This window comes from Halanaerobium saccharolyticum (assembly GCF_003053565.1).
Classification (GTDB): domain Bacteria; phylum Bacillota; class Halanaerobiia; order Halanaerobiales; family Halanaerobiaceae; genus Halanaerobium; species Halanaerobium saccharolyticum_B.
The window spans coordinates 1-57,671 of record NZ_QAXS01000016.1 but is presented as its reverse complement, the minus strand read 5'-3'; the positions used below and the strand labels follow the sequence as shown (position 1 = coordinate 57,671).

Genomic DNA, 57,671 nt, shown 5'->3' with positions numbered 1-57,671 from the left:
ATAGCTGCAGCGCCCAGAGGTGCTGTTACCACAATCGATAATACAGCCAGTGCTAAAATTAATTCTCCAGAAGCTACTCCAGCAGCCAGCGGAATTGCACCAATTGCCGCCTGAACTGTTGCTTTTGGTGTATAAGCAAGAACACAAAACCCCCGCTCTTTTAAATTAAGTTCTGTCCCCATCAGAGAAATTAAAACACCGACCGATCTGGCAGTAAGACCAACTGCAATGATGATTAAACCTAAAAGTCCTGATTCAAATGCAAGCTGAATATTAACTTCAGCCCCTATTAAAACAAATAACATTAGTTCTGCAAAAACCCAGATTTTATTGAATTTAGAAGAAAGTCTTTTCCCTAAAACTGAATAACGCTCCTGAATCACAAACCCAATTACCATTATTCCAAGCAGAGTAGCAATCGGAATAATTCCTTCTAAAAAATGTTCCAGGGAGTTCATTAAAATACCAAAACTTAAAATCAAAAGTGCTTTTTTAGTATCACGAATATGATATTTTTTAAAAATATAGATTAAAAATAAGGCGATTACTGTGCCCAAAATTATTCCTAAAAATATGGCGAGAGGTACATTTAATATCTGTCTATAAATATTAATCTGCTGCCCACCATAAATACTTAAAAAGGCTGAAAATATAGTAATTGCAACTACATCATCAACCGAAGCACCTGTCAAAACAAGTGTTGGAACTCCTTTGGCTGCCCCCTTCCCCTGTTCGATTAAGGACAACATCTGAGGAACCACTACTGCTGGTGAAACTGCAGCAATGATAAAAGCCAGAATTCCTGCTTCAATGAACTCGAAATTGAGCAGGTAAACAGCAGCTACTATTACTGCTGCACCTTCCATTAAACCAGGAATGAAACTCAACTTAACTGCAGGTACTCCTACTTTTTTTAGTGTTTCTTTTTCTATCCCCAGACCAGCTCTAATCAAAATCACTATTAAGGCAATCATCCTCAAATCTGAAGAAATATTTAAGATATCCTGACTGATTAAATCAAAACCATAAGGCCCCAGTAAAATACCAATTAAAAGCATTCCCAGTAAAGCAGGAAGTTTTAAGCGATCAAAAAATCTCCCAAATAATAAAGCAAATAGAATAATTAATGCTAAACTTAAAGCCAAAGTAATCTCTCCTCAATTGTGAATTTTTTATCCTGTACCAGGTACAAAACGGCCGTTTTGTACCTGGTACCAACGAATAAGAAATAAAAAAAGGCTCCCATCCAGATAGGGAAATCCCTAACTAGATAGGAGCCATCAACTGTCATCATCTAACAGTGGTTAAAGGGGGTGCTCCATCCCCTTAATCCATTTCATTTACAAAAATTTTATGTAGTGCTACATTTAGATCAAAGCCAAGCTCTCTTAAACTATGATCAAATGCTTTTAAAGTTCGATAAAGTTTGTCTTCATAACAATTTTCTCCCATATGACCAATCCGAATTAATTTATCTTCGAATTCTCCCAGTGAAGCTGCAATCATTACATTATGACTTTCTGTCATCAGCTGATTTAATTCCTGATAGCTTATCCCCTCAGGTATTTCTATCGCTGTTACTGTGTCAGAATAACCATTTTCTGCATATAAACTTAGATTGGATTCTTTTATAGCACTTCTTACTGCACCGGCAATTTTACTGTGGCGCTGAAAAACTTCTTTATCTGCCAGCCATTTATTTAAAGCAGCATCCAGAGCATAAATATCACTAATTGCCTGAGTATAGGGGAAATATTTTTCCTCATACCAGTTCTGCCAGAGTTGAAGATTGGTATAATAACCTCTAACAGCTGTTTCACGATTATTAACTGCTTCCCAGGCTGCATCACTAACGCTCATAAATGTAAGTCCTGGTGGTACCGATAAACATTTTTGAGAACCACCAAGTATAATATCAATCCCCCATTCATCAACTTCAATAGGTACACCACCAATTGCAGAAACAGAATCTACAACTGATAAAATATTATTTTTATTTAATAAATTAGTAATTTCTTCTGCATTATTTATTACCCCAGTAGGAGTTTCACAGTGAACAAAGGTAGCAAATTTAAAATCATTTTCTTCTGCCAACTTTGCTTCTAATTTATCTATATCAATCTCTTGCTTATATGGGAATTCCCACCTTGTAACATCTGCACCATAAAGATCAGCAAAATCTGCAAAACCTCTGCCAAAGATTCCATTATCCAGGACCAGAACCCTATCCCCTGGTTCAATTAAAGAAGCACAGGCAGATTCAAGACCTAAAATTCCCTCCCCACTCATAATAATCACATCATTTTTTGTCTTCAATACCTGCTGCAGTTTTGAGCTGACATCAAGGTAAAAATCAAAAAATTCAGGATCAAGATCTGGGTTGGTAATTTTGCGGCTCATTGCCCGTCTAACCTCTTCGCTGACCTCAGTTGGGCCGGGTGTCATTATTAATAAATCACTCACAAAAATCACTCCCACAATTTTACGGTCTAATATAGATTTTATAACTTTTTATAGGAGATTGTCAAGCTAATTGTTGAAAGAGACTGCACTTAATTTTGTGATTTAAAGTGATTATCGTTAAATAAACAGTACAGCCTCTTTTTTTGAACTATTAATTAATTTTTAGGATTTCAGTAGAATAACCTTCTAATTTTAGTCTTAACTCTTCTGAATCAGATTGATGTTCTTTTCCAGACAGTAAATCTATAGCCCGCACTTCATTTTTAAGCTTTAAATTTATCTCTTTAGCTGTTTGGGATGTATTTAAAACTGTATATATTTTACCATTTTCATCTTCTCGTTTTACAATCACGACTTTTGGTTCACTATCTACAGCTTCAAATTGGACTCCTGCTGTTCGTAAAACCTTATTTTCTTTTCGTATTTTGGCTAATTTGCTGTAATATTGATATAGCTCCTGATCAGGACTATTTCCATTTGGTCTTTCTTCCCAGAGCATTGTACGGCGTGTATCCGGGTCTGAAGCGCCACTTAAGCCAACTTCAGTTCCGTAATAGACCATTGGAGCCCCTGGATAGGTAAACTGGAGAGCTGCAGCCATTTTAAGCTTTTCTTTATTACCCCCAGAGCTGTATAAAAATCTTTCCGTATCATGACTGTCAATTAAATTCTGAAGACTGAAAACAGCCTGAGTTGGATAATCTAAATTTGGTTCATTAATTCTATTAATAAAATCCTGAGCATCTATTCTTTCTTCAGCGATAAATGCAAGGACTGCCTCTCTAAAGCGGTAATTCATAACAGCATCAAATTCATCACCCTGCAGATACTGAGCAGCATTATTCCAAATTTCACCTGTTATATAGGCAGCTGGATTTATTTCTTTAACAAAATTTCTCCACTCCTGCCAGAATTCCGGGTGTCTGGCTTTAACGTCATTTGCAACATCAAGCCTCCAGCCGTCAATTCCATCACTGGGATCTCCATCACCATTAGGATCCATCCATTTTTCTGTAATTTTATAAATATAATCTTTTACTTCGGGATTATCTAAATTCAGAACCGGATGATTTCCATAGCCTGCCCAGCCTTGATAATTTGGCTCTATGTTTTCAGTGCGCTGCTCATATAATGTGGTCACTGGATAATCTTCAATATAAAACCAGTCACTATATTCTGAGTCTTTTCCGTTTTCTACCACATCCTCAAAGGCAAAAAACTCAAAACCACTGTGGTTAAAAACTGCATCCAGTACAATTTTAATTCCATTTTGATGTGCGTTTTTTATAAACTTCTCAAAATAAGCTTCAGAAGCTTCAAAATCTCCCTTTACTGTCAGATTATCATCTATTTTTCCATAATCAGCTGTATTGTAGCGGTGATTTGCAGTTGCTTCGAAAACTGGATTAAAATAAATTGCATTAATGCCGAGCTCTTTTAAATAATTAAATTTCTGCTCAACTCCCTGCAGGTCACCACCATAGAAAACATGCCAGCCTGATTTAGGGTGAATTGATGGATCTAAATCAGTAAAATTATCTGGGTTAAGCTGATGACTCTCACTCTCTTTAATTCCCTGATACCATTCTGGAACTATATTTTTATATCTTTGTTCGTTGCTTTTATAGGTTTCAATTAATTCTGGATCATTAGCTGGATTTCCATTATAAAATCTATCAGGGAAAATTTGATAAAAAACAGCATCCTGCACCCATTTTGGAGTTTTAAAGCTCTCTACTTCAGAAGGATCATAGAAAAAATATTTTAAGTTATTAAACCCGCTGCCATTTTGATGATAAAGCAGCTCGGAATCAGCATCTTTAATTAAAAAAGTATACTCCAGAGCTTCATCCAAATTGTCGAGCGAAACTGTCCAGTAGTCAATTTTATTATCTGCACTGTAATGACTCATCTGTTTTTGGTTTCTCTCAGTACCAATTTTGGTCATTAAAGCTACAGTTTCTACATCATTTTTTCTGGTTTCCAGCCTGATCTCAACTTTATCCTCATTAAATTTATTTAAATACACTCTATTTTCGGGATTATGTAAAACAAATTCTTTATTAATCTCACCATCACCGACCTGAGCTTCTTCTATGTCTTTTTCACCAATATTAATGATTGAGTTTTTTCCTCCGTGTCCATCAGCTGTTGTCAGCTCATTAGTTGGATCATGAAACCAGTGTTCACCATTGATGACAAATTTGTACTGATGCTCACCCGGGCGCAGATTATATTCTAAAATATAATTACCATCTGCATCCGGCCCTTTCATCTTTTCAGCAGCTGGCTGCCAGTCATTAAATGAACCAGCAAGATATACTGCATTCACTTCCCCCTCAAAATCAACTTCTTCTGGATTAAAAGAAAATTTAACCTGTTCTGCCAGTACAGTTGTTGAAAAACTAAGCAGAAGCATCAGAATAATAGCTAAAATTAAATTTTTAAATAAATACTTTCTAAATTTTTTATTCATCTTGGCCCTCCTTGTTTCAATGCGCAAACGATTGCACAAAATTAAAAAAATAATATCATAAAAATTTTGAATACTGTTATTATTTTATATAATCAGCGGTCAAAAGTCAAGAAATTCCAAATAATCAAATTAACAGATCGGGTTAAATCACTTTTTAATCTTAAATTCCAGTAAAAATAAAGGCAGCAAAAAAGCACTCAGCATAATCACTGCCAGTGCGATTGCCTGTGAAAGGTTGGTCTGGCTTAAACTATAAATTGCAGTAGTTAAAGTTTGAGTTTTTCCACTCATATTACCTGCAAAAATAATTGTTGCCCCAAATTCTCCGGCTGCTCTTAAGATTGAAATAATTAAGGCAGTAGTAAACCCCCGCCGGCTTAGAGGTAAATATACTTTAAATAATAGATCATTTTCTGCTGCCCCCTCCACCATAGCCGCTTCTATAAGATTCTTATTGATTTCAACAAAGGAATTTTTTAAAGTATGAATAAATAAAGGCAGCATCACAAAGCTTTGAACAATAACTAAGGAACCAAAAGTGAAAGCCAGATTTCCAGTTAAATATGACAAAACCCCTCGATTCCCAAAGGTTAAAAGCAAGGCCAGCCCTGTAATGCTGGGAGGAAGAAGAAGCGGAAGACTAATCAAAATATTTATCATTTTATTAACATATCCATTTTTGCGGCTGCTCAAATAGCTAAAAGGAACACCTAAAATAATCGTCAGTAGAGCAGAAATACTAAGTGAAAAAAAAGTGATTTTAAAAGCAGATAAAACATTCATATTCTTAAATATATTTAGGATATCCACAGCTGAGCTTTCTATAAATAATGAAAGTATTATAAGAAATATAAAGGAAATGTTTAAAGCTGAAAGTATATAAATTGATAACTGAACTGGAAATGACGAATCTGCAGACTTTGAAAAAAAGGCTGCTGGTAGCAGAGCAGATTGTTGATATTTTTCACTTTTACTTTTTTGCTTCAAAACTGAATTATCATTCATATTTTTTCACTCGCTTAAAATTATATTTTAAAAATATTTGTTGTGCTGAACTACTGAGAATATAATTGTAAATTTTCTCTGAACCAGCTGAAGAATTTTTATTTAAACCCATATAATAATTTGCTTCCACATTAAATTTTTTTGGAATCTTAACTTGATATAAATCCTGATCCTGATTGTAATCACTTAAATAAACAATTCCTGCATCCGCTGCTCCAAGTTTAACCTTGTTCAGTACACTTTTTACATCAAATTCTCTGGAAACGACTAGGGAATTGAAATCTGACTTAAATTTATCTTTTTTTGCTTTTTTAGAAATTGAATTAACATAGTTATCAACCATTTTAATTGTATATGAGCCTACCGGAACAGATTCTACACCTATTAATAACGAATAACCTCTACTCATTAAATCTTCCAGATTATCAACTCTATTTTTTTGCGAATTTATTATTATCAACAACTCATTTTTTGTAAAGATAGTTTCTGCTTTAATTCTATCTTCCTTTTTTAACTGTTTTAGATAGTCATGATTGGCAGATAAAAACAAATCAAAATCTACTCCCATTTTTATCTGACTGAAGAGAACCTGACTCCCGGCATAATTAATGTCAAGCTCATAATCCCTATATTCTTGTTCATATTTTTCCTTTATCTCATTTAGTGGCTCCTGTAGACTTGAAGCAGCCATTATTCTATATGTTGAAGCAGCAGTTAGTTCTATGGTAAAGCCAATTATTAAGATAACAATAATAAAAATTACTCTTGGTAACCTTTTCTTTAACACCTAGCTCCACCTCACTAAAAATAATAAACGTTATACTTAACCTCACATAACGAAATCAAAAAAATATTTTATCTTTTTCAATATCTCTATTATTTTATATTCTTGGTTAATAATTATTTTCCTCTATATTATGTGTTTAAACTAAAGTCTTTTTTAAATCAACAGCAAATTTTTCAGTTAAAGACCTTTTCGTTCACAAAAACTTAATATAACAATGTTCAAATAAACTTGAAATAAAATATTCTTTTTCTTATACTTAAAACAAGTTAAATAAATGGAGGTGATGCCAATTACTAATCAACAAAAAGAAAATGAAACAAATAAAGAGAAAGATAAATCAATTCCATTTATTATTAGCAGTGCATACCTTCTGTCCTTTCTGTTTATTAGACTGGCTGTATTAATAGCTGGCTCAGCGGGTAGTGCAGCATCTACCGCTGCTAAAGCTGGTGATATACAATTTTATATCGGTTCAAACATTATACTTTTTGGTTATCACATTCATCATCTATATATTGGTATTGCATTAATCGCTCTTGCAGGCTGGTTTTCAATTACCAGAACAAAATTTATTGACCGCAGAGATAATGCCTTAATCTATGGAATTGGTCTCGGATTATTTATGGACGAAATCGGACTACTTTTAAGCTGGGGAGACTACTGGCACAGTACTACTTATCTGCTCAGTCTGCTGCTTGGAGGAATATTTTTAAACATCATCTTTTTCCCAGATTTCTGGAAAGATCTACGAACTCATTTAGGAGAATTCAATCCTAAAAATAAAATTTTAAGACATTATAATTCAAATACTATAATTTCGGGGGTGGATAAATTGGCCCAAGAAGCTGATAATACCAGTAAGATTACCTTGATTTTTTCGGGGTTAATTTATATTGTTGTTGGAATGTTAATTATATCTAACCCGGAACTTGTATACTACTGGGTTGCAGGCGGATTTTTCCTGCAGGGATTAACAAAATTTGTTGAAGCCTGGAAAGAATAAATTGAGTAAAAATTATTATCAATTATACAGTCACTAAAAATGAAATTATGGAGCCGGTGACAGGACTTGAACCTGCAGCCTTCGGTTTACGATACCACTGCTCTGCCTTTGAGCTACACCGGCTTTCTTTTTTAAAACGCCAGAACTATTCCACCTTCGTTAGCATAAACAGTACTGATTCCGGCTGTTTCCACTATAATAATTTCTCTAAAGTTATATTTTTCTGCTGCTTTTTCTTTTATATATTCTGCTTTCTCTAAAGCATTACAGTGGGCAATACCAAGAACTTTTTCTTCTAAATTCTCACCTTTTTCTCCAATTTTATCTACAAGTTTTCTGATAGCTCTTTTGCTGCCTCTAGCTTTATCAACTAGAGTTATAGTACCTTCTTCAGTTGCACCCAAAACAGGTTTAATATTAAAAAAGGAAGCTATCTTACCTTTTAATTTTCCCATTCTTCCTGCTTTGATTAAATTATCAAGCGAATCAAGCACAAATAAAGTCTGCATTTCCTCTACATATTTTTCAACTTTTTATACAATTTCTTCTCTATTTAAACCGGCCTCAATCAACTCACCCAGTTTATAAGCAATCATTGTTTCTCCAACAGTAGCACTGAAAGAATTAAAAACTTTTACAAATTTATCTTCAGCTTCTTCCATTAACATCTCTTTTGCCAGAACTGCATTCTGGTAGGTTGCACTTAATTCTTTAGATAGAGTCACCACAAAGATATTTTCATATTTTTTGTATAAATCTAAAAAAGGTCCCGGACCGGGGCTGGCAGTTTTAGGTGCCTGATCGCTGCTGCGCATTGCAGTCAGCAGCTCTTCTCTATCCAGTTTTTCATCATCAACAAAATGTTTATCTCCAATATCTATCGATAGAGGAGCAGTTGATATATCAAATCGTTCTCTGATTTCATCTGTCAAATCACAACAGCTGTCAACTATTATTTTGAATTTCATAATTTACCTCCAATATTTGTTTTTAAGTCATCATTTTATTTAATTATCTTTATACAATTTTATCTTTATTAAAAATAAAAATCAACTAATATAATAAATTATCTATAAAATAAAAAAACCCCGACTAAATTAATAGTCAGGGTAATTTCCGTAATCTTTAATTATATAACATCAACATTCTCTGCCTGAGGACCACGGTCTCCTTCAACAATTTCGAATTCAACTTCCTGACCTTCTTCTAAGGTTTTAAAACCTTCCTGCTGCAGTGCAGAGAAATGTACAAATACATCGTCGCCATCTTCTCTTTCAATAAAGCCATAACCTTTTTTCTCATCAAACCACTTAACTTTTCCTGTGTAAACCATATTAATATCTTCCTCCTAAAATTTAACCTGAGTAAGTGTAACTAGTTTAGAATACTCAGTGATTTAAATATATCATCAGTTTTTGCATTTGTCAAATTTTTCTGACTCAATTGCTTATTTTTTTCTTTCAGTTATTTAACGCTTATGATATAATTTTGACAGAGGAGGCAGTTATATGCAGGTATTTATTTCCAGTAATTTTATCTTTAATAATATTAATATCTTATTTTTAAGCACTGGCTTTTTAGTAACTTTTTTCACTCTAATCTCAAACTGGAGAAAAATCAAAGAATACCGGTCCTTATTTTTTTTAGTTACAGTATTTTTTGTAATCAGCTTTAGTCTTGTAGTCACTACAAATAACTGGTTTATTTTTATGATTGGCTGGGAACTTGCAACATTAACTACTTCTCTGATGCTGGCCTGGGACAACAAGAATATTGCCTGGGAGTATTTTGTGATTCAGTTTATAGGTGGGAGTTTTTTAATTCTCACTGTTTTAACCGCTTATACAAATGGTTATCAAAATGTAGGGGAGGTTAAAGAATTCTGGCTGCAGCTGATGTTTATTGTTGGTCTGGGAGTAAAAAGTGCTGTTATTGGCTTCCACTTCTGGGTTCCTTACATTTATAAACAGGCGTCAACAGCATTTTGTGCACTTTCCTCTGGCTTAGTTGCCAAACTTGGTTATATTTCACTCTTAAAAATTATTGTTAATGGAAATAGATTGCTTTTATATCTCGGCCTGATTATGATTTTTTATGGTGGAATTAAAGCTCTGGAAGAAAAAAATTACAAACTTATTTTAGCTTATAGTTCGATCAGTCAGTTTGGATTTATAACTCTGGCCATTGGCAGTGGAAATATTTACGGATACTATGGTGCAATACTCCACATTATAGCTCATGCATTGGCAAAGTCAACACTGTTTAATGGTGCCGGCAGCTGGATTAAAGAATTCAAATCAAATTCCATCTTTGATTTTAAACGCTGTGAACTGCGGCAAAAAATTAATGCATTAAGTACTATACTTTCTTTTCTATCCTTAATGGCTTTTCCTTTTTTTATTGGTTACAGCAGCAAACATCTAATTAAATATTCGCTTAGTGCCATTCCAATGTTTGAATTTTTGCTGCATCTTGGCAGTATTTTAACAGTTGCTTATTCTTTAAAGATATTATGGGTAATAATTTTCAAAGACTTGAAAGAATCTAATTTCAATTTTAAAACAAAAGTAAAAAGTAATTATCAACCAGGTATTTTAGAAAATATTTCAATCTTGATTCCTGCACTGTCGCTTATTTTACTGGCTGTGACGACAAATATTTATCTGGGACATCAGTTTGATTTTCATTATCTAAGCGGCTTAACTACAACAGCAATTTATTTAGTTGTTGCCTATCTAATTCGTTTTCCAATAATGTCAAGAATTGAACATTAGTTATAACTTGAAAGTTAAATTACCCAGTTATGCAAAAGGAGCCCAAAAGGCTCCTTTTTTTAGTATTAACTTTTAATAAGAATTAAGCAGCAAGTTTTTAAAGTTTGAACTTAGAAATCGACTCTGATAATTCTTCTGCCATTTCAGCCAGTTCCTGTGAAGCAGTAATAATCTCATCTGTAGCTGCATTCTGCTCCTGGCTGGAAGCTGCAACTTCCTCAGCATTAGCAGCTGCAGTTTCGCTTGCAGAGGCAATTTCTCTGATCGCTATTTCTACATCATCACTGTTGGCAGCCATTTCTTCAGCCTTACTATTTATATTTCCAATAATTCTACTTAAAACTCCAGCAGTATTTTCAATTTCTTCAAATGCTTTTCCACTCTCCTCAATGGAGCTAACACTTGACTCAACTACCTCTCCAGTCTCTTCCATATTTTTTACAGAAGCATTTACATCTTTTTGAATACCTTCAATTAATTCAGTGATTTCATCTGTAGCCTTGTTTGATTCTTCTGCAAGTTCTCTAATTTCATCAGCAACTACCGAAAATCCGCGGCCCGCTTCTCCTGCTCTGGCTGCTTCAATTGCTGCATTCAAAGCCAGCAGATTAGTCTGAGAAGATATATCTTTAATCATGCTCACTATTTCTCCAATTCTCTGTGAAGAATCTGCCAGAGAGTGGACCGACTCTTCCACACTCTGCGAATTGTCTTTAACTTTATTAATTTCGGAAGCAGATTTGTCAATAGACTGATTACCTTTTTCAATATTTTTTATTACATCTGCAGCCTGTCTATCCATGGCCTCAGAGGAAGTATTGATCATTGTAATCTGTTTAATTAACTCATCCATTGTAGCTGTAGTTTCTTCAACCTGAGCTGACTGTTCCTCTGTATTAGAGGCTACTTCCTGAATAGCTCTGCTAACCTCATCAGCACTTTCACCAACCTGGTTTCCACTGGCTGATAATTCTTCGCTGGAGGCTGCAACTCGATCTGAAACATTCTTAACATCTAAGATCATTTCTTTCAGATTAGTAATCATCTCTGAGAATGAATTTGTTAAGCTTCCAATTTCGTCCTTACGTTTTAAATATTTATCATCAATATTTAAGGTAAAATCTCCTGCTGCAATTTTCTCTGCAGCAGCTGTGACATAATTAAGAGGATTTGCTATATAGGAGGCAATAATTATTGTAACAATCATTCCAAAAATTAGAGCAATAACTGCAATTACCAGACTAGTATTTCTTAAATTATTTAGTCCACTCATCACTTCAGCTCGATCTGCTGTCATTGCTACGGACCAGCCATTAATTTCTACAGGATGATAGGCCATAATTTTTTCCTGATTATTAAAGTTATAGTTTACTGCATCACTCTCTCCAGCCACCATATTTTGACTAATATTTTTTAAATCCTGATTACTATCTGCAAGCTCACTATTTGCTATGTAATCTTTTTCCGGATAAGCTATAGTATTCTTATTTTGATTGATTATCCAACCATAACCAGCTCCGTTAATATTCATTTCAGTAATTAACTGCTGCAGATATTCTGTAGAGACAGTACCAATTAAGACTCCAACCTGTTCTCCCAGATCAATTATCGGGACAGCAATTGAGATAACATTTCCCTCTGTTAACTCACTGGGCCTGGCATTCGAATATGTTATCTTTCCTGTTTCCATTGCTCTATTAAAATATTCTCGATCAGAAACATCGATATTTTCTCCACCAACCACATTTGCTCTACCATCATCTCGGGCAACTATAATATTTTCTAATTCAGGATGATCGGCCTCTTTGAGGAATCTTTCCTGACTGCTCCACATCATAGTTTTAACATCATTTGAATTTGCTAAATCTTTTAAGAAAATTTCCATTCCAGTTAGCCACTCATTAATTGTATTAGAATTTTGACGAGCGCTTTCTTCAGCACCTGACATAATAGTAGCTTCCATAATATCTGTTGACTGATTATATAATGTTAAGGCTGTACCACCAACAATTAATAAAATTAATATTGAGATTGCAAAGAGCATTTTAGCTTTGATTGACTTTAACATTTTAACCCCTACCTTTTTTACTTATTATAGTAAAATTATATCATAAATGCTGTATATTGCAATCATAGCAGATGATAGACTCAAGTTCAGCAAGCGGCTTCGGACGGTAATAATAATAACCCTGGACATAATCACAATTGAGATCTTTTAATATCTCCAGTTCAATTTTTTCTTCTACACCTTCTGCTACAACCTGAAAATCAAGCTCATGAGATAATTCAATAATTTTTTCTATCAAAATTCTATTTCTTTTCTGATCTAGATTACGAATAAAAGACATATCAAGTTTAAGCATATCAATTGGAAGTTTAGCCAGATAAGAAAGTGAAGAATATCCTTTGCCAAAATCATCGAGTGAGATATAAAAACCTGCCTCTTTTAATTTATTAAGATTTTCTAAGTCTCTTTTTTCAGCATCCAAAAACACAGATTCTGTAATCTCAAAATCAATCTGATGAGGACATAATTTTCCGTCAGCGATTAATCCCTCTAAAAAGGTTATTAGACTGTCATCTTTTAAGTCATAGGCAGATAGATTAATCGAAATAATCTTTTCTGATTCCCGTAAAATCCTGTTCTCAGAGAATTCTTTAATGACCCTTTTAATCACCCAGCGCGTTATTTGAGTAATTAAATTACTCTGTTCAGCAATCGGAATAAAATATCCAGGTGAAATCTGACCAAATTCAGGATGCTGCCAGCGAAGTAAAGCCTCAAGAGCAACAATATCATCATTTTTTAGATCAATTTTAGGTTGATATACAAGACTTAAGCCCTCTGATTCGACAGCCTTTCTTAAATCATTTTTCAACTGTATATTATTCAATTTTGCATAATAAATTTTCTTATCATAAATTTGATAAAACTGATTACTAGCTTCAATTGTATGAAGGGCATGGTGAGCTCTACTAATTAAAGTTTTAGCATCTTTTCCATTTGAGGGATAAACAGTAATCCCAATTTTAAAATCTAAAAAATAATCGATTTTATTTTCTTTCCAGAGCATTCTCACTGACTGATAAATTTCTTCTGCCTTAGCTTTGATATTTTTCTGTTCTGAAATTCTGTTATATAAAAGCAGGAATTTATCTCCATAATAGTGGCTTATTAATTCTAGTTCTGGATCCCTATTTAAGGTATCAGCGATTTTTTGTGCTGTCTCTTTGCCGTGAAGTGAGCCATCTAGATTAGATATATTATCCATGTCCATAATCTCAATATAAAAAACTGAAAAGCCATCCTTATTTTGACTATTTTCAACAGCTCTAATCTGCTGTTCCAGTTTATCTAAAAAATATTTTTCATTAGGCAGACTGGTAAAATCATCATAATAAGCAAGCTGATATAATTTATCTTCAAGCTTCTTTTCTCTGGTAATTTCGGTTGTAGTTCCAATTACTTTAACTGCTGAATCATCACTATCCTTTAAAAAACGACCGCTGTGTTTGATATATATATATTCTGAATTGTTTTCAACTCGAAATATATTACTGTACTTTTTATTTTTATTCTCTAAAAAAAGTTCCCATTTGTTTTGAGCTTCCTGCCGGTCATCCGGGTGAATATATTCTTTTATTGATTCTATTGGTCCCTGACTGGTATATTTTTGATGGATATTTAATTTGTTTTGAGCCCAGAAAGAAAGATATAATTCACCACTCTGAAGATCATATTCCCAAATTCCAACATCTATCATATCTTCAATTAAATTAAATTTTTTAATTTTATCTTCTTCATTTTTTATTTCCTCAGCCTTATCTATAATACTTTTACTTATCTTATAATTAGCATTTAAGGTCCTGCGTATTAAAAAATAAATTAGTACTGCAGAAAAAATAATAAAAATAACCTTATTTGCAAAATGAAAAAAACTGTGTATTTGATCAGCAGGTATAAAGATGTCAATAAAATATTCAAATAAAGCAATCCAGATAAATCCAACAATTAGATACTTTAAAATCAAAATAAAGCTGGCCTGAGATGGGTCATATTCTTCTATTTTATTTTTTAATTTTTCGATAACTTCCATTGCTGACCCTCCTATCCTAATACCGACTGGTGGTATATTTTTGGTAATAAAAAAACCGACCACAAATGGCCGGGCACTAAAGTCTGCAGCCTGGCAGTCTCAGTAAGACCCATAGCTTTGCGTCACTGCTTTACAGCAGTTTTGCCCTCAATTGAAATATTTTCTTCTATTTGTAATTATATTGTACTAAAGGCAGATAAATAATTCAAGTATTTAACTTAAAGTTTATAATTTAATTTTAAAATGCTAACTCTTGCTTTTAATAATTTTCTATGTTAAAATAATTGGTGTTGATGCCGAAGTGGTGGAATTGGCAGACGCGCTGGATTCAAAATCCAGTGGCCCTTGCGGCCGTGCGGGTTCGACCCCCGCCTTCGGCACCATTTATATATCAACGATTATAGCAATTTTTAAAGTCTCCTGTTTGGGAGATTTTTTTAGTTTGAAAAGTAAATTTTGATAATACATTTAAGAATATGGGGGCAGGAAAATGAAAGCTGACTTAATTATTGCAGGTGCTGGACCGGCAGGACTTTTTGCTGCAGTTCAGGCTGCAGCAAATAATAAGTATAAAAAAATATTAATTTTAGAAAAAAATTCTAGCGCCGGCAAAAAGCTTCTGATCAGCGGCTCCGGTCAGTGTAATTTGACACATGGAGGAGATATTTCACAATTCTTCGACCACTATGGAGAAAATTATAATTTTCTAATGGGGGCACTTTATACTTTTGATAATCAAAAGCTGATGCAGTTTTTTGAAGATAGAGGAATTAAATTTCGAGAAGTCAGAGGCGGTAAAATTTTCCCAGAATCAAATCAGGCCTCCGATATTTTAAATGTTTTATTAAAAGAAATTAAAAATAGAAATATAGATATAATATATAATTCAGAAGTAAGAAGAGTTAAGCAGCAAAATGAATATTTTGAAGTTCAAACAGCCGCTGAAACTTATATAAGTAATTATTTTTTACTTACAGTGGGAGGTAAATCTTTCCCAAAAACTGGCTCAACGGGAGATGGTTTTCAGATTGCACGCAGTCTGGGCCATAAGATTATCGAACCCCGTCCTGCCCTAGCACCTGTGGTTATTAAAAATTATAAATTTAAAATGTTGAGTGGAATTTCTCTCAGAGTTAAAGAAATTTCTCTCTGGAGAAATAATGAGCTATTAAAAAGCTGGAAAGATGATCTACTTTTAACCCACCAAGGTCTTTCAGGTCCCGGTATAATTAATTATTCGCGCTATATGGAAAAAGGAGATATTATAAAAATAAAACTCTTAAATTATTCTAAAGAAGAATTAGAAAATAATTTAATCAAAAAAATTGAAAGAGAAGGCAGATTAAATCTGCTTAATCTTCTCATTAAATATCCGCTGGCCCAGAGGCTGATTGAAAAAATACTTGATATTGCTGATATAGATGGCAGTCAGAATGCTGCTCACTTAAGAAAAGAAGAAAGAAGAGAAATTATCGACCTATTTTCTAGTTTAGAATTTGAAATTAAGTCTCTAGCTGATTTTAATCGGTCTATGGTTACTAAAGGAGGGATCGACCTCAGTGAGATCAATCCCCAGACTATGGAATCCAGAATCACCAATAACCTTTTTGCAGCCGGAGAGGTCTTAGATATTGATGGTGATACCGGCGGCTATAACCTTCAGGCTACCTTTGCCACAGCATTTATGGCCGGGAGTGAACTTAGTAAGCGATTATAGATTGAACTGAGCTATAGCTTTTGTAAGCTCATCTGCCATATTAGAAAGCTGATCAGCTGCGTTAACAATTTCTGCTGTAGACGCAGACTGCTCTTCGCTGGCGGCGGCTACTTCTTCTGAATTACTGGCCGCCTCTTCACTGACAGCTGCAATTTCAGTAATCGTAGAATCAACAAATTTACTATTTTGATTAACCTGTTCTGCCTTTTGAGTAATCTTTTCAATCTGGTTTTGTAATTCTGCTGCTGCCTGATTAATTTTTGTAAAAGAACTTCCAGTTTGATCAATCGCTTCAACACTGTTATCTACAACTTTTTCTGTATTATCCATTTTAGAAACTGCGTTATCTACACCACTTTGAATTTCTTTAATTAAGGAATTTATTTGATCAGTTGCTGTTGATGATTCTTCAGCTAATTCTCTAATTTCATCAGCTACAACTGAAAAACCTCTACCTGCTTCCCCTGCCCTGGCAGCTTCTATAGCTGCGTTTAAAGCAAGCAAATTAGTCTGCTCGGCAATTCCATTAATTAACTTCACTATATTACCTATTTTTGTAGAAAGCTCCCCTAAATAATTAATATCATCTGCAACCTGAGCAGAATTATCCTTTACATTTTCTATCTGCTCAACTGAATTCTCAACAGAACTACTTCCCGTTTCTATATTGTTCATTACGGAATCAGCCTGTGAATTCATAGCAGTAGAAATGCCATTAATCTCAGAGATCTGATTTATAAGCTGCTTAATAATACTTCCTGCTTCTTCAACCTGGGCGGACTGTTCCTCGGCACCAGAAGCTACCTGCTGGATTGAATCTCCAACCTGATCTGCAGAAGCTGCCACTTCCTCACCGGAAGCAGATAATTCCTGACTTGAGGCTGCAAGATTAGAAGCTATATCCGACACATTTTTGATTATTACTTTTAAATTTGTCAGCATCTTATTTAAAGAGTCTGCCAGATCACCAATCTCATCGTTACTTTTAATTTTAAGCTTAGAAACAGATAAGTTACCGGCAGAGATTTCTTCAGCCATCTCAACCGCCTTTGAAATCGGATTTGTTATTTTCTTAGAGAAAAAATAAGCTATAATTATTACCAGCAGAGCTATAATTACTGTCATCATTAAGGCATTATTATTCATCGCAGTAATCTCACTAAAAGCTTCAGCTTCATCAATTTCGGCAATAATTGCCCAGTCAAACTCTGTAATATCAAGGCTGGAATAAGAACTTAAAACTGATATCCCCCGGTAGTCATTAATTATTTGACTATCTTCACTACCGGCTAGAGCCTGATTAACAGCTTCAGTGTCAATTTCCTCTGCTAAAATATCATTTGAATCAGTAAATCTAGAATCAGAGCGCATTAACTTATCTGCTCCAACAAGATATGTTTCTCCACTTTCTCCTAAACCGGAAAGTTCACCCATTATCCTATTAATCGGCTGATCAGAAATCTGCAGAGCAGTAACTCCAATTATTTTTTCATTCTCAAAGACTGGAGCAGCCACAAATTGAATTGGAGCTTCCACCGGTCCATAATATTTGAAATCTACCAGAGAAACACTACCTTCCAGAGCCTCATTATATGCTCTGGCAAGATTTGTCTCTGCTAAATCTCCTTCAATTAAATTCTGTCCTAGATCACTGTTCTGAGCCTGAGAAAAAATAATATCTCCTTCTAGATTAATTAAAAATAAATCTTTATATTCATTTTCCTCAGCATATGTATTAAAATAGGGTCCAAACTGTTCTATGTAAATATCGTACATTACTCCTTCAGTCCCACCCGATGAAAAAGCATTATTAAAATTATTAAAAGCATCTATTACAATCGGGGTATTACTTAAAACATTAACATCACCCTTACGATCACTGTAAAAGCTTTCAATTTGATTTGCTTTATTTATCCTGATTGAATTGAGCTGATTAAAATTTGCTTCTCTAAGTGCCTGGCTGCTCTGATTAGTAATTATATATCCCAGCAGTGCAATTGGAATCAAACTAATCGCCAGCATGATAAATATCAACTTATAATTTAAATTAAATCTAAAACTACTCTTCTCCTCTGTTTTTTTAAACAAAACTTATCCCCCCCATTATTTATTCTATAAGCCTATTTAATCATAATTTTGAACTTTAATCAATTTTAAGAACTATTTAACTACTAAATAAGAAAAAAAATTAAAAAAGCATCAGCTGCCAGGAAAACCTGAAGCTGATGCTTCTTATTTAAAGTTTAATTTTTATTTTATAATTAGAATAAAACTATTACAAATTAGTATCTAAAAATAGCAAGCACATCACCATCTGCAGGCATTTCATCACTTTCTAGTGGGTAAACTTCTCCACCGTTAATCAGGGTCTCAACTGCAGCGAAATTATAAAGATCATAATCTTTATTGTTATTCATTGTTTTAATTTCATTTTCCTCTTCAACAAAGATACCATCTTTTTCTGCCCGTTTATTTAAAAATAAGGTATCAATTTTACTGTAATGTGATGCTTCCACTATATCTTCCAAATTATCAGCTGTTTTTTCAGTTGCCTGAAGCTCAAGATATCTTTCTTTATCCTTGTTTAAATAGTCATGAAGGTGGGGCTCAACAATCTGCCAGCTTTTTTCGCGAAGCTCTTTTTTATTCATCTGTCTGGAATTCCCACTCAGATTATCTGCAAGCAGATTATCATAATTATTGATATTTTTATAAAAACTAAATAGACTGTCATCTGTAGCTACTACTAAATAACTGTCTGATTCTTTTAACTCCTGATTAATTACTCGGTCAATTTCTTTAAGATAATGAATTAAATCTTCGTTATCATCATCAGAGGCTGCCCCCTGACCGTGAAAAACTGATGACCCACCTGCTGTATTAACTGACTGATATTTTTCAGCTGCCGCTTCATCTAAATTTAAATAGTCCTTAATACTTGCAGGCATCTCTTCAACACTAATTTCTTTAATATTATTGCGATCAGCCTGATAAAGCTGGCTGTGATTAGGGCTTAAGGCAAGTAAATAATACTGCTGATTATCTTTTAAATCTGCAATTAACTGTTTTAGATTGAAGCTGTAGCTTACATGAGATTTATCAAAGGTATCAACAGCAAGTTTAAAATGTTCAAATCTATCAGGTGAAATAAATACTGCCAGGCCTTCTTTCTGCTCCTGCCAGAAATTGCTGTCAGCTGCAAGTGTATAAGCTTCATCTAAAAATTTATCAACATCCCGCTGCTTAAAATCCCAGTTTTTTTCTAACTTCTCCTCAACTTCCTGCAGCAGATTTTTAAACTCAATTTCTAGCTTTTTAAATTCTCCTTTATGAACTGCCTTAGTTGACATATAAATTGAAACACAGGGACTCTCCTGACATTGAATTAGATCCTTTAAAATATCCATTTTAACTTCTGTCATCTTTTTAACCCCCTATTAAATTTAAAATATACTGCTCACTACTTATTAACTTTTACTAAGACAAAACTAAAAAAGAATTTAATCAACTTTCTATAATTATATTTTATCAAATTTTTTAAAAATATAAAGTAATTTTTTAACTGATAAACTGCCAGTAAACTTTAGCCAGGCTCATAACTCCCTGTTTTATTGAGAATTGTGTTAAGGTAACTGGAGAAATAATTAATTCACTGCTTTCAGCTGCAGCGGCAAAATTTGAATAGTCAGGTAAGAGAATAGAATTCTTCTCAGCAAAGACTTTAAAATCATGCTGATTTATAGGCTGATTCAAAACTAATTTTAGATAAAATAGCGAATTATTTTCTACAGCCTGTACTCCCTGAAAATGTTCTTTTACATTTTCTATCAGCAGCAGTTTTTTATTTTTTAATCTCTGCTTTAAGAACTTAACTCTTTTACTTAAATAATCATTTTTAAAATAGTAATCAATTAAGTTATAAACCAGATTATCCCCGGCAGAAAATTTATTTTCTGTTAAAATTTTATTTAAAGAATAATTATTTATAATCTTTTTGCCTGACTTTTCATTTAAAAAATCACTTTCGTCTAAAACAATAAGTCCTGTTTTTAAACCAGGGAAAATTCTTTCTGTTAGAGCCTGAATCAGAATAATCTGATCTCCAAATTTCGAGTTTAATAATTCTTTGAGCTTCGGGTTTTCAGAATATAGTCCAAAAAGCTCTAAAATTATAAGCTTGAATTTTAACATCTGGGCCAGCTCCAGCAGCGATTTTAATTTAGAAAGGCTCCAGTCCAAAATTCCAGCTGCTGTTGACTCATCACTGACCAGCAAATAATCAATTGTATTTTCCTCCAGATAATCCATTAGACTATCATAATCAGCAGGGCTCAGATGAAAATTAGATTTAGAATCCTGACCAGAACTAATCTGATTAGATTCAACTTGAAAATCAGAATTTGAAAAGATCTCTCCTTCTGAATCAAAAAGAGTATTAAATCCTGAAATATTATTTCCGCTGGTAAAAAGCAGCTCAGCTTCATTTGTAATTACAGAATTAAAAATCTCCTTTAATTCCATTTGCGAGCTGTAAAATAATTTCTTTTTATTTAAATCTGAATATTGATCCTGCAGCAGCTTAAAATAGGCATTATCTGGATGACACTCTGCAAAAACATTCCCCTGGAGATTGGAGTAGAAACGATCAAAGATTAAATCCCAGGAATACTCCTCTAAAAATTCTTTTTCACTTTCTGCACCACTGAAGTCAATAACTTTAGTTGGAGCAGAAAAGTTTTTAGAACTTAAAATCCTCAGGCGCTGGTCATCTCCATTACTTTTTAAAGCTGCAGCAGGAGCTATATAGCTCCCACTGCCTTCTTTTTTATAAATTAAATTCTCAGCAGCCAGTAAGTCATACGCTTTAACCACTGTTTCTGCATTAACGCTGAGTCGGGAAGCAAGCCTTCTAATTGACGGCATTTTAGTATCTGGTGTATATTTATCGGCTAATATCTCAGCTCTAATTGCCTCATAGATCTGAGTATATAAATTTTCTTCTCCATCTCTTTTTAAATCAATATCGAACATCTAGCTTCCCTCCAGTAATTTAGATTTTTTAGTCAAACTCGTGTCGCTTCTAAATATATTATTTTAGCTTAAATATCTTTTAGATTATACAGTTTCATTTTTTCTTTTAAAGAACTTAATTCCTTCATGACCTAATAAGAAAATAGCTCCCGCGAGTACAACTCGACCCCAGTCGGCTAGAGTTACTCCGGCAAAACCAAGGAAAGAATTAATTGGTGAATAAATTACCAGTAAGACCATTACAATTGAAATTAGGATAGAATAAATCATCTTTGTGTTACTGAAAAAGTTCTTGTTGAAAATACTCCTATATTCATAACGGCGGGACATAATATTAACCCACTGTGAAAAAGCAATTGTTAAAAATGAAATTGTTGTACCCCGAGCATAAAGCTGAGTTCCTTCTCTAACTGCTTCGGATTGACCATTAATAAATAAGTAGAAATTGGTAAAAGCCAGTCCACCCATCAGGAGAGCTAAAAACATTATCTCACTAAAACTGTGCTTGTTTACTATATGCTCATCCTGTTTTCGCGGGGGGGACTTCATTAAATGCTCAGAAGCAGGATCAAAAGTCAGTGCTGTCAGCGGTAAAATTTCAGCTATTAAATCAATAGACAGTATCTGAATAGCCAGAATTGGAATTGGTGTGCCGAGCAGAGCTGCAGCCAAAAGACCAAGTAATACAATTGTTAATTCAGCCCCGTTAGTAGTCAGAGAGGCAATAACAGTTTTCTTTAAGTTATTATAAATAGTTCTACCCTCTTTAATCGCATAAACTAAAGTTGGATAGCTGTCATCAAGCAGAATTAGTTCTGAGGCCTCTTTGGAAACATCTGTACCCATCTGGCCCATAGCTACCCCAATATGAGCACTTTTTAAGGCTGGAGCATCATTTACTCCATCACCGGTCACAGCCACAATCTTCTGCTGTTCTTTTAAATTCTTAACAATTCTCAATTTATTTTCGGGTGACACCCGAGAAAATATAAGTGATTCATTTTCTTCCATAGTCTGCCGCAGCTCTTCTTCACTCATTGCTTCTAAATCTTCACTGGTAAATACAGGGACATCCTCATCATCAACAGAAAGGCTGATTTCTTTACCAACCGCCTGAGCTGTGATTGCATGGTCACCTGTCATAATATAAGTATCAATATGAGCAGCATGTGATTCCTGAATAGCCTCTTTAACTCCTTCTTTAGGAGGGTCGATCATGGCTACCATTCCAAGAAAAATAACATCTCTTTCAATCTCTTCTAAGACATAGTCAGTTTCATCATCTTCCAGTTTGCGGTAGGCCACTGCTAAAACCCGCATTGCATTTTTAGAATATTTTTCATTTAATTTATTTAATCTTTCTTTATCTTCCTCAGTGATTTCTACAACTTCACCATCTTTTAGAATATGCTTAGAGACAGAAAGTACACTCCCTAAAGCACCCTTCATTTTAAGATAATTCCCATCTTCAAATTCTCTAATCGAACTCATCCGCTTACGGTCAGAATCAAAGCTGAACTCATGTAATTCAGGATTTTCTTCATCTTCTTTTGGTGAGCGGGTGCCCAGCTTAGTTGAAAGTGTAATTAGTGCAGCTTCAGTTGGATCTCCAATTGAATACCAGCCGGGGTGTTCTTCATCAGGCTCATGAATCTCTGCGTTAGAAGCCATTGTGGCAGCATCAAAGATAATTTCCATTTCTGCAATTTCCTCTTCAGTTAGTGGCTCTCCATCTTCACCCAGTAATTCCCCTTCGGGTTCATAACCAAGTCCGGTTACCTCATATTCTTTGCCATCAAAATAGACTTTTTTAACTGTCATTTCATTTTTAGTCAGGGTACCTGTTTTATCTGTACAGATAACATTGGTTGAACCGAGGGTTTCAGCAGAAGACAATTTTTTAACTACTGCATTTTTGCCAGCCAGGCGGTCAACTCCCTGGGAAAGGGCAACGGTAACCTGCATCGGCAGAGCCTGCGGCACAACAGCAACGGCTATCCCCAGAGCATAAATTAAAGCAAAATCTAAACCATAGCCCTGATAGATACTGACTCCGAATAAAGCCAGAGCAATTATTACTGCAAAAACAGCAATTTTATTGGCTACTGACTGCAGCTCAGACTGCAGGGGAGATTTGGACTTATCTTCTTCCTGAGTCATCGAAGCAATTTTACCCATTTCAGTTTCCATACCTGTTCTGACAACAACACCCTTCGCGGAACCAGAGGCAACTGTTGTTCCCAGATAAGCCATATTATCCCGGTCAGCCAGCGGTCTTTCTTCTTCGATATGATTGGACTCCTTCTCCTGCGGCATTGATTCACCGGTCAGAGAAACATCGTTTGTCCGTAAATTAAAGGCTTCAATTATCCTTAAATCTGCTGGAATTTTATCTCCTTCTTCCAGGCTGACAATATCTCCAACAACTAATTCTTCCTGTGGAATTTCTCCAATCTGATCATCTCTAATAACCTTAGAAGGAGACTTAACCAATTTATTTAAAGAATCCATAATTTTTTCAGCTTTATATTCCTGTCTAAAACCAATTACTGAGTTGATTACTGCAATAATAACCATAATTGTACCATCACGGTAACTACCAATTGCAAATGACATCACCGCTGCTATTAAAAGCAGAATAACCAGTACATCTTTAAACTGCATCAGAAAAATTTTAACTAAAGATTTTTCCGCCTTAGCCTGCAGAACATTTTTTCCATCTTTTTCGAGACGCTTTTTTGCTTCTGACTGCGAGAGTCCTTTTTTAGATGTTTCCAGATCTTCTAAAACATCTTTTGCTTTTTGTCTGTAAAACTCTTTTTCTGCCATATGATCACCTCTTATATATTTTGAAGTAACTTTTTTAAAAATTTATTTAGAAATAAATAATTTAACTTAATTATTCAGCCAGAGCTGAAACTAACTCTCTGCAGTAGGCAGGAATGTCTTTAACAACTCTGCCCCAGACAATATTCCCATCTCTAAAGGCTGGCTTATCAACCCAGCTCCCCCCGGCATTGATAATATCATCTTTAATTCCTTCAGAACCTGTTGCTTTGCCGTCAACTATTCCAGCTGAAATCCCAACCAGACCAGCGTGACAGATTAAGCCAATGATTTTTCCTGCTTCATAATTTTTGCGAACCAGTTCCACTACATTCTTATCTCTTCTAATTTTATCAGGAGTCCAGCCGCCAGGAACTAAAACCCCATCATATTCTTCATCCAAAACCTCTGCTGCGGTAAAATCAGCTTTTTTGGTCAGGCAGCCGTGTTTGCTTGAGTATTCCTTATTCTTTTCCATTCCTATCACATCAACATTGGCTCCTTCTTCCTTCATCCGCATATATACAACCCAGAACTCTAAATCTTCATAGCCCGGACCAATTAACATTGCAATATTTTTTCCTTTTAATTTCACTTCAAACCACCTCTCTAATGTATTATTTTAGTATTTATAGATAATAACATCAAACATTAACTATTTAAGTTAAAAGCTTACTAATTTATCTTAAAATTTTCCACCTGAAAATATTTTTCTCGCTCTTCTTTATTTCCAGTTTCCTTTGCCAGTCGATAAATTTTGTGGTTTAAAAACTTTTTATCTTCCTGCTCCAGTACATTTTTATCAAAACCACCTAATATATAGTGGCTGAATTTCCAGACCTGTTCTTTAATCTCTTTTGGACTTCCTTCAGCAATAATCACCAGGGCATCAATTATTGAACCGGCAACAGATACATCCTGATTACCGTAGTGACTGAGCTGATAAAAAGTTTTGTAAAGCAGATCCCAGAAAGAAATATCCTCCAGAATAAAACAGAGCTCATCTTTTTCATTGTAATAATAAGTGTTTTCTAAGTTGGCAACTGCAATTCTTGATAAAACCCAACCCAGTTGATTGATACAAAAAATAGCTGTATTGGGATCATTAATCCCGGGGGAAATTGCTCTTAAAGCAACTTCAGTTAATTTTAAAAGACCAAATTCAATATCATTCTTTTTGCTTCGCTCATTACTAATTACCAGATTACCTCTGATTTTAGTTTTAATTTCTTCCAGTTCTTCCTCAGTAAATTTTTCCTGTTCTTGATTGAGCTGCCATAATTTAAAAACTATTGTATTTTCAGTTACATAATCTCCAATCATTTTTTCGGCCCTGATTATAATGTCATACTCATCTGCCAGTTTGGTCAGTTCAATATCATATATTACCTGAATGTAACCACTCTGTTCTGGATGAACCTCACAAACTTCTCGGTCATCTAGCATCTCCTTTAAGTTATCAGGTGCTTCATTACGAATCTGATCATTACTGTTATTTCTTGCCTCGATTTTATCAACAATCTCAATAACTTCTTCCTTTAAGCTCTCAATTAAAAGATTAACCTGAACAGAGTTTGCAGCATGGTGAATAAAATAAACAAAATAACCGAGACAGACAATCGCCACAATAACACCAATCATTGCTGAAAAAATAATCGACTCTCCACTTCCCTGCAGGCTGTCATCAATAAATAACAGGGTTAAAATTGAATAAATAAAGCCAGCAATAAAAATCCCCAATACCTTTAAGGTCACTTTATTTTTGAGAAAGTCCTGCATCGTTCGCGGTGAAAACTGAGAAGAATACATAGTCAGCACTACCATAATTGTTGAAAAAGAAACTGTAATCATCGCAAAAAGTGAGCCAGCTATGGTAGATAAAATTGTTTTTGAAAGATCATAAGATGTAAAAAAATATGATGGCAGTACATTTATCAAAGTATTTGTATATTTATATTCAATAAAGATTACCACTATTGAAAGTAGAGTAGCAGAAATAGCATAAATTGATGGGATAAAGTATATTTTATTTTCTATATTGTGCAGGAATTTAAGCTTCAAAACTGCCACATCCTCTTTTTAATTTATTATTAAAATAATTAGTTATACCTTAGTAATTCTAATTTTCCTTCTACCATTTAATTTCAACATAATTACTAAATCTCCTTTTTTTCTTAGTAAAAGTTGATAATAATTATTATTTTGCTTATAATTAATTTAAAGCGTAAATTAAGATAATAAATTGGAGGCTGATAAAATGAAATATGTTAAACTAAATTCTGGAGATCAGATGCCGCTTTTAGGTCTGGGAACCTGGCAGTTGAGAGGACAGGAATGTACAGATTCAGTTAAAGAAGCTATCGATATCGGCTATAATCATATCGACACTGCTGATGGTTATGACAATCATCAGGCAGTTGCTAAAGGTATTAAAGAAAGTGGTGTAAATAGAGAAGATCTATTTATTACCTCTAAAATCAAACCTGAAAACTTACATTATGAGGATATAAAGGCAGATACCCAAAGATTTTTAGATGAACTGGGGATTGAGTATCTTGATCTGATATTAATTCACTGGCCAAATAAAGATATTCCTTTAGAAGAAAGCTTAAAAGCTCTAAAAGAAGTTAAAGAAGAAGGGTTGGCTAAAAATATTGGTGTCAGTAACTTTACAGTAAATCACCTTAAAGATGCAATAGAGATTGAACCTGACTTAGTTGCAGTAAACCAGGTAGAATTCCATCCTACCCTGTATCAAAAGGACTTGCTTGATTTCTGTCAGGAAAATGGAATTGTATTAACAGCCTACAGTCCTCTTGCCAGAGGAGAAATATTTGAAAATGAAGTAATCAAAGAGCTGGCAGATAAATATGAAAAATCAGCTTCAAAACTAGCTTTAAAATGGCTAATTGAGAAAGATGTTGTGGCGATCCCTAAGGCCAGTTCCAGAGCACATTTAGAAAGTAATTTTGATCTTTTTGACTGGGAGCTTCCGACAGAAGTTGTAGACAAAATGGATCAGCTAAATCAAAATAACCGTTTGATTGATCCTGACTGGGGAGAATTTGATTATTAAAAACAATTGGTACCGGGCACCTGGAAATCTTCTCCAGGTGCCCGGTACCAATTACCAATCATTAAGACAGCATAACCTTTGTTATTTCAGCTTTTAAAGTTTTAAACTCCTCTTTTCGATCCTGCTTTTCCACTCGATAAGAATCATTGACCCTTATATTTATCTTATTAAAAGGCAGCGGAATCTTTAAATTATCCCATCTATTTTTCAACTTAATGCTGTGCTTTACATCTATAGTTAGAGGTAGTATCTTTCTTTTTGAAAAAAGTGCCATAATCAATGCAAAATCCTTAATTTCTTGAGCAGGTCCTAATGGTCCATCAACTGAGAGCACAAGATTGGCATTATTTTTTTTATTAATTTTATTTTTTAACTGAAATATATAATTGCCATCACCGGCCAGATCAGGTAACCTCATTACATCATAGCCAAAATATTTACTAATTCGGCTGATAACTCCTCCCCGCTTATTTTGGGTTGTCACAATGTTTAACTTCTTTCCTTTTAAAAAGGGATAATAAGAATAGCTGTCACCATGCCAGATAAAAAGAATAAATTTGTCTGGATGCTCAGTTTCTAAATATTCCAGTTTCCCACTTTTTTCAATTTTACTTGTTTTATAAACAAAATCAATATAATAATATAAACAGGCACTAATAATTTTTTCTTTTAACTGACTTAAAATATCCATAACAACACCTCTGTTATGGATTATATTACATATTTGAACCAGGTACAAGTGATTTTTATCACTTGTACCTGGTTCAAAAAAATAAAAAAAATACAGCCTTCAGTCCAAATACACACTTGTTAAATATCGGCTGATTTTATATAATAAAATTAAGTCAGATTAAATTTTTAGAATATTTATAAAATCTTATTTAACTAAGAGAGGGGTTTTAGCATGTATGGTCAAAAAACTATAGAAGAATTTTTAGATGACTTAAGTTCAAGCAACTCAATTCCTGGTGGCGGTAGTGCAGCTGCTTTAAGTGGAGCGCTAAATGCGGCAGTTGTCAGCTTTATTGCCAACCTAACAATCGGTAAGGAAAAATATAAGGAAGTTGAGGCAGAAGCTAAGGAAATTCTAGCAGAAAGTGAAGAACTAAAAAAAGAGATGCTTTTAATGATTGATCAGGACAGCAAAATTTTATCTGATATTCTGGACAGCTACAAGGCTGGAAACCAGGATAAAGTGAAATCTGTCTGTCAGGATGCAGTTGAATTTTCAATGGATATGACAAAAAAAGCAGTCAGATTAATGAGACTCAGCCTGGAAATTAGTGAAATTGGAAACAGAATGCTGGCCAGTGATTTCGAAGTAGCAGCCTACATAGGAGATGCAGCAGTTGGCAGTGCAATTGCCAATGTTAAAATCAATCTCAAAAGTTTAGATAATCAAGAATATAAATCAAATATAGAAAAGGAATATTTAAAGTTAAAAGCTGAAAGTTCCCGCCTTAAAGAAGAAATTATAGACCTTGCTAATTAAATTTAGTTTTTAATCGTCTGGATAGATTATAAATAAATCAAGCAAAGGAAGTGACATAATGAAAGAATTAAGCGGCAAAAAATTGGCAGCAGAAATTAAAGCTGCTCTTATTAAAGAAGTAAAGGAACTAAAAGCTCAAACAGGAGCTGCTCCTCACCTAATTGTTCTGCAGTATGGTGAAGATGCTGCCAGTAAGGCCTATGCAGGTAGAATAGAAAAAAATTGTGAAGCGATTGGGATTGAATTTGAATATCAGCAGTTTATTGATCAACCAGAAAAATTTAAAGCCCGTCTTAAAGAAGCAAATGAAGATGATCAGATCACTTCAATTATGGTTCAGCAGCCTCTTCCTGCTGAATTAAAGGACAGCCTGGAAATGATAAATCCTCAAAAAGATATAGAGGGTATAACTTCTGCTTCACTGGGAAAACTTTTTGTAGGCTTAGAGACTCTAAATCCTGCTACAGCTGAAGCCTGTATGGAGATCCTGGATTACTATGATATTCCAATTAAAGGTCAGCGGGCTGTAGTTGTCGGCAGAAGCAATATTGTCGGTAAACCGGTCTCAATTTTATTACAGCAAAAACACGCTACTGTAACAATGTGTCATTCCCGCACTAGAGATTTAGAATGGGAGCTAAAAAATGCTGACATTGTAGTAGCTGCAGTTGGTAGAGCAGAGATGATTAAAGGTGAAATGTTAAATAAAGACTCTATAGTTATCGATGTCGGCACCAATTTTATCGAAGGTAAACTACTTGGTGATGTTGATTATGATTCAGCCGCTGAAAAGGTAAAAGCAATAACTCCTGTACCAGGTGGAGTGGGAACTGTCACCAATCAGGTTTTAATGCGCAATATTGTTAAATCATTTAAAAATCTGCATAAAATTAAATAATAAGTAACTTAAATATTTAAAAGACCCTGCTGAAATTCTAGCAGGGCCTTTTTATTTACCTGGTGCATTTTTAATACATGTCCATTGAATTAAATCCAGGTATTCAGACTATATAGTTGATTTCTCACTATATTAATTTACTACTCAGTAATTAACTCTAAAGGTACTGGAGTATATTCGTCAACTTCTTCTCCATTTGCTACCTTGATTGCAGTTTCCACAGCCATTTCTCCCATTAAATCTGGTTTTTGAGCAACAGTTGCTGCCATTTTACCTTCTGCTACAGCATCTCTTGCATCATCAATAGCGTCAAAACCAACAATCATAATCTCATCAGAACGACCGGCTGCTGCAATAGCTTCCATTGCACCTAAAGCCATATTATCATTATGAGCAAATACAGCGTCGATTTCTGGGTTACCCTGCAGAATATTTTCCATAACTGTCATTCCTTCTGCTCGGTCAAAACCAGCGGGCTGTCTGGCTATAACTTCCATACCAGAATATTTATCCATGGCTTTATTAAAGCCTTCACCTCTATCTCTAGCAGCAGATGTTCCAGGAATACCCTGTAGTTCTACAACTTTACCTTCTTCACCTAACTGTTCAGCGATAAAGTCTCCAGCCATTTCTCCACCAGCAACGTTATCAGAAGCAATGTGACTTACAACATCTCCACCTTCTGCACCACGGTCAACTGTAATTACAGGTACACCGGCGTCATTGGCTGCTGTAATTGCGGAAACAACAGCATTTCCATCAACAGGGTTTACAATTAAAACGTCAATTTGTTTAATTAATAAGTCTTCAACACTGCTTAACTGACTTGCAGCATCATCCTGAGCATCTACTGTTAAAATTTCTACTCCCATTTCTTCGGCCATAGATTCAGCACCATCTTTTAAGTCAACAAAGAAAGGGTTATTTAAAGTAGAAACAGCCAGTCCAAGCTTTACATCCTGAGCTGCAACACCTGCAGAAAGTCCAATTACCAACATTAAAGATAAAGCTAATACAATAAGTTTTCTCATTTTTTTATTCCTCCTTGAATTTAATTCTAATAATGAATACTGTCCAAAAGAAGCTGGTGAAAACTCACCTCCTATTGAATTAATTATTTTTCTTTATCTATATTATTACTGCTGCTGACTCTTACGATCTAAGAAGACAGCAAGCAGAATAACGCCACCTTTAGCAACTAACTGATAGAATGAAGATACATTTAAGAGATTTAAACCATTATTTAAAACTGCAATAATCAAAGCACCGACAATTGTTCCAATTACTGTACCACTACCACCTGAAAGACTGGTTCCACCTAAAACTACAGCTGCAATTGCATCTAACTCATAACCCTCACCGGCCATTGGCTGGGCTGAATTCAGGCGGGAAGTTAAAATAATTCCACTCACAGCAGCTAAGAAACCATTTAAAGCATAAACAGCTATTTTAATTTTATCAGTATTAATACCGGAAAGCTTAGTAGCTTTCTCATTGCCGCCAATTGCATAAATATAGCGTCCAAGTGGTGTCTTCTTAAGCAGAATGTAAATAACTATCAAAAGTAAAAACATGATAATAACTGGAACCGGAATAGCTCCTATATAACCAGCACCAAAAAATCTAAATGTTTCATCAAAACCAGAAATTGGCCGCCCATTGGTGTAAATTAAAGTAAATCCTCGGGCCACGGTCATCATTGCCAGGGTAACGATAAAGGCGGGCAGTTTTGCCTTTGCAACTGCCAGACCATTAAAAAGTCCAAGGGCAGTACCAGCTGCCAGACCAATTAAGATTGCTAGATAGACATTCAAACCTGTATTAACAATCATCCCGGCCGAAATTGCTCCCGCAAAAGCAAGCATTGAACCAACTGAAAGGTCAATACCCCCTGTTAAAATTACCATGGTCATTCCAAAAGAAATAATTGCTATAATTGACACCTGTCTAACTACATTTAAAAGGTTGGGAACAGTTAAAAAATAGGGGCTCATAAACGATAATACAATTACAAGGGCTAAAAGTCCAATCCCTGTTTTAAATCTATTCAAAATTTCTAAAAAACTTTTATCTTTAATACTGCTTAAATTATTCACTTTACTGACTCCTCCTTCCGGTTGCCAGCTTCATAATTGCTTCCTGATCAGCTTCAGCGGCATCCAGCTCTCCCATAATTTCTTTTTCATGCATAACTAAAATTCTATTGCTTAAATTTAAGACTTCAGGTAATTCCGAAGAAATCAGAATTACTGCTACTCCTTCATCTATTAAATCCTGCATTAGGTTGTAGATTTCTCTTTTAGCACCAACGTCAATTCCCCGGGTTGGTTCATCAAAGATTACTACTTCTGGTTTAGTAGAAAGTAGTTTAGAAATTACAACTTTTTGCTGATTTCCTCCACTTAAATTTTTAACCAGCTGTTTTTCGGAAGGAGTTTTGATATTTAAGTCCTTTATATATTTTTCTGCAAGATCTTTTTCGGCAGCTGCATCTATAAAGGTATTAGCATTTAAAATTGTTTTTAATACAGAAATGCTTATATTATCAGCAACTGACAGGCCGAGGATCAGACCTTCTTCTTTCCGGTCTTCACTGAGATAATAAATTCCATTATCTATTGCATCAGCCGGAGAATTGATTTTTAATTGGTCACCTCTGTAAAAAATTTGACCTGTTTTTTCTTTAAAAACTCCAAAAATTGCTTTGGCAAGTTCGGTTCTGCCTGAACCCATCAGACCAGCAATTCCAAGAATTTCACCTTTTTTTAGAGAAAAAGAAGCATTTTCTATTTCTTCAGGGACCGAAAGATTCTCAATCCTTAAAATTTCTTCACCAGGGTTAAATTTCATTTTTGGAAAACGATCTTCAATTGTTCGGCCGACCATCATTTTAATTAATTCATCTTCATCAGTTTCAGAAGTTTTAACCTCTCCAACAAACTGACCGTCTCTTAAAACAGTAACCCGATCACAGATTTCAAAAACTTCCTCCAACCGGTGAGAAATATAGACAATTGCAATTTCCTGCTCTTTAAGTCTTTCTATCAACTCAAATAGAATTTCTATTTCCTGGTTAGTCAGAGAAGATGTCGGCTCATCCATTACCAGTATATCAGCGTTCTGAGAAACCGCCTTAGCAATCTCAACCATCTGCTGACTGCCGATGTTTAAATCCTTAATCTTTGCTTTCGGATCAATATCAACTCCCAGCAGATCTAAAACCTCTTCGGTTTTCTGATAGAGCTTTTTGTAATTAATAAAAACTCCATTTCGCTCTTCCCTGCCTAAAAATATATTTTCTGCTACATTTAGATAAGGAATCAACTCCAGTTCCTGGTGAATAATCGCCAGGCCGGCATTCTGAGCCTCTTTGGTATTTTGAAATTTTACCGGCTCACCCTTTACAAAGATCTCACCTTCATCACGCTCGTGAATTCCATTTAAAACTTTCATCAGAGTTGATTTCCCGGCTCCATTTTCTCCCAAAAGGGCATGAACCTCTCCTTTTTCCAGAGAAAAATTAACACGGTCCAAAGCTTTAACTCCGGGAAAAGTCTTAGTGATATTTTTCATTTCCAGAACTTTTTGATTTGCCATTTAAAAATCAACTCCTGAGATTAAAATAATATTGGCATAGGGAATAGTTTCTCCACTGCGGACTATTGCTCTGGAGTTATGTGTTTCCTGCTTAAATTCAGCGTGTGAAATATACTCAATTTCTATATCAGGCAGCAATTCAATTATTTCTCTTTCTAATTCCGGACTTTTTTCCTTAATTTCTTGAGCCAGAATTGCTTTTTCTACAACTAAATCTTTGAGCATTGCCTTTAATATTTCTAAAAATTTTGGATAGCCTTTGGTCAGCGATAAATCAACTCTTTCAACTTCCTGAGGGAGTGGCAGACCACAGTCTGCAACAGTTAGGCTGTCTTTGTGTCCCATCTCAGCAACTACCCTGGAAAGCTGACTATTAATTATTCCATTTTTCTTCATTTCTTATTTACTCCTTTCTGCAAGGAATTCATTTAACTCTTTTTTATCTGGAATAGAGCTCTGAGCTCCTCTTTTGGTTACCGAATAAGCTGCAGCCTGGACAGCAAATTCCAAAGCCTTTTTTAGATTGTTTTCTGCAATCAGACTGGCTGCAAAAGCTCCAGCAAAAACATCCCCGGCAGCTGTAGTATCAACTGCTTTTACTTTTAATGTTTCCAGGTGAAGCTCCTTATTTTGGCTGTAATAATTGATGCCTTTTTCACCTTCAGTGACTATAATATTTTTAACACCCATCTTAAGTAATGCTTCAATTTTTTCTAATCTGCTCTTATTCTCAGCTTCAGCCAGCAGTAAGTCTAACTCCCCTTCATTAGGAAGCAGATAATCTACTCTAGTTAAAATATCTGCCGGTAACTTTTGAGCAGGAGCTGGATCCAGAATAATTTTAGTCTTATTTTTTGAAGCAATTTCTACAATTTTTTCAATAGTATCAACCGGGATCTCAAGCTGTAAAAGAATAATTTCAGCTTCAGCTATTTTATCTTTTATCTTTTCAATTTTCTCAGGGTCAAGTTCATAGTTAGCTCCCGGAGAAACAATAATTCTGTTATTTCCCTTTTTATCGACTGTAATTACTGCAACACCTGTGCTGACATCTTTAATCTCAAAAATATTATCAATTTCTGCTCCGCCAGCTTTTAAACTTGATTTTAACTTCGGGGCAAAACTGTCATCACCACAGGCACCAATAAATTCGACCTGATCGCCCAGTTTGGCTGCTGCCAGAGCCTGATTGGCCCCTTTACCACCAGGGATCTGTTCAAACTTGCCGCCAATTAAAGTTTCTCCTTCTTCAGGATAGCGCTCTGTTTCTACTACTAAATCCATATTCATACTTCCAATAACAAGTATTTTGGCCAATTAATTCACCTGCTTTCTTATTTGTGCTAAGTTCAAATAGTAATTATATTTAGACTGATTCTCTAATAATTAAATTTGTTTTTAAAATTTGATCTTCGATCTCTATTTGCTGGTTGTTGATCATCCTTAAAAGCACTGTCACTGCTCTCTCCCCCATACTGTATTTGGGCTGCCTCATTGTGGTTAGCTCCGGCCTTAACAGTGAGGCGATGTCAATATCATCATGGCCGGCAACCGCTATATCATCAGGAATTTTTAAACCAGCTGCAAATAAGGCCTTATATACTCCAGCAGCACTTAAGTCATTGGCCGCAAAAACTGCTGATGGTCTATCCTTAAGCTTAAGTAGCTTTTGCATTGCCTCAAATCCAGAATGCTGGGTGTAATCTCCTTCAATAATATAATCATTGTTAATTTCTACTTCATAATTTTTTAGTGCTTTCTTGTATCCTTCCAAACGCTCGCGAGCAGTAGTAGTATTTAAATCACCACTGATATGAGCAATTTTTCGGTGGCCTTTTTTGAGCATGTATTCGACCATCTGGTAGGCAGAATTTTTGTTGTCGATACTGACCAGAGGGTAAGAATCACTGAGTACAGATCTATCAATCTGAACCACAGGGTAATTAGTTGACTTTAATTCTTTGAGTATTTTTTCGTTTCCCAGCGACAGAGAAACAATTAAGCCATCAACCTGTTTGCTTTTAAATAATTCAACTGCCTTTTTTTCCCGCTCTAAATGGTTGTCTGTATTGAAAAAGATAACCGAATAACCAAGTTTTTGTGCTTTATCTTCAACTGCTCTTGCCACCTGAGGAAAAAATGGGTTGCTGATATCAGGAATAATCAGTCCAATGGTGTGGGTTTTCTGCATTACCAGACCTCTGGCCACACTGTTGGGATTATAATTCATCTCATCTATTATTTTTAATATTTTAGCTCTTGTATCATCACCGACATCAGGTTTATTATTTAAAACCCTGGAGACTGTGGTAACAGATACATCTGCTTCTCTGGCTATATCTTTAATTGTTACCTTCATTAATTATCACCTGATTTAGAGATTGAATTGGTGTCTTAATTTAATAAATTAAGATAAAAATTTAAGTTTTAATTCAATCATTAAGTTTCGTTAACGTTTCCGTTAACGTTTACATTTATGATTATAAAATATTCTGAAAAATAATGCAAGTAGTAATTATGATATTTTTAGCCATAATTGAACTTCAGATGCGATTATCTCTTTCTAATAAAACAATGTTCAATTTAATGCTTAAATAATCTGTTTTACTCTAAAATCATTAACTAAAACAATTTCGAAATAAATTATTTTAAAAAAGAAAAACTCCCCGGGGGAGGGGAGTAAAATTAGATAAAATTTTATAAATAATATGTTATAACAAAATTGCTCTTATAATTACAAAACCAATTGAAGGAACAATTAAAGTTCCCAGACCAGTGTAAAAAGTTGCAGTCATAGCTCCATAAGGAACTAATTCGGGGGCAGTTGCTGCCAGTCCACCGGCAACTCCACTTGTTGTACCAATCAATCCACCATAGACCATTGCTGAAGTTGGATTATCCAGCCCAACAAGATTAGCAATGAATGGTGTTATTACCATTGTCATTATTGATTTAACCAACCCGGCTGCAACAGAAATAGCAATAATCTCCGAACTTACCCCAAGGGCGGTTCCCGTTACCGGGCCAACAATAAAGGTTACTGCTCCTGCACCGATAGTTGTAACTTCAGCTGGATCTGTATAACCTAAAACAATGGCAATAGTACTACCAACAGCAAAGGAAAATACAACTCCAACCAGTAGGGAAATTACTCCAACCGGTCCCGCCTTTTTAAGGTTTTTAATCTTAACTCCATAGGCAGTAGAAATAATAGTATAATCTCTCAGCATACTGCCACCTAAAAGACCAATCCCGGCTCCACCAAATATTGATACATCTGCCAGGCCGCTGCTGCCTCCTGTAGCCTTTCCACCAATATAAGCTAAAACCAGTCCTGTTATAATAGCCAGAGCTGAGGCTATTCTTTCTTCGCCCAGCATAACCGAAATTTTCTTAGTTACATACATAATCAAAGCTACCAGAGCTATCGAAATAATTAAATGATCAGCTCCAGCAAAAGAATTAATTGCATCTGTCAACAATTCAAATCACTTCCATTTCTATTTTTATTAAATATCTTATTTTTTTAATTTTGATAATAAAGGAACTAAAAACATTGCTCCAACTGTAGCCAGTCCACCAGCTAATATAGCGACCAGACCACCATTAATTGCTCCAACTACATTTAATCTGGCTGCCATAGCAACAATTATTGGAATATATAAGGCACTCAAGAATTTAATCCCGTTTTCTGTTCTTTCTTTAAATACTCTACCTCTTTTGTTTTCTAAGTAATTAACTGCCAGAACCATAAACAACATTGCCAGACCAACACCACCAACATCGCCACCAGTTCCAATAAACTGGCCTAAAATTCTACCTAAAAATGAGCCAAGCAGCATAAAAAAGGCCACAAAACCCATGCCGATAATCTCCATCATTCCACTCCTTTATCTATTTAATAGTTTTTTCTGTCTAAAATGTTTAAGCAATAATTCCTTGTTCCCGCATCTCTTTAATCTCCTGATCACTAAAACCGAGATCTTCTTTCAGAATTGAATCAGTATGCTCTCCTTTAGCAGGTGCATGACTTTTTATTTCACCTGGTGTTTCTGAAAGATGAAATGGTGAACCGGCAACTTTTACTTTACCAATACCTGGCTGTTCTAAATCTACTATCATTTTTCTGTATTTTAAATTATCATCTTCAACTACCTTATCAACGGTATTTACAGGTGAGTAAGGAAGATCATATTCTTCAAAAATTGATTCCCATTCTGCAGTAGTTTTCTCCTTTAATCTTTTAGCAAGAATCGGAATTAATTCACTTTTATATTCTGCCCTTAAAGGATTTGTTTTAAACCTCTCATCATCAGCAAGCTCAGGCATCTCGAGCGCCTCACAGAATTTCTGCCATAAATTATCATTACCGATTGGTGTTACAATATAATTATCTTTAGTTTTAAATGACTGGAAGGGTACAATTGTCGGATGAGCTCCACCTAAAGGTCCTGGAATTTCTCCGGCCATTGTATATCTGGCAATAGCATTTTCTAAAACAGATACCAGGCCATCTACCATTGACATGTCAACATGCTGTCCCTTTCCTGTTCTATCTCGGTGGCGAAGGGCACTCAAAATACCAATTACAGCCTGATGTCCTGCCATAATGTCACCAATTGAACTTCCAACCCGGCAGGGCTCTCCACCTTCAGGACCAGTAATGCTCATTAAACCACTGTATGCCTGGGCCACCATATCATAGGCAGGCTTGCTGGCATATTCTTCTAGAGCATCGTGACCAAAGCCACAGATTGAACAGTAGATAATATCTTCTTTTATTTTTTTCATTTCCTGATAAGAAAAACCAAGTTTTTTCATTGTAGTTGGACGATAATTTTCTACAACTACATCTGCATCACTAATTAAGTTTCTTAATATTTCTTTTCCTTTTTCCTCTTTCAAATTTAAAACAACACTCTTTTTGTTTCGGTTAATACTAATAAAATAACCACTCTTTTGATTTCCAAGTTCATCTTCAACAAAAGGACCGAACTGTCTGGAATCATCACCATAAGGTGGCTCCACCTTAATAACTTCTGCACCTAAATCTGCTAATATCATTGTTGCAAATGGTGCTGCTAAAACATGACTTAAGTCAACAACCTTTACTCCATCTAATGCGCCCAAAAAAATCTCCTCCTATAATTATATTAAAACACTTATTTTTTTATTCAAATCCAAAAATTCGACCACCAGTCAATATGACTCATAGTCGAATTATATAATAGAATAATTTAATTGTCCAGCAAAATTTGTATTTTTACAGTATTTTAGTGAATTTACTAATATATTAAAGTCTTAAGCGCCTAATCTTTTTTAAAGACTTAAATTTAGTTTTTAAATGTTTGTTTTTATAGACAAGAACAAGCCCCGGCATTTAAACCGGGGCTAAACAGGACATTTCTGTCCTGGGGAAACTTAATCTCCATAGACTATTGGAATATCAATATTATGGTGATCAAGTTGATCCTCTGTTATATAAATTTCCTGAGTGTAACCGTTCAGGGGTCTGGTTCCTTTTGGTAGAGATTCTTTTAAGAGAGTTAACTCGTGAAATCCTAATGGCACATTCTGAAAATAATATTCTCCAATCTGATCTGTATAATCTTTTTTATTAAGACCGGCAACTTCCATTCCTGCCCACATCAGATAATCATCATTTTCATCTTTAATACCATTGGCATTTTTATCAATAAATACATTGCCGCTAATTGTACCATTAATTGTAACCCCAAAATTCTGCATTATATTCTGGTTATCCTTAACTCTTACCAATATCTCTTCGGTAACCGGTGTATAATCAGCTATCAGGTTGCGGTAGTCGAAGTTGAGAAAATATATGTCATTAAAATATGGTTTAAAGATAAAGAAACCATCCTCATCACTAACAGACATCATATTACCCAGCCTCATTGGTATATCTTCTAATTTTCTCTCTCCTGGATCCATAACTCCATTATAATTTTCGTCAAGATAAGCATAGCCTGCTACAATCGGGCGAGGTTCAATGTCAGTGAATCTAGATTTTCTGGTCTCTTCTCCGATAAATGAAAGAGCATGTGAGTAAGAAAAAGTGGCATATTGTTCATACTCATTATTAACAAAATCAGCGTATTCTCTGCCAATTTCAATTTTTATCTCACTTTCATCATCTCTAATAATATCATAGGCTGCACTAAAGGAGGTGCCTGGCTCTCCTTCATCTGGAACAATATATTCACCTAATAATCTAATATAGCCAGGATTGTTTGGATGATAATAATTACCCGACAAACTTACTGATTGATAATCATTTAAAAACTCTGAATGATAATCTTTTAGTTCAGCAGTTAGACTAAATTCTCGATTAAAATAATAATTTAAGCGGAGATTACTTTCTTCATCAATTCTAGCTTCTGATTCTTCTTCATTTCTTTTAGTTCCTAAGGATAAAGAAGCTCTTCTGCCAAATGATAGCCTAATCTCTCCATCATATTCACGGTCATAATATCTTGTCCCCTGATCATCTCGCTGCATTTCACCATCATAATTTGCTGATAGTAAGAGATAATCACCAAAGCGCTTATACACTCCTAATTCTGCTTCATAATCCTGATAATTTTCCTGGTAGAAATCACTGATGTTTAGGTCATTATCATAATAGGCAAGATCACTTGAAACTCTAAAGCTTCTTCCATATATATTATTTTCCAGGCCAATACCCTTCCTTATCTTATCTCCTAAAAAGATATATACTTGATCATTTTGATCTGTAAAAGAATATTCAGATCTGTTGTCCTCATAATAAAGGGATAGAGCATTGTAGTTTCTCCAACCAGGATTATAGATAACTTTAAAAGTATAGTAATCACTTTCATCAATCTCATCTTCAAGTGTTTTCCTCTGACCAACTGTTGGATTAATACTAATATTATTAGCTAAATCAAGACGAAAGGAAAGCGACTTATTTTCTCCTTCATCTTTTTCCATAAAGTTGGCGGTTTCTGGAGGAATATATAGATAAACCCCCTGAATATAACCATTTAATAAACCATATAAAATACTGGCTTCAGCTCCGCTTTTTAAGCTATCTTTTTTACCAGCTATTAACCAGTCGAGATTGATTACTGTTCGAGAATTTATTCTAAATGAAAAGCCACTAATTGAAGAAACAACTTCTTTAGTTAACTCACTATCCGGATTTAATGATTCATTATAAATAGCTGTTTCTATATGAGCTGAAAGATTTTTATTAAAAGCATAGTTAGATCTTAAAGCTCCAAAATATCCTTCCCAGCCATCTCCAGAATAATCGTCATCACGATAACGCCCCGCAAAAAGTTCATATTCTTTTACCTTTGAGTTTAAAACATCACTTGAGCCAGTGATATATTGTACTCTCTTTTCTTCTTGACCCTCAGAGGTTAACTTTACGACCTCTATTTTATTTAAATACCTGGCTTTTAATTCAATATTTTCAAAAGTGTACTTGCCATCAGTTTTAATATCTCTTTTTTTAAATAAACTATTATTCAAATAAAGAGAAACCTGATCACCTTTATTGACTTCAACAGTTACACTTGTATAGGGGATCAATTTATAACTCAACCTATCAGGCAGAGAAAAGTATAAACCCTGCATCTCATTATTTCCCATAGTTTCTTCCAGCCGGAAATCATGATCTCCAGCTATAATTAGCATATTATTTTCCTGATACTTAAATTTTATTCTATCAAGTTCATAATCAACTTCACTGCTGTCAATACTGTATTTTAGATCATTATTTAAATAATAAGCCCAGTTTCCAGTTCTACCATAAAAATTTAAATCTCCATTAATCTCTTTATCTTGACCACCAAAAATTCTTTCTTCTAAATTTAATTGAATTCTATAATGGACAGAACTCAGCTGAAAAGATTTTTTCTTATCTCCCAAAATCTCTTTTTCTTCTTGATAGATTAATTTCTCTTTTTCTTCTTCCTCTTCTTCCAGACCGTCTTCTATTTCAATATCTTTAAAAAATTCTCCTTCCACTACAACTTCCTGCAGAGAATTATTCCAGCTAATTTGATAATCTGTTAGATATTCAAAAACTTCTTTTGCCAGATAAAACTCACCGCCAGCAATCACAGAAGGCCTATCATCCCATTCCAGGTGTTCTATATATGCCTTTGCTGTTAGATCAACTCTTACTTCACGCTGTCCTTTTTCTATAGTCAGCATAGATAAATCTCTGTTAAAATTAAGCTCCACTTCAAGGTATGGTGCAATCAAATTAGCCGGTAAGAGTATATAGTCTTCCTCACTAAAATAAAATATTTCAAAAAAATCATCCTGATCGTAGGCCTGCTCTCTGTTTACATCGAATAAAGTTAATAATACAATACTAGTTTCAATACCTAAATTGTCTTCAGCTAGTTCCTGGGCCTCAATAATAACAGGACTTAGAATCAAAAAAACAAATAGAGTAATTATTATTAAGTTCTTCATATTTTTCACCAACCTACTCTATTTTAATTGGAATCTGATATTCAGCTACCCGATCTGTATTATAAAAACTAAATTCTAACATAAAATTATAATCTCCTGGTTCCAGTCTATCTTTAAGATAGAAAGAAAAATATCTCTCATTTTTAGGAAGAATTAATAACTGACTTAACTTATCTTCCATAACTAATTCGTTATTAGAATTAACTATTTTATAAGAAGTGTAATATCTCATATGACCATCACCATCATTATTAATCCTCAAAGATATACCCTGCGGCATTGGTTCTGGACTGTTAAATACTCTTAAACCCGTAAACTTAAAATTATATTTAACACCCACCGGAATATAATAAATTGTAGTACCTATCTGAGTTTTTACTCTCGAACCAGTAGCCTCATCAATTAGTTCTGTTTCGTGCTCTACAAAGACTATACCCCTTCTTTCTCTTGGGCTTTCACCTTCAGGACTGGAGACTGTAAATCTAACAATCTGTTTCTGTCCTGGAGCCAGAGTAAACTCTCTAGGATTAAACTTAATCAATCCATCAAGAGTATATTCTGTTTCACCAGCTTCGAAAACTACAACAGAATTTTTCTCGTCTAAACTCCAATCATGTAAAACTGTAGTTAGCTCTATTTTTTCTTCACCATTATTTACAACTTCAATAATTCCTGTACTGCGTTCTCTTTCTATAGCATTTAAAATTATTCTTGATGGTTCAACCCTAACAGTAGCAAATACATGATTTGAAATCAATATAATTAAAATAACAATTAAACTTATTGTTAATAATCTTTTATAAATTAAACTTTTTTTAAACATAGAAATCACTCCTTTCTACTTATTCAGGGGCTGAATTTTCAGCCCCTGCCTTGTAGTGGAAAAATTGTATTAACTTATTAAAGTATCAGCACAAGTTAAATTGTCATAGCTCTAAAGATAACCTGACCGTTATATTCACCATGAACAGTATTCATGCCGAAAGGAACTTTAAAGTTATGAAGTGCTTCTAATTTAACTCCTGCATTTCTTTCGCGATGGAAAGTTTTTGGAGCATTAAATACAAAGTCATTTGCTAACCAGCCACCACCAAGATCTGTTCTCATATACATTGGTAATGTTTCACCATTTGCTCCAGCAACTCCATTTAACACATCAGACTCAACCTCATAAGCATATTTATCATTGGAGATAACTTCTACTGCAAAGATGTCACAGGAACCGATAAAAACATCGTCACCAGGATTAATAGCTACATTGCTTCCATAACCCAGAGACTGCCATTCATCATCTAAATAGCCGCCTAATTCATTATCAAAGACCATTAGATAGCCACTGGCATTTGTTGAACCCTGTGCACCAGGACCATAACTGATTGCAGAAGTTGTACCCTGGTTACCTGTTAATCTCATTTCTAAGAAACAAGGAATATAGGCTTCTACAGGAAGAGTAATTTCTACTTTTTGTCTGTTGTCATCATTTGTACCGTTAACATCATAATAACCTGAGCGATTAAATTGTTCTAAGTTAGTATATATGCCAGGATTATCAGAATCTACTTCGTTGAAATATACCAGACCACTGCCGTCTAAATCTTCATAACCAATATAGTCTCCCTCTGTAAACTCAGAACTTAAATCAACATCAAAATGATCATCAAAAGTTCCACTGTACTGCGCCATTACAGCACCTGAGAGCATAAATACCAACGCTAAAGCTAATACCAACATTTTCTTCATAATAAATTCCTCCTTAGTTTTTTAAAACCCTTTTCCACACTGAAACTTTATATTAAGTATCAGCCTGAGCTGATAACGTAACCAGGTTTATTGCTCAAGGGAAAAACTTATCTGATAGTCTTTTTCTCCAGCAATTACTTTTCTAAAATCTTCTATTCTCAGCTGATAAAAAATTTCTACCTGACCCGAACTTAATTTGGCTGTGTTTGAGCCATTAGCAATAACTGTTTCCACTGCATTTAAGTTAACAAATTCACTCTTGTAATCTACAAAAGATCTGCTCTCAGGATCTGCAGCAACTCGGATTGAAAGATTATCTTTATTTTCCTCAGCAATCATTACCTTAAGCTTCCAGTCAGTATTCGATCTAATTAAAATTTTCTGCTGCCCGGAGCTGAAAAGGCCCATTGTTCTATTTTCAACATTTTCTATTTTTGCATTTTGAGCTGTTCCGTTTAAGATTTCCATCCAGGGTCTAATCTCAAAAATTATCTCTATTTCTATAATTTTAATATCATCCCGCAAATAAAGATTGTTTTTGTATAAACCTGGTTCATATTCTGCTTTTAAATTTAATTCTAAATTGAGATTTTGGTTGTAAAGCAATCTATCTTTTTCTATATTAAGATCTCTACTTGAGAGAGGAAGAGAATTCTCTCTGCTGATCAGCTTTAAATTTGAAGACCCAATCTTTTGATTATCGGATCTGAAATAATCATCAGTTGTGTAGATGCTGATGATTTCTCCTTCCAGATTTTGAACTGGAATCGAAAAATTAAAGCTTTCACTTTGTTTGGGGGTAAAACTGCCGAGATAAACTCCAGCTGCTGAAGCCTGAAATTGGGACAGAAAAACAATTATGGTTAATATAATAATAATTTTTAATTTCATACTTTTCCGCCTCCTTTATCCGCTAAATTAATAATAACAATCTCATCTCTAAAAAATATATAATAAATCTCTAAAAAATCTCTAAAAAATAAATTATGATATAATTATGAAAAATAATCATTTTAAATTAAAACCCTGGTTTCTAAGCCAGGGTTAAACAGAGCAAATATTAATGCTCTGGAATAGTTTTTTTTGACAGGAGCTGAATTTCAGCTCCTGTCTTGTAGTGGAAAAGCTTTAATTTCTGTAGTATTTACTTATATATTTTTAAAGGAGCGGTATTTTGTAAATTAATGCAAACATCAGCTTTAACTATTAATAACTAAAAATCTTTTTTCCACTATTACACTTTTATAAAAGATCACTTGTAGAAAGCTTGTAAACAGCTTCTTCCAGCAATGTTCTGACAACTAAATTTATAACTTCCTGTTTGCCGCGTCCAGATTCAAATTCCACTATATTATTTCCCATGAAGGAAAATACCTGAAAGCTGATTCTTTCTCCAACTATCTCTTTTTTCAAACTTTTTGCCCAGACAACTTCTCCACTAGTAGTATCTGTAACTCTAAGATCAACTGCACAGCTGGCTACAGCATATTCCTGCTGCCCACCTTTGCCTGCAATAACCAGTCCCAGACCTCCTGTTTTTTTATCAATCTGGTACTCAGTAATTGCGCCATCTATAACATAATGAGCACCTGTTAATTCTCCAGTTGCTGGACCATCATTTCCAGTTGTTCTATCCTGCTCTACCAGAGACTGTTCTGTCATGAAATTAGACAAATTTACTCGGTCAAGGACTTTAAACTGCCTTGATCTGATTAAAGCAGTGATTAGCATTTCAGTAGCTCCCTGAGAAACAACCATCGACCCAATCTCACTGTATTGACCGGTCTTATCTTTAATATCATAAATAGCTACCTGATGTTTATCTTCGCGCTCTGGTAAAGCTGCCAGCAGTTGAGTCGCCGTAGTCACATTTTCTTGAGAAGTTATAATTTGATCAGCTGATATTCTAACTTCTTCGATAACCTGAGTTGGGTCAACTGCCAGTTCTTCTGCTCTATTTTTTTCTGGCATTAAACCTGTCGAGCCCCCGGCAAATAAAGAAACAACTAAAAGTAGAGCAATCATTTCTTCCATACTTCTCCCCCCTACCTCAATAATTTACTTATTCAAAGTCTTCACTTGAAGGCCATTCTGTTGTGTCATACTCAATTACTGTTATCTCTCCGGTAATAATATTGGTCAATACAATTGTAACTATTCCTGTAAGAGGATCTTCTGTTACATCGATCTCTACATCCCCTACCTCATAATTTAAACCATCACCAATATTATCTTCCAGCATCTTATTAACAATATCCTGCTGAATCATATTCATAATTCTGCCATTAATACCTGATATGAATTGAGCAATTGGATCATTCGCCAGGGTCATGTCATTCTGAGCACTGGCAATATTTTGTGCTACCTGCCTGGCATCGGGATCATTAAAAATATTAAATTTCCAGCTGGTTACACTTGCTGCCAGAGCTAAATTTGAAAATATTATCAGAATGATAAAGAATAAAATGGTCAGTGAAATTTTTTTATTCATACTAAACTCACCTTCTTCATTTAAAAGTTTAATTTAAACCCGACTGAAGAATAAAAATCTCCATTATCAAGTTCATCCTTGTCATTTATAAATTTTGTTTCCACAAAAAAATTATCATTTAAGTTTAAACCAACAAAGCCCTGATAATCGGCCTTACCCATAAATTCTGCTCCCACTCCAAAATATGGTGAAAATAATTTGTCATTTAATGTTGCTTTTATTGACAAAAATCCAGCAAGGTTAATATCTTCATCTTCTAGATATATTCCTTCAATTACATAGGCAAGATTTATACCCTGATATCTATCATTTTGAAAAAAGTCACTTTCAAATTTACCACCAAGGTTTAATTCTTTTTCTCCGGAATGAAAGGTTGTAAGATATAGACTTACTCCTGCAGCAGACTTATTAGTTTGTTGAGCTGTTAAACTTTGTGAAGCCTGAATCAATTCAATTCTATCCTGCATTTCTCTATCGATTTCCTGTGCTTCTGGATTATCAATCTCCTGAGCTGCAGCAGAAACTGATATTAATAAGATCAACATTAAAATAGTCATTGAAGAGATCAAAGATTTTTTGTTTGTCATGTTCTCACCCCTTAAGACAATCTTTTTTTAAATTTATAAAAAACAGTCTGGAATTCAAATGGGTATTATCCCAGACTGTTTTTTGAATATTATTTAATAGATACTATTAACCCCAATTTAGTCGGATCTAACTAATTAGTTATTAGTGTAATATTGGAATTATACTAATTAGTACTGATAAATTTCAGCATTGTTAGCAAAGCCCATTTGGGTAATTAAAGCTGTATCGCCACAGTAGCAGTTTCCACCACTCTGCATTGTCAAAGCTTTGTTAGCTACACCAATTTGTCTAACCATACTTACATTCATTTTACCGGACTGCATTTGGGTTGCATGGTTAAATACACCGTGCTGAACTGCGAATGCTGTTAAGTCATGTCCATTTTGTTCCTGAATTACTGTGTTAGCAAATCCAAAGGATAAAGCATGGGTCAGGTTGTCAGAACCCTTTTGGGTTACATAGTTTTTGTTACCAACGCCATCCTGTAGGATTACAGCAATATTATCTGTACATAATGGGCAATCCCAGCCACAGCCACCCCAGGAATAACCATCCTGAGTAATTGAAGCATCATTAAAAGAACCTAACTGATCAATTACTGCAACATCTCCGCCAATACCCATTCCTCCAAAAGCTGCTGCTGACATTGAAAGAGCCATTATCATTACAAAAGCTAAAAATAAAATTTTCTTCATTTTACTTACCTCCTTTGAACCTTTTCCCCTTTAAATCATTAACACCTTCACTAAGAAGCGGCAATTAGTTAACATACTTTTCCCCACCACCTCCTTTTTTAAAATATAATCACATAAAACTAAGCTTTTATATTTAATACTTATACAACTTCAATTTTTCATTATTTCCAAACTGACTTATAAATAAATTACTATTTTTTCGGTACTGTTCGACCTGAATAAAATTATTATTACCGTACTGAGCTAATTTAAGATTATTATTTTTATTTAATTGGACAGCTGCTGCATAATTATTATTTCCATACTGGTAGATAGAAGCGGTTGAGGCACTGATAGTAATATAATCACTTCCCTGCTTTATCTGAGCAAAATTATAATTTCCAATCTGGATAATTACTGCACTTTTAGCTAAATTGTAATAATCATAGTCAAAAGCATAACCATAACTAAAATTCTGCAGATCTATCTGTCCCAGCTCAGTTCCAGTATTTAAATCTTCAAGTTGATAGTCATTATTTAACGAAAAAACATTAAATTCCTGAGCGCTTAAAGGTAATGACAAAAAAATAAAACTTAAAAAAAGTAATATTATTATTAAAACTATTTTTCTCAATAACATTTGCAGCACCACCTCCTCTTCTCTACTCTAATAATAACAGAGTGATTTAACAAAAATATGGAAAAATACTCGAAAAAACCTCGAAAACATAAAAAAACCACCCTTTCAGGTGGTTTAAGAAAAATTTTTATTATATTTAATTTAATTGATTTCTTTAATATCCAGTGGAGGCTTTTTGGTCAGATTCAACTCTTTATAGAGATTATTAAACCTCTGCATCACCAGTCCACTATTGACAAGATCCATTTCCTTTAAAATAATATATACTTTTTGGCTGCAGTAACAGATTACATCCTCTGTTCTTAAAGTACTGGCAATTTTATGGATCAGTTCTTCGAAGTTAATTTCTGATCCTATTTCTGAAAAATCTATTGTCAGCAGTACAAACTCCTTATTCAAACGCTTAACATGGCGAAGCTCCAGCTCATAAATTTTTTGGAAGACATCGAGGTCACAGAACATGGCCCCTCTTTCAATTACGGGTTTGGCATTAAAATTTTGTTGAACTTTTTCAGTGATCTCCCGACTCATTTTGATTCTCTGGTATTCGCTTTTTAGTTCCTGACCTGGCGGAACATTTAATTCTTCTTTTAAAATTCTTTCGCATTTTTTATAACTGTTTATTGCTTCAGCAATTCTCCCCAGTTTTACTAAAGCTTTAATATAAATTAAATAGAAATTTTCCCGATAGGGATCATATTCAATACCTTTATGCAGGTAATTTACTGTATCCCGATAACTTTCATTACTATATAGTTTCTCTGTCAATTTTTCAATCAAAATTAAAAAATATTCTCTCATTTTTTCTCTATTTAATTCAGTCCAGCCTTCATACTTAAGGGTACTGAAATAATCTCCACGATACATTTCAAATAATGACTGCAGTTCCTGGACAGGATATTCTTTGCCCAGCATTAAATTATTTATTTTTCGCTCAAAATAATCCCAGTCCGTCCATATCTTATATTTATGATTGATATTATAGGCACCATTTAAAGATTCTACAATATCTTTGGGAAGCCCCCCTTTTTTTAAAGAAGTTCTGAGCAAATAAATAGTATTGTATAATTTATTTTTTCCGTCCTCAAGATCTGACTCAGGCCAGAATATATCAACTATCTCTTCTACACTAATTCGACGCTGTCTTTCCTGAAGTAAGTACATTAAAATGTAAAGAGCCCTCTTTGAAACCCAGTCACTACCATCAATCTTCTTGTCTTTATATTCACAATAAAAAGATCCCAGACCATAAAATTTAAAATCTGCTTCACTCAAATTAAACACCCCCAATAAAGACTGTTCCACTACTAAACATTTATCTTTGGGGCATTTATCTCCATAAAATAATTTCTCTTTATGGATTATTTTATTAAAATTTTATATGGTAGAATAAATGTCCTTTTCTTTTAAAAAGCTGCTTCTAAAATACTCTTTATATCTTCTCTTTTTACCTGACCGGCAGAATTTAAAAGTGCACTGTTGTGCATTGCTTTATCTACTATCCGATCAAAATCAGATCTCTTAACGCCGATTTCCTCCAGCCGAACCGGAATTCCTGCTAAAAATCTCAGCTCACTTAAAATACCTACTACAGAATCAACAGCCATTAAAGCCCGGTCCTCTGCTTTAGTATTGACAAATTTTTCAGTGTCTTCTAAGGCAAGTAAAATATCCTGATAGGAATTTCTGCAGTACTCAAATTTAAGATTATAAAACATTCCGTGAGGTAAAAGAACTGCCAGTGCATCTCCGTGGGAAACTTCAGAAATCTTCTCACAGGCATCTCCTATGGCATGAATAATACCGGCATGTGAATTAGAAAAAGCTATCCCTGCCATTAAAGCTGCATTATTCATCGCAACTCTATAATTTTTATTATTCACATCATTAACCAGCGGCTCAAGATTTTTTCCAATTAATTTTAAAGCAGCAATAGCATAAGCATCACTTAAAGGGTTAGTCTGCAGTCCAGTATAGGCCTCAACTGCGTGGACCAGAGCATCAACACCTGTAGAAGCTGTCAGCCTCGGCGGCAGAGTAAAGGTCATTTTAGGATCAATAACTGCCAGATCAGGCATCAATTTGCTGGAAATAAACTCCAGATTGTTTTTGCTCTTCTGGTCGCTAATTACAGCACTCAAAGCAGCTTCAGAACCAGTTCCACTGGTAGTAGGGATTACAATAAAAGGCTGCATATCACCATGGGCAGTTTCAATACCGGTTAGTTTTGATAAGTCATCAACTTTCTCTGAAATAATTAAGTTAACCCCTTTAGCGGTATCAATAATTGCTTCTCCTCCCAGGGCTATTATTCCATCACAGCCTAAGTCCCGATAGCGCTGGGAAGCCTTTTTTACAATTTCTAATGTTGCTTGATTGGGAATAGTTTTAATAATCTGGCGCGGGTTTATCTCTATCTTTGTTATGCTGGAGAGTAAAAGATCTAGAATGTTAAGTTCATCTAAGGTTTGATTGGTTAGAATTAAAGGCCTGCTGACATGCAGCTGCTCCAGTTCATAATTTAAAGTCGATAAGGCCTGGTCGCCTGAATTAATTTTTACAGGACTGAAAAACTCAAAATAATTCGAAGTCTCCATTTAAATTTCACCCTTTTCTCTAAACAATAATAACGCACTCAAAACCAACTGCAGTCTTGACATTTCTCTGTTGAAATTGTAGGTTAGAACCCGCTCAGCAAAATCATCTGACATAATGTAGGCTTCAACTAATTCCAGAATATAAATTACAGAAACAGCATACTCTAAGTCTCCCTCAACCATCAGTTTATGTTCCGAAAACGCCTGTCTGATTCCCTCTTTGGCAGCCAGAACCTGATAAGCAAATTCTTCATCTTTAAAATAAATCTTTAAGTCTATATTTTCAGGTGAAGAACGATAGCCGCAGTATTTAAGTTCTGATTCTTCTTTTTTTAAAACAATATAAGCTCCACTTTTTTCTACAGCAATTGCGATATTAAAGTAATCAGGTAAATATGCTAATTCTTTATCAACTCGAGAGTCCTTATCTTTTAAAATTATAAAAGAGCGGCCTAAAATTGAAAGTATAAATTTATCGATTAAATGGTGCAAATATTTCAAGTTAAAGCCCCCCTGCTTACAAATCTCTATATTCTGCCCTTATTCCACCAACAAGTTTCAACCTTGTCCGGGCTGCGGTAAGATGGGCTTCACCTATTTCACTGATTGATAACCTAACAGGTACTGCAACATTTTTTAAGTGCATTCCTATTAAAGCATCACCAATATCAATTCCCAGATCTGCCTCCATATTTTCTACAGTTACCGGCTGCGAAAATTCTTTAAATGCTGCTGCTGCAAAGGCTCCCCCAGCTCGTCTGTGTGGAATAACATTTACTTCATTAAATAAATATTTAGTCTGAGTCTCTTTTTCAATAACCAGTGATCTATTAATGTGCTCACAACCCTGGACGGCAAGGTGAAGATCAAATTCTGCTAAAATTGAAATTATCTTCTTGATAATCTTATCTCCTAAATCTAAATCAGTTGCTGAACCAATTTTTTTACCCTGTATTTCACTTGTACTTCCACCCAGGATAAAAATTGAACCAGCTTCAGGTTTAGATATATCTATTAATTCTCTGATGGCTTTTTCTACATCAGCTACTATTTTCTCTGTCTGCATTAAAATCTCCTTTCTAAACTTATCCATAACTATATTTTAACTCAAAATTATATATATCGCAAATATGTGATAATTTATACAAAGTCTCAATGCAGCCTTTAAATCAATAGAAAAAAGCCGAGATCTCAGCCCGGCCAGCTCTCCTGTTCTTAAAATTTAGGATTCCTTCATAATTTCTGCTTCTATTTTAAAATATTTTTTTTTGGCAGCCTCCGAAAGTTCCTGCATTATTTCATCTCTAAATTTAAAAGCCAGTTCTTTTCGGTCATGACGCTTGCTGTCATTTAAAATTTCTGACCAGCTTATTTTTTTACTCTTATTAAAGAGATCATAATCCACAAGTCTTTCGCCTGAACTGTTATATTCAAAAGCAAATAATATTTTTTTGATTTCAATTGGAGATAAAAAAGTAAAGAGTCTTACCTGATAAGCAGTTATCGAAAATAAGGCAAAGGCATGGTCCTTAGTCCATGATTCTCCCAGAATTATTCCCGCCTCCAGGTCTGATAAAATGGTTATTAATCTCTTATATTCTAATTCATAAAGCTCATCTGAATCATAAATATTAATTTTAAGTTCTGACCACTGATGGTCTTCCAGTCCGTGAGTAATATACCGGACTGCATCCCGCCGCAGTTCCTCAAAAAGAAGTGTAGACTCTTTATCTATTAAAATATTATTTCTAACTTTTTTTAAAGATTTAAGTCTGGATTTAATTGGCTGTTCGGTAAAGGAAATAATCGTGCTGTTGGCACTCCCTCTATCAATTCCTTCCAGAATTGAAACTTTCTCTGCCTGGTAACTTTCAATAATTTCCTCAATCACTTTTTCTCCATTTTCCGGAATTCTCATAACCAGCTGGCCCGGGCCAGCAGTTACATTTTTTACCGCCCGACTCAATTCTTCATTATTTAAAATCATTGCCAGCAGGGCCGTAGAGTTAAGAGGCAGATATAAAATCAGATCAGAGTCTTCAACTTTAAAGCTTTTATTTTGCTGATCACTTAAGAAAATTATTACAGACTCTTCAGCCGCCAGTTTAATCGCTGCCTTAAAATTAAGACGCCTCACCTCAGTTTTTTGAGAAAGATTCTCAGAAAACAAATTAGGATCTTTTACTTTTAAAAATAAGTAGCGGGGACCACTGCGGACAAAATTCATCAAACCACTCCTGTTATTTGATAATTATTTAAACTTTCTAAAAATTTAAAGCAAAATAAATTAGCCAGATCCTTGCAAATCTGACTAAGAATAATTACATATTTAAATCATATTAAACCTTTTGTACTGCCTTCCCTGATCAACTGTCCAGGGATAATTGACCTTATAATCTGTTTTGGAAGGCAAAAGCAGATAATTGATATTTAAAATTCCATTAAGATATTTATTTTCACTCTCAAATTCACTCTGTTTATTATGACCAAATAGATTAATATCTGCTGTCTGAGGAAGATTTTCTGGGTAATGAGCCAGGCCAATCTTAACCCCATCTAAATCGATTATTGTTCCTTCGGCAACAACTTCACTTCTCTTTGTATTATCTTTTATGATACTTAGGTCATCATGATTACCTGGAACATAAATAATTCTGGCCGATGTTAATTTTTCTAAATTACTGATAAATTCAGCTGACTTCTTCTGATAAAGTGGAATCATTTCAGAACCAGCATCTTCAAGTTTTAAATTATCAACCAGGTCTCCAGTATGAATAATAACATCCGGCTGGCTGTAGTTTAACATTTTATAAATATGAGAATAAATTGATTCCGGAGTATCACTAATATGCATTATTTTTAATTCCTGAGAGCTGTGAAACTCTTCCGGTAATTTATAACGATTTTTAAAATCAGAAAGACCACTGCTGAAATTATTAAACACCTTTCTAATTACTGAAGTCATATAAACCACTCCTCTGCTACTCTGCTGATTGACTTCATGTTTTTATTTTGATTATCTTTAATTATATTACTTTTAATTTAAGAAATCAAGCTGTAATTCCAATATTTTCAGCTAAAACTAAATATTTTTATTAGAACTTAGCCAGGGCCTTTCCTTTTAGATAGTTATATGATCTTCCCTGGTATGTGCCGCGCTCATTCATTCTCTTGATAATCAAATCATGAATTTCCCACCAGGGAGTATCCCAGTTTTCAAAAATTGATTCATCACCAGGGGCTCTACCGATTAGTCGCTGAACAGCAATATCTGGAGCCAGATTCTCTAAGAATAAAATTACTCGATCGATATATTCATCAAGTGAACAAATCTCAAGTTCACCATCTTTATATTTTTTAGCAAAAACAGAATTCTCTCGAATAAAAAGGGCGTGTAATTTTACATGATTTACTTCCAGGGCCGATAAAATTCGGGCACCTTCGATAACATCTTCCCGATCATCACCCGGTAGATTTAATATCATATGGGCTCCAACCTCAACTTTAAAGCGTTTTGCAGTTAAAACCGCATCTATAAATTCTGCCAGACCATGTTTTCTATTGACTTTTCTTAAAGTCTTATAATTAACAGTCTGCAGACCAAATTCAAAAGCCAGCTCTATTTCCGAAGAAACTTCCAGCAGTGAATTTTTGATAGCCGAAATATATCTTTCATTAATTGCATCCGGTCTGGTGGAAAAATAAACAGCTGCTACTCCTTCAACCTCGGCTGCTTCCTTTGTGTATTCTTTTAACTTATCAATAGGCAGATAGGTATTGGTGTAATTTTGAAAATAGGCTATAAATTGATCAACACCATAACGCTCACCTATATATTCTCTGTTTTCCAGCAGCTGCTTTCGGACTGACATATCATCAGGCAGCATTTCAAAATCTGCCCCTTCTTCTCCACAAAAATAACAGCCTTCACTGGCAAAACTACCATCACGATTGGGACAGGTTGTTGGTAGATTTACAGGTAATTTGTATGTTTTTTTGCCATATTTGTCTTTTAAAAACTGTGAGTATTTATAATAGGGTTCTTCCATTTCGACACTCCTTAAACTGATTTCTTCAATTGAGCAAGTCGTTTTTCTCTATTTTTTAAATAACTGATTACTTTCTCAGGACTGCGGTTGATAATTAAGTTTTTATCAAAGTCTTCACTTTCAAAAATAAAATTGAGGCTTGAATATTCTCCAATTTCATCATGAAAATGAGCATCACTATTTACGGCCAGCTTAAAGCCATATTTTTTTGCCAGTTTTAATAATCTCAGTGACTGACTCTTTATCCCCCGAGTATGGTCTTTTTTAGGACTGTATGAGCTTGCATTAAGTTCCAAAATAACATTATTTTCTGCAGCTGCTCTAGCCACTTTCTCCAGGTCAAGTGGATACTCCTTCTGGACGGGATGAGTAATCATATCGAGATAAGGATTTTCCATCGCCTTAATTGTAGCCTCAGTATAGGCTTTTTTATTTTTTAAATTGTGACCTGTTAAACGGTGTAAACCTGCGGAAACAAAATCCAGTCGGTCCAGATCTTCAGCTTCCAGATCAAGTCTACCATTATCTAAAATATTGGCTTCTACACCCTTGATTATTCTAACACCATATAATTTATCAGGAACTATTGATATATTTCCAAAATGATAGATATGAGGACCTCCAGGCATCTGAGGACCGTGATCAGTAATTGCTATTAATTTAATCCCCTTAGTAAAAGCTCCTTTTGCCATCTCGTCAACTGTGGAATAGGCATGACCGCTTGCAACTGTATGAGTATGCAGATCTGTATTGATTTTTAACACATTAACACTTCCCTTCGTTATTTACTTATTAGCTTATAGAAGTCAGGTTAATAATACATTAACTAGCTATTAATTATCTGTAAACATTTTAACAGGCCTTGAGTCTAAAAGCAAATATCAATTAAAAAAAGCTCCCATAGGGGAGCCTTAGTTTTGACTTAATATTTTTGTTAAAAAGCTCTGAATCCTTTCAGATTCAGGGTTAACAAATATTTTTTCAGGAACAGTATCACTAATTATTTTCCCGTGATCCATAAAAAATACTCGGTCTGAAACATCTCTGGCAAAACCCATTTCGTGGGTTACAATTAGCATAGTTATATTCTCTTCCGCTAAGTCCCTGATAACTGTTAAAACTTCACCTACCAGCTCCGGGTCCAGAGAAGAAGTTGGTTCATCAAATAACATTATATCTGGCTCCATAGCCAGAGCTCTTGCTATTGCTACCCTCTGTTTCTGACCTCCAGAAAGTTGGGCCGGGTAGCTGTCTTTTTTATCAGAAAGTCCAACTTTTTTTAAAAGTGTTTCTGACTTTGCTTCAGCCTTAGCTTTCTTCTCCCCTTTTACAATCACTGGTGCTTCCATTAAATTACCGAGCACCGTTTTGTGAGGAAAAAGATTAAAGCCCTGAAAAACCATTCCCATTTTTTCGTAAGCCTTTTTTCCTGATTCTTTAACCGAAATTCCTTCAATATATAATTCACCTGAATTTATTTCTTCCAGGCCGATCAGTGAACGTAAAAGTGTACTTTTCCCAGAACCGGAAGGACCAATAATTGAAATTGCCTCTCCCTGCTGCACTTCAAATGATACACCAGAAAGCACCTCTAGTTCACCAAAATTTTTATAAATATCTTTTGCTTTTATCATTTCCAAACTTATCACCTATTCGTAAACAGAATATTTTTCTTCTAATTTGCGGAAAACCGTAACAATAACTGAACTGATTATTAGATAAAAAACTGCAGCTATTATAAAAGGAACTATAGAAAAATCTCTTGTTACAGCTACTTTAGCAGATCTGAGTAAATCTCCCAGACCAATAACAGCAACTAAGGCACTATCCTTGACCAGATTAATTGCTTCATTACTGGTTGCCGGAAGCACTCTTTTAACAGTCTGAGGAATTACTATTCTGCTCATCGTCTGTCTGTAATTCATTCCCAATACCTTGGCAGCTTCATACTGACCTTCATCAATCGATTCAATTCCACCTCTAAATATCTCGGTAAAATAAGCTCCATAATTGATAATAAAAGTTAAGGCTGCAGCCGGAAACGGCTGTAAAGTTATCCCCAGCACAGGCAGACCATAATAAGCAAAAAAGAGCTGTAAAAGTAAAGGTGTACCTCTAAAAATCCAGGTATAAAGTGACAGAATTGATTCCAGTAGAGGTATTTTAGAAATTTTTCCTAAAGCTCCCGCAATACCAACAATCACTGAAAATATTGCTGTTACAAAATAGAGCTGGAAGGTAACAATGCTACCTTCCAGTATATATCCTGATACGTTAATTATATAATCAAACAAATAAATGCCTCCTACTTAAGAACAATGTCCTCGCCAAACCATTTTTCCGAAATTTCTGCTGCTGTACCATCTGCAATCATTTCATCTAAAGCAGAATTTAAAGCTTCTCTAAATGAATCGGCACCATCACGAACACCAACTCCATACTGTTCGCCACCAAAATCATCTTCCAGAACTTTAAACTGACCTGGACGCTGACTCATATAATAGCGGCCCACAATCACATCTAAAACTACAGCCTGAATTCTACCTGTCTGCAGATCCATTAAAGCTTCAGTATTATTGGAAAACTTACGTAATTCTTCGAAAGTGGCCATTACTTCTGGCTCAGATTCTACTGCACTTACTGCACTACTTCCCAGCTGGATACCAATAGTTTTTCCGGCTAAATCAGCTTTAGTTTCAATCTCACTGTCAGCCTGAACCACAATACTCTGCGAATTTTCTAGATAAGGCTGGCTGAAATCAATACTCTCTTCCCGCTCAGGTGTAATTGTTAAACCATTCCAGATAACATCAATCATACCATTTTTAAGACTTAGAATTACACCATCCCAGTCTACAGCCTTAAATTCAACATCTACACCAATTCTTTTGGCTGCTTCTTTAGCCAGATCTATATCAAAACCGACAATTTCTCCACTTTCATCTCTAAAACCCATAGGTGGAAAACTATCATCAAGTCCAACTACCATTGTACCTTTTTCTTTAATTTCAGCTAAGGAATCCTCAGCCATAACATTTCCACCGACTAAAAGTAATGCTAACACAACTACTACAAAAATATTAGGTTGTATAATTAATGTTGTGAAGAAAAAAATGTAAATCTAAAAATATCTAAATAAAAAAAGGCATCTGCCTGGCTCCGTTGAATTAATTATTTG

50 protein-coding genes, 2 tRNA genes, 1 pseudogene and 2 riboswitches (1 of these 55 running past the window's edge) are annotated in these 57,671 nt (G+C 34.6%); of the genes and pseudogenes, 7 read left to right on the top strand and 46 right to left on the bottom strand.

Annotation, left to right across the window (positions count from 1 at the left end; genetic code table 11):
* From C8C76_RS07845 to modA, 5 genes are all read right to left on the bottom strand, one after another.
* A protein-coding gene (locus C8C76_RS07845) for a cation:proton antiporter domain-containing protein (RefSeq protein WP_108140430.1) crosses the window boundary here: on the bottom strand, nt 1–1,145 show its 5' portion. The gene continues 46 nt to the left of window position 1, outside the view; only the first 1,145 of its 1,191 coding nucleotides appear in the window; its start codon is at nt 1,143–1,145; its stop codon lies off the left edge, out of view.
* Nucleotides 1,146–1,264: 119 nt separating this feature from the next.
* Nucleotides 1,265–1,335: riboswitch (Fluoride riboswitch) on the bottom strand.
* Nucleotides 1,327–2,463 carry a pyridoxal-phosphate-dependent aminotransferase family protein gene (locus tag C8C76_RS07840; protein ID WP_108140428.1) on the bottom strand — a complete coding sequence of 379 codons (1,137 nt, stop codon included), beginning with the start codon at nt 2,461–2,463 and terminating at the stop codon, nt 1,327–1,329. Its footprint overlaps the riboswitch before it by 9 nt.
* 151 nt (nt 2,464–2,614) lie before the next feature.
* The gene (locus C8C76_RS07835) at nt 2,615–4,939 is read right to left on the bottom strand and encodes an alpha amylase N-terminal ig-like domain-containing protein (RefSeq protein WP_108140425.1); all 2,325 of its coding nucleotides are present in this window, start codon (nt 4,937–4,939) and stop codon (nt 2,615–2,617) included.
* Nucleotides 4,940–5,086: 147 nt separating this feature from the next.
* The gene (locus tag C8C76_RS07830; RefSeq protein ID WP_181248168.1) at nt 5,087–5,749 is read right to left on the bottom strand and encodes a molybdate ABC transporter permease subunit; all 663 of its coding nucleotides are present in this window, start codon (nt 5,747–5,749) and stop codon (nt 5,087–5,089) included.
* A 187-nt stretch (nt 5,750–5,936) separates the two neighbouring features.
* Nucleotides 5,937–6,731, bottom strand: coding sequence for a molybdate ABC transporter substrate-binding protein (gene modA / locus C8C76_RS07825; protein WP_108140421.1), 795 nt, complete (start codon nt 6,729–6,731; stop codon nt 5,937–5,939).
* A 283-nt stretch (nt 6,732–7,014) separates the two neighbouring features.
* Here modA and C8C76_RS07820 point away from each other — a divergent pair, with 283 nt between their 5' ends.
* Nucleotides 7,015–7,734, top strand: a complete 720-nt coding sequence (locus C8C76_RS07820) for a hypothetical protein (protein WP_258222447.1) — start codon at nt 7,015–7,017, stop codon at nt 7,732–7,734.
* Nucleotides 7,735–7,782: 48 nt separating this feature from the next.
* Here the strand turns inward: C8C76_RS07820 and C8C76_RS07815 are convergent.
* The 3 genes and pseudogenes from C8C76_RS07815 to C8C76_RS07805 form a co-directional block, all read right to left on the bottom strand.
* Nucleotides 7,783–7,857: transfer RNA gene (locus C8C76_RS07815), tRNA-Thr, on the bottom strand.
* 8 nt (nt 7,858–7,865) lie between these two features.
* A pseudogene (locus C8C76_RS07810) lies at nt 7,866–8,702 on the bottom strand (DegV family protein).
* Between the two features lie 161 nt (nt 8,703–8,863).
* Nucleotides 8,864–9,067: a cold-shock protein gene (locus C8C76_RS07805; RefSeq protein ID WP_005487305.1), complete on the bottom strand. Its 204-nt coding sequence runs from the start codon at nt 9,065–9,067 to the stop codon at nt 8,864–8,866.
* Nucleotides 9,068–9,242: 175 nt separating this feature from the next.
* Here C8C76_RS07805 and C8C76_RS07800 point away from each other — a divergent pair, with 175 nt between their 5' ends.
* Nucleotides 9,243–10,508, top strand: coding sequence for a complex I subunit 5 family protein (locus C8C76_RS07800; protein ID WP_108140419.1), 1,266 nt, complete (start codon nt 9,243–9,245; stop codon nt 10,506–10,508).
* A 97-nt stretch (nt 10,509–10,605) separates the two neighbouring features.
* Here C8C76_RS07800 and C8C76_RS07795 read toward each other — a convergent pair whose 3' ends face one another.
* Nucleotides 10,606–12,576 carry a methyl-accepting chemotaxis protein gene (locus C8C76_RS07795; RefSeq protein WP_108140417.1) on the bottom strand — a complete coding sequence of 657 codons (1,971 nt, stop codon included), beginning with the start codon at nt 12,574–12,576 and terminating at the stop codon, nt 10,606–10,608.
* 40 nt (nt 12,577–12,616) lie between these two features.
* The gene (locus tag C8C76_RS07790) at nt 12,617–14,605 is read right to left on the bottom strand and encodes a bifunctional diguanylate cyclase/phosphodiesterase (protein ID WP_108140415.1); all 1,989 of its coding nucleotides are present in this window, start codon (nt 14,603–14,605) and stop codon (nt 12,617–12,619) included.
* A gap of 81 nt (nt 14,606–14,686) precedes the next feature.
* Nucleotides 14,687–14,761, bottom strand: a riboswitch (cyclic di-GMP riboswitch).
* Between the two features lie 139 nt (nt 14,762–14,900).
* On the opposite strand from C8C76_RS07790, the gene C8C76_RS07785 reads away from it, so the two are divergent.
* Together C8C76_RS07785 and C8C76_RS07780 are read left to right on the top strand one after the other, a co-directional pair.
* Nucleotides 14,901–14,988 (top strand) — tRNA-Leu (locus tag C8C76_RS07785).
* Between the two features lie 107 nt (nt 14,989–15,095).
* Entirely contained in the window at nt 15,096–16,322 is a 1,227-nt protein-coding gene (locus C8C76_RS07780; RefSeq protein ID WP_108140413.1) for an NAD(P)/FAD-dependent oxidoreductase, read from the top strand.
* Here the strand turns inward: C8C76_RS07780 and C8C76_RS07775 are convergent.
* From C8C76_RS07775 to C8C76_RS07750, 6 genes are all read right to left on the bottom strand, one after another.
* The gene (locus C8C76_RS07775) at nt 16,317–18,410 is read right to left on the bottom strand and encodes a methyl-accepting chemotaxis protein (protein ID WP_258222446.1); all 2,094 of its coding nucleotides are present in this window, start codon (nt 18,408–18,410) and stop codon (nt 16,317–16,319) included. The genes C8C76_RS07780 and C8C76_RS07775 overlap by 6 nt on opposite strands.
* A gap of 194 nt (nt 18,411–18,604) precedes the next feature.
* The gene (locus C8C76_RS07770) at nt 18,605–19,744 is read right to left on the bottom strand and encodes a baeRF7 domain-containing protein (protein WP_108140411.1); all 1,140 of its coding nucleotides are present in this window, start codon (nt 19,742–19,744) and stop codon (nt 18,605–18,607) included.
* 136 nt (nt 19,745–19,880) lie between these two features.
* Nucleotides 19,881–21,353: a GntR family transcriptional regulator gene (locus C8C76_RS07765; RefSeq protein WP_108140409.1), complete on the bottom strand. Its 1,473-nt coding sequence runs from the start codon at nt 21,351–21,353 to the stop codon at nt 19,881–19,883.
* Nucleotides 21,354–21,437: 84 nt separating this feature from the next.
* Nucleotides 21,438–24,182, bottom strand: a complete 2,745-nt coding sequence (locus C8C76_RS07760) for a cation-translocating P-type ATPase (RefSeq protein WP_108140407.1) — start codon at nt 24,180–24,182, stop codon at nt 21,438–21,440.
* A 70-nt stretch (nt 24,183–24,252) separates the two neighbouring features.
* Nucleotides 24,253–24,774, bottom strand: a complete 522-nt coding sequence (locus tag C8C76_RS07755; RefSeq protein WP_108140405.1) for a type 1 glutamine amidotransferase domain-containing protein — start codon at nt 24,772–24,774, stop codon at nt 24,253–24,255.
* Between the two features lie 80 nt (nt 24,775–24,854).
* The gene (locus C8C76_RS07750) at nt 24,855–26,249 is read right to left on the bottom strand and encodes a DUF2254 domain-containing protein (RefSeq protein WP_243733882.1); all 1,395 of its coding nucleotides are present in this window, start codon (nt 26,247–26,249) and stop codon (nt 24,855–24,857) included.
* A 187-nt stretch (nt 26,250–26,436) separates the two neighbouring features.
* Between C8C76_RS07750 and C8C76_RS07745 the strand changes: the two genes are divergently transcribed.
* Nucleotides 26,437–27,255 carry an aldo/keto reductase gene (locus C8C76_RS07745; protein WP_108140401.1) on the top strand — a complete coding sequence of 273 codons (819 nt, stop codon included), beginning with the start codon at nt 26,437–26,439 and terminating at the stop codon, nt 27,253–27,255.
* Between the two features lie 61 nt (nt 27,256–27,316).
* Here the strand turns inward: C8C76_RS07745 and C8C76_RS07740 are convergent, their stop codons facing one another.
* Nucleotides 27,317–27,946 (bottom strand): hypothetical protein, encoded by a 630-nt coding sequence (locus C8C76_RS07740; protein ID WP_108140399.1) that lies wholly within the window; start codon nt 27,944–27,946, stop codon nt 27,317–27,319.
* Nucleotides 27,947–28,159: 213 nt separating this feature from the next.
* On the opposite strand from C8C76_RS07740, the gene C8C76_RS07735 reads away from it, so the two are divergent.
* Together C8C76_RS07735 and C8C76_RS07730 are read left to right on the top strand one after the other, a co-directional pair.
* Complete coding sequence (locus tag C8C76_RS07735; RefSeq protein WP_108140397.1) at nt 28,160–28,747, top strand: cyclodeaminase/cyclohydrolase family protein; 588 nt, start codon at nt 28,160–28,162, stop codon at nt 28,745–28,747.
* Nucleotides 28,748–28,805: 58 nt separating this feature from the next.
* Complete coding sequence (locus C8C76_RS07730) at nt 28,806–29,645, top strand: bifunctional 5,10-methylenetetrahydrofolate dehydrogenase/5,10-methenyltetrahydrofolate cyclohydrolase (protein WP_108140395.1); 840 nt, start codon at nt 28,806–28,808, stop codon at nt 29,643–29,645.
* Between the two features lie 140 nt (nt 29,646–29,785).
* Here C8C76_RS07730 and rbsB read toward each other — a convergent pair whose 3' ends face one another.
* From rbsB to C8C76_RS07585, 29 genes are all read right to left on the bottom strand, one after another.
* Nucleotides 29,786–30,676, bottom strand: coding sequence for a ribose ABC transporter substrate-binding protein RbsB (gene rbsB / locus C8C76_RS07725; protein WP_108140393.1), 891 nt, complete (start codon nt 30,674–30,676; stop codon nt 29,786–29,788).
* A gap of 105 nt (nt 30,677–30,781) precedes the next feature.
* On the bottom strand, nt 30,782–31,741 hold the full coding sequence (locus tag C8C76_RS07720) for an ABC transporter permease (protein WP_108140391.1): 960 nt from the start codon (nt 31,739–31,741) through the stop codon (nt 30,782–30,784).
* 1 nt (nt 31,742) lies between these two features.
* A complete protein-coding gene (locus tag C8C76_RS07715; protein ID WP_108140389.1) occupies nt 31,743–33,242 on the bottom strand; it encodes a sugar ABC transporter ATP-binding protein in 1,500 nt (499 codons plus the stop codon).
* Complete coding sequence (gene rbsD / locus C8C76_RS07710) at nt 33,243–33,638, bottom strand: D-ribose pyranase (RefSeq protein WP_108140387.1); 396 nt, start codon at nt 33,636–33,638, stop codon at nt 33,243–33,245. It abuts the gene before it with no gap.
* A 3-nt stretch (nt 33,639–33,641) separates the two neighbouring features.
* Nucleotides 33,642–34,559 (bottom strand): ribokinase, encoded by a 918-nt coding sequence (gene rbsK, locus C8C76_RS07705; protein ID WP_108140385.1) that lies wholly within the window; start codon nt 34,557–34,559, stop codon nt 33,642–33,644.
* 49 nt (nt 34,560–34,608) lie between these two features.
* Nucleotides 34,609–35,601, bottom strand: coding sequence for a LacI family DNA-binding transcriptional regulator (locus tag C8C76_RS07700; RefSeq protein ID WP_108140383.1), 993 nt, complete (start codon nt 35,599–35,601; stop codon nt 34,609–34,611).
* 352 nt (nt 35,602–35,953) lie between these two features.
* Nucleotides 35,954–36,724 (bottom strand): malonate transporter subunit MadM, encoded by a 771-nt coding sequence (madM, locus tag C8C76_RS07695; RefSeq protein WP_108140381.1) that lies wholly within the window; start codon nt 36,722–36,724, stop codon nt 35,954–35,956.
* 36 nt (nt 36,725–36,760) lie between these two features.
* Nucleotides 36,761–37,120, bottom strand: a complete 360-nt coding sequence (locus C8C76_RS07690; protein ID WP_108140379.1) for a malonate transporter subunit MadL — start codon at nt 37,118–37,120, stop codon at nt 36,761–36,763.
* A gap of 46 nt (nt 37,121–37,166) precedes the next feature.
* A complete protein-coding gene (locus tag C8C76_RS07685) occupies nt 37,167–38,372 on the bottom strand; it encodes a CaiB/BaiF CoA transferase family protein (protein ID WP_108140377.1) in 1,206 nt (401 codons plus the stop codon).
* A 291-nt stretch (nt 38,373–38,663) separates the two neighbouring features.
* Nucleotides 38,664–41,714 carry a stalk domain-containing protein gene (locus C8C76_RS07680; RefSeq protein WP_108140375.1) on the bottom strand — a complete coding sequence of 1,017 codons (3,051 nt, stop codon included), beginning with the start codon at nt 41,712–41,714 and terminating at the stop codon, nt 38,664–38,666.
* A gap of 13 nt (nt 41,715–41,727) precedes the next feature.
* The gene (locus tag C8C76_RS07675; protein WP_108140373.1) at nt 41,728–42,537 is read right to left on the bottom strand and encodes a molecular chaperone; all 810 of its coding nucleotides are present in this window, start codon (nt 42,535–42,537) and stop codon (nt 41,728–41,730) included.
* 95 nt (nt 42,538–42,632) lie between these two features.
* A complete protein-coding gene (locus C8C76_RS07670) occupies nt 42,633–43,454 on the bottom strand; it encodes a hypothetical protein (protein WP_108140269.1) in 822 nt (273 codons plus the stop codon).
* 87 nt (nt 43,455–43,541) lie between these two features.
* The gene (locus tag C8C76_RS07665) at nt 43,542–44,345 is read right to left on the bottom strand and encodes a hypothetical protein (protein WP_108140267.1); all 804 of its coding nucleotides are present in this window, start codon (nt 44,343–44,345) and stop codon (nt 43,542–43,544) included.
* Between the two features lie 351 nt (nt 44,346–44,696).
* Complete coding sequence (locus C8C76_RS07660) at nt 44,697–45,488, bottom strand: CsgG/HfaB family protein (protein ID WP_108140265.1); 792 nt, start codon at nt 45,486–45,488, stop codon at nt 44,697–44,699.
* A gap of 28 nt (nt 45,489–45,516) precedes the next feature.
* Complete coding sequence (locus C8C76_RS07655; RefSeq protein WP_108140263.1) at nt 45,517–45,945, bottom strand: curli assembly protein CsgF; 429 nt, start codon at nt 45,943–45,945, stop codon at nt 45,517–45,519.
* 20 nt (nt 45,946–45,965) lie between these two features.
* Nucleotides 45,966–46,532, bottom strand: a complete 567-nt coding sequence (locus C8C76_RS07650) for a hypothetical protein (protein ID WP_108140261.1) — start codon at nt 46,530–46,532, stop codon at nt 45,966–45,968.
* Nucleotides 46,533–46,700: 168 nt separating this feature from the next.
* Nucleotides 46,701–47,228, bottom strand: coding sequence for a hypothetical protein (locus tag C8C76_RS07645; protein WP_108140259.1), 528 nt, complete (start codon nt 47,226–47,228; stop codon nt 46,701–46,703).
* A gap of 133 nt (nt 47,229–47,361) precedes the next feature.
* The gene (locus C8C76_RS07640) at nt 47,362–47,847 is read right to left on the bottom strand and encodes a hypothetical protein (protein WP_108140257.1); all 486 of its coding nucleotides are present in this window, start codon (nt 47,845–47,847) and stop codon (nt 47,362–47,364) included.
* Between the two features lie 141 nt (nt 47,848–47,988).
* Entirely contained in the window at nt 47,989–49,131 is a 1,143-nt protein-coding gene (locus tag C8C76_RS07635; protein WP_375135283.1) for an AfsR/SARP family transcriptional regulator, read from the bottom strand.
* 122 nt (nt 49,132–49,253) lie between these two features.
* On the bottom strand, nt 49,254–50,444 hold the full coding sequence (locus C8C76_RS07630; protein ID WP_108140255.1) for an iron-containing alcohol dehydrogenase: 1,191 nt from the start codon (nt 50,442–50,444) through the stop codon (nt 49,254–49,256).
* Nucleotides 50,445–50,945 carry an SCP2 sterol-binding domain-containing protein gene (locus C8C76_RS07625; protein ID WP_108140253.1) on the bottom strand — a complete coding sequence of 167 codons (501 nt, stop codon included), beginning with the start codon at nt 50,943–50,945 and terminating at the stop codon, nt 50,445–50,447.
* Between the two features lie 16 nt (nt 50,946–50,961).
* Complete coding sequence (locus C8C76_RS07620) at nt 50,962–51,510, bottom strand: TIGR01440 family protein (protein ID WP_108140251.1); 549 nt, start codon at nt 51,508–51,510, stop codon at nt 50,962–50,964.
* A gap of 156 nt (nt 51,511–51,666) precedes the next feature.
* The gene (locus C8C76_RS07615; RefSeq protein ID WP_108140249.1) at nt 51,667–52,671 is read right to left on the bottom strand and encodes a hypothetical protein; all 1,005 of its coding nucleotides are present in this window, start codon (nt 52,669–52,671) and stop codon (nt 51,667–51,669) included.
* Nucleotides 52,672–52,773: 102 nt separating this feature from the next.
* A complete protein-coding gene (locus C8C76_RS07610; protein WP_108140247.1) occupies nt 52,774–53,409 on the bottom strand; it encodes a metallophosphoesterase family protein in 636 nt (211 codons plus the stop codon).
* A 130-nt stretch (nt 53,410–53,539) separates the two neighbouring features.
* The gene (locus tag C8C76_RS07605) at nt 53,540–54,493 is read right to left on the bottom strand and encodes a TIGR01212 family radical SAM protein (protein ID WP_108140245.1); all 954 of its coding nucleotides are present in this window, start codon (nt 54,491–54,493) and stop codon (nt 53,540–53,542) included.
* Nucleotides 54,494–54,504: 11 nt separating this feature from the next.
* Nucleotides 54,505–55,257: a phosphatase gene (locus tag C8C76_RS07600; RefSeq protein WP_108140243.1), complete on the bottom strand. Its 753-nt coding sequence runs from the start codon at nt 55,255–55,257 to the stop codon at nt 54,505–54,507.
* Nucleotides 55,258–55,404: 147 nt separating this feature from the next.
* A complete protein-coding gene (locus C8C76_RS07595) occupies nt 55,405–56,133 on the bottom strand; it encodes an amino acid ABC transporter ATP-binding protein (protein ID WP_375135282.1) in 729 nt (242 codons plus the stop codon).
* A gap of 9 nt (nt 56,134–56,142) precedes the next feature.
* Nucleotides 56,143–56,787: an amino acid ABC transporter permease gene (locus tag C8C76_RS07590; protein WP_108140241.1), complete on the bottom strand. Its 645-nt coding sequence runs from the start codon at nt 56,785–56,787 to the stop codon at nt 56,143–56,145.
* 11 nt (nt 56,788–56,798) lie between these two features.
* Nucleotides 56,799–57,524, bottom strand: coding sequence for an amino acid ABC transporter substrate-binding protein (locus C8C76_RS07585; protein ID WP_258222444.1), 726 nt, complete (start codon nt 57,522–57,524; stop codon nt 56,799–56,801).
* Between the last annotated feature and the right edge of the window lie 147 nt (nt 57,525–57,671).

Excerpts from the sequence above, each read along its gene's own strand:
- C8C76_RS07835 (WP_108140425.1), bottom strand. The coding sequence starts at position 4,939 with ATGAATAAAAAATTTAGAAAGTATTTATTTAAAAATTTAATTTTAGCT.
- C8C76_RS07820 (WP_258222447.1), top strand. The coding sequence starts at position 7,015 with ATGCCAATTACTAATCAACAAAAAGAAAATGAAACAAATAAAGAGAAA.
- C8C76_RS07805 (WP_005487305.1), bottom strand. The coding sequence starts at position 9,067 with ATGGTTTACACAGGAAAAGTTAAGTGGTTTGATGAGAAAAAAGGTTAT.
- C8C76_RS07800 (WP_108140419.1), top strand. The coding sequence starts at position 9,243 with ATGCAGGTATTTATTTCCAGTAATTTTATCTTTAATAATATTAATATC.
- C8C76_RS07795 (WP_108140417.1), bottom strand. The coding sequence starts at position 12,576 with ATGTTAAAGTCAATCAAAGCTAAAATGCTCTTTGCAATCTCAATATTA.
- C8C76_RS07790 (WP_108140415.1), bottom strand. The coding sequence starts at position 14,605 with ATGGAAGTTATCGAAAAATTAAAAAATAAAATAGAAGAATATGACCCA.
- C8C76_RS07780 (WP_108140413.1), top strand. The coding sequence starts at position 15,096 with ATGAAAGCTGACTTAATTATTGCAGGTGCTGGACCGGCAGGACTTTTT.
- C8C76_RS07770 (WP_108140411.1), bottom strand. The coding sequence starts at position 19,744 with ATGACAGAAGTTAAAATGGATATTTTAAAGGATCTAATTCAATGTCAG.
- C8C76_RS07765 (WP_108140409.1), bottom strand. The coding sequence starts at position 21,353 with ATGTTCGATATTGATTTAAAAAGAGATGGAGAAGAAAATTTATATACT.
- C8C76_RS07760 (WP_108140407.1), bottom strand. The coding sequence starts at position 24,182 with ATGGCAGAAAAAGAGTTTTACAGACAAAAAGCAAAAGATGTTTTAGAA.
- C8C76_RS07745 (WP_108140401.1), top strand. The coding sequence starts at position 26,437 with ATGAAATATGTTAAACTAAATTCTGGAGATCAGATGCCGCTTTTAGGT.
- C8C76_RS07740 (WP_108140399.1), bottom strand. The coding sequence starts at position 27,946 with ATGGATATTTTAAGTCAGTTAAAAGAAAAAATTATTAGTGCCTGTTTA.
- C8C76_RS07735 (WP_108140397.1), top strand. The coding sequence starts at position 28,160 with ATGTATGGTCAAAAAACTATAGAAGAATTTTTAGATGACTTAAGTTCA.
- C8C76_RS07730 (WP_108140395.1), top strand. The coding sequence starts at position 28,806 with ATGAAAGAATTAAGCGGCAAAAAATTGGCAGCAGAAATTAAAGCTGCT.
- rbsB (WP_108140393.1), bottom strand. The coding sequence starts at position 30,676 with ATGAGAAAACTTATTGTATTAGCTTTATCTTTAATGTTGGTAATTGGA.
- C8C76_RS07715 (WP_108140389.1), bottom strand. The coding sequence starts at position 33,242 with ATGGCAAATCAAAAAGTTCTGGAAATGAAAAATATCACTAAGACTTTT.
- rbsD (WP_108140387.1), bottom strand. The coding sequence starts at position 33,638 with ATGAAGAAAAATGGAATAATTAATAGTCAGCTTTCCAGGGTAGTTGCT.
- C8C76_RS07700 (WP_108140383.1), bottom strand. The coding sequence starts at position 35,601 with ATGAAGGTAACAATTAAAGATATAGCCAGAGAAGCAGATGTATCTGTT.
- C8C76_RS07690 (WP_108140379.1), bottom strand. The coding sequence starts at position 37,120 with ATGGAGATTATCGGCATGGGTTTTGTGGCCTTTTTTATGCTGCTTGGC.
- C8C76_RS07680 (WP_108140375.1), bottom strand. The coding sequence starts at position 41,714 with ATGAAGAACTTAATAATAATTACTCTATTTGTTTTTTTGATTCTAAGT.
- C8C76_RS07675 (WP_108140373.1), bottom strand. The coding sequence starts at position 42,537 with ATGTTTAAAAAAAGTTTAATTTATAAAAGATTATTAACAATAAGTTTA.
- C8C76_RS07670 (WP_108140269.1), bottom strand. The coding sequence starts at position 43,454 with ATGAAGAAAATGTTGGTATTAGCTTTAGCGTTGGTATTTATGCTCTCA.
- C8C76_RS07665 (WP_108140267.1), bottom strand. The coding sequence starts at position 44,345 with ATGAAATTAAAAATTATTATTATATTAACCATAATTGTTTTTCTGTCC.
- C8C76_RS07660 (WP_108140265.1), bottom strand. The coding sequence starts at position 45,488 with ATGGAAGAAATGATTGCTCTACTTTTAGTTGTTTCTTTATTTGCCGGG.
- C8C76_RS07655 (WP_108140263.1), bottom strand. The coding sequence starts at position 45,945 with ATGAATAAAAAAATTTCACTGACCATTTTATTCTTTATCATTCTGATA.
- C8C76_RS07650 (WP_108140261.1), bottom strand. The coding sequence starts at position 46,532 with ATGACAAACAAAAAATCTTTGATCTCTTCAATGACTATTTTAATGTTG.
- C8C76_RS07645 (WP_108140259.1), bottom strand. The coding sequence starts at position 47,228 with ATGAAGAAAATTTTATTTTTAGCTTTTGTAATGATAATGGCTCTTTCA.
- C8C76_RS07640 (WP_108140257.1), bottom strand. The coding sequence starts at position 47,847 with ATGTTATTGAGAAAAATAGTTTTAATAATAATATTACTTTTTTTAAGT.
- C8C76_RS07630 (WP_108140255.1), bottom strand. The coding sequence starts at position 50,444 with ATGGAGACTTCGAATTATTTTGAGTTTTTCAGTCCTGTAAAAATTAAT.
- C8C76_RS07620 (WP_108140251.1), bottom strand. The coding sequence starts at position 51,510 with ATGCAGACAGAGAAAATAGTAGCTGATGTAGAAAAAGCCATCAGAGAA.
- C8C76_RS07615 (WP_108140249.1), bottom strand. The coding sequence starts at position 52,671 with ATGAATTTTGTCCGCAGTGGTCCCCGCTACTTATTTTTAAAAGTAAAA.
- C8C76_RS07610 (WP_108140247.1), bottom strand. The coding sequence starts at position 53,409 with ATGACTTCAGTAATTAGAAAGGTGTTTAATAATTTCAGCAGTGGTCTT.
- C8C76_RS07605 (WP_108140245.1), bottom strand. The coding sequence starts at position 54,493 with ATGGAAGAACCCTATTATAAATACTCACAGTTTTTAAAAGACAAATAT.
- C8C76_RS07585 (WP_258222444.1), bottom strand. The coding sequence starts at position 57,524 with ATGGCTGAGGATTCCTTAGCTGAAATTAAAGAAAAAGGTACAATGGTA.